The sequence below is a fragment of the Paenibacillus nitricinens genome (assembly GCF_052056485.1).
Lineage (GTDB): Bacteria > Bacillota > Bacilli > Paenibacillales > Paenibacillaceae > Paenibacillus_AQ > Paenibacillus_AQ nitricinens.
Genome location: NZ_CP183948.1, coordinates 5017426 through 5075096 on the forward strand (window position 1 = coordinate 5017426; position 57671 = coordinate 5075096).

Annotated in this window: 63 protein-coding genes and 2 tRNA genes (2 of these 65 only partly in view); 17 read left to right on the forward strand and 48 right to left on the reverse strand. The window is 44.3% G+C overall.

From position 1 onward, the window contains the following. Positions 1–650 carry the 3' portion of a Gfo/Idh/MocA family protein gene (locus ACN6KS_RS22275; protein ID WP_341135458.1) on the forward strand. Its footprint begins 652 nt before the window's first position, so only the last 650 of its 1302 coding nucleotides appear in the window; its start codon lies off the left edge, out of view; it ends in the stop codon at positions 648–650. 213 nt (positions 651–863) lie between these two features. Here ACN6KS_RS22275 and ACN6KS_RS22280 read toward each other — a convergent pair whose 3' ends face one another. The 15 genes from ACN6KS_RS22280 to ACN6KS_RS22350 form a co-directional block, all read right to left on the reverse strand. Then, the gene (locus tag ACN6KS_RS22280; RefSeq protein WP_256989775.1) at positions 864–1877 is read right to left on the reverse strand and encodes a LacI family DNA-binding transcriptional regulator; all 1014 of its coding nucleotides are present in this window, start codon (positions 1875–1877) and stop codon (positions 864–866) included. Positions 1878–2073: 196 nt separating this feature from the next. After that, entirely contained in the window at positions 2074–3666 is a 1593-nt protein-coding gene (locus ACN6KS_RS22285; protein ID WP_440960501.1) for a sensor domain-containing diguanylate cyclase, read from the reverse strand. A 297-nt stretch (positions 3667–3963) separates the two neighbouring features. Then, positions 3964–4488, reverse strand: coding sequence for a hypothetical protein (locus ACN6KS_RS22290; RefSeq protein WP_440960502.1), 525 nt, complete (start codon positions 4486–4488; stop codon positions 3964–3966). A gap of 131 nt (positions 4489–4619) precedes the next feature. Beyond that, positions 4620–5891 (reverse strand): extracellular solute-binding protein, encoded by a 1272-nt coding sequence (locus tag ACN6KS_RS22295; protein ID WP_094869509.1) that lies wholly within the window; start codon positions 5889–5891, stop codon positions 4620–4622. A 73-nt stretch (positions 5892–5964) separates the two neighbouring features. Further along, on the reverse strand, positions 5965–7566 hold the full coding sequence (locus ACN6KS_RS22300) for a response regulator (protein ID WP_341135462.1): 1602 nt from the start codon (positions 7564–7566) through the stop codon (positions 5965–5967). A 1-nt stretch (position 7567) separates the two neighbouring features. Beyond that, positions 7568–9388, reverse strand: coding sequence for a sensor histidine kinase (locus ACN6KS_RS22305; RefSeq protein WP_440960503.1), 1821 nt, complete (start codon positions 9386–9388; stop codon positions 7568–7570). A gap of 95 nt (positions 9389–9483) precedes the next feature. After that, a complete protein-coding gene (locus ACN6KS_RS22310; RefSeq protein ID WP_440960504.1) occupies positions 9484–10296 on the reverse strand; it encodes a carbohydrate ABC transporter permease in 813 nt (270 codons plus the stop codon). 13 nt (positions 10297–10309) lie between these two features. Beyond that, entirely contained in the window at positions 10310–11233 is a 924-nt protein-coding gene (locus ACN6KS_RS22315; RefSeq protein WP_094869513.1) for a carbohydrate ABC transporter permease, read from the reverse strand. Positions 11234–11324: 91 nt separating this feature from the next. Next, positions 11325–12638 (reverse strand): ABC transporter substrate-binding protein, encoded by a 1314-nt coding sequence (locus ACN6KS_RS22320; protein WP_094869514.1) that lies wholly within the window; start codon positions 12636–12638, stop codon positions 11325–11327. A gap of 264 nt (positions 12639–12902) precedes the next feature. Beyond that, the gene (locus tag ACN6KS_RS22325; RefSeq protein ID WP_440960505.1) at positions 12903–14213 is read right to left on the reverse strand and encodes a family 16 glycoside hydrolase; all 1311 of its coding nucleotides are present in this window, start codon (positions 14211–14213) and stop codon (positions 12903–12905) included. 471 nt (positions 14214–14684) lie between these two features. After that, positions 14685–16454 (reverse strand): glycoside hydrolase family 2 protein, encoded by a 1770-nt coding sequence (locus ACN6KS_RS22330; RefSeq protein ID WP_440960506.1) that lies wholly within the window; start codon positions 16452–16454, stop codon positions 14685–14687. Positions 16455–16631: 177 nt separating this feature from the next. Beyond that, the gene (locus tag ACN6KS_RS22335; protein WP_440960507.1) at positions 16632–17576 is read right to left on the reverse strand and encodes an ArsR/SmtB family transcription factor; all 945 of its coding nucleotides are present in this window, start codon (positions 17574–17576) and stop codon (positions 16632–16634) included. A 747-nt stretch (positions 17577–18323) separates the two neighbouring features. After that, a tRNA-Leu gene (locus tag ACN6KS_RS22340) sits at positions 18324–18409 on the reverse strand. Between the two features lie 159 nt (positions 18410–18568). After that, positions 18569–19039, reverse strand: coding sequence for a hypothetical protein (locus tag ACN6KS_RS22345; RefSeq protein WP_094869517.1), 471 nt, complete (start codon positions 19037–19039; stop codon positions 18569–18571). A gap of 76 nt (positions 19040–19115) precedes the next feature. Continuing rightward, on the reverse strand, positions 19116–19802 hold the full coding sequence (locus ACN6KS_RS22350; protein ID WP_094879035.1) for a M15 family metallopeptidase: 687 nt from the start codon (positions 19800–19802) through the stop codon (positions 19116–19118). A 190-nt stretch (positions 19803–19992) separates the two neighbouring features. Between ACN6KS_RS22350 and ACN6KS_RS22355 the strand changes: the two genes are divergently transcribed. Beyond that, on the forward strand, positions 19993–20157 hold the full coding sequence (locus ACN6KS_RS22355) for a hypothetical protein (RefSeq protein WP_179085776.1): 165 nt from the start codon (positions 19993–19995) through the stop codon (positions 20155–20157). On the opposite strand, the gene ACN6KS_RS22360 is transcribed toward ACN6KS_RS22355, so the two are convergent. Further along, positions 20154–20489, reverse strand: a complete 336-nt coding sequence (locus tag ACN6KS_RS22360; RefSeq protein WP_094869518.1) for a YolD-like family protein — start codon at positions 20487–20489, stop codon at positions 20154–20156. The two genes, ACN6KS_RS22355 and ACN6KS_RS22360, sit on opposite strands and share 4 nt — an antisense overlap. 381 nt (positions 20490–20870) lie before the next feature. Next, positions 20871–21431 (reverse strand): hypothetical protein, encoded by a 561-nt coding sequence (locus tag ACN6KS_RS22365; protein WP_440960508.1) that lies wholly within the window; start codon positions 21429–21431, stop codon positions 20871–20873. A gap of 118 nt (positions 21432–21549) precedes the next feature. Between ACN6KS_RS22365 and ACN6KS_RS22370 the strand changes: the two genes are divergently transcribed. Beyond that, positions 21550–22038, forward strand: a complete 489-nt coding sequence (locus tag ACN6KS_RS22370) for a PH domain-containing protein (protein ID WP_094869520.1) — start codon at positions 21550–21552, stop codon at positions 22036–22038. 82 nt (positions 22039–22120) lie between these two features. Here ACN6KS_RS22370 and ACN6KS_RS22375 read toward each other — a convergent pair whose 3' ends face one another. Next, the gene (locus ACN6KS_RS22375; RefSeq protein ID WP_440960509.1) at positions 22121–23596 is read right to left on the reverse strand and encodes a glycosyl hydrolase; all 1476 of its coding nucleotides are present in this window, start codon (positions 23594–23596) and stop codon (positions 22121–22123) included. Positions 23597–23770: 174 nt separating this feature from the next. After that, positions 23771–24187, reverse strand: a complete 417-nt coding sequence (locus tag ACN6KS_RS22380) for a cytidine deaminase (protein WP_440962432.1) — start codon at positions 24185–24187, stop codon at positions 23771–23773. Positions 24188–24294: 107 nt separating this feature from the next. Between ACN6KS_RS22380 and ACN6KS_RS22385 the strand changes: the two genes are divergently transcribed. Continuing rightward, positions 24295–24726 (forward strand): NucA/NucB deoxyribonuclease domain-containing protein, encoded by a 432-nt coding sequence (locus tag ACN6KS_RS22385; protein WP_042194351.1) that lies wholly within the window; start codon positions 24295–24297, stop codon positions 24724–24726. Positions 24727–24805: 79 nt separating this feature from the next. Here ACN6KS_RS22385 and ACN6KS_RS22390 read toward each other — a convergent pair whose 3' ends face one another. Continuing rightward, entirely contained in the window at positions 24806–24955 is a 150-nt protein-coding gene (locus ACN6KS_RS22390) for a hypothetical protein (RefSeq protein ID WP_179281775.1), read from the reverse strand. 149 nt (positions 24956–25104) lie between these two features. Here ACN6KS_RS22390 and ACN6KS_RS22395 point away from each other — a divergent pair, with 149 nt between their 5' ends. The 6 genes from ACN6KS_RS22395 (at position 25105) to ACN6KS_RS22420 (ending at position 28558) form a co-directional block, all read left to right on the forward strand. After that, positions 25105–25281 (forward strand): YjfB family protein, encoded by a 177-nt coding sequence (locus ACN6KS_RS22395; protein ID WP_094874632.1) that lies wholly within the window; start codon positions 25105–25107, stop codon positions 25279–25281. A 149-nt stretch (positions 25282–25430) separates the two neighbouring features. Further along, entirely contained in the window at positions 25431–25964 is a 534-nt protein-coding gene (locus tag ACN6KS_RS22400; protein ID WP_094874642.1) for an ImmA/IrrE family metallo-endopeptidase, read from the forward strand. A 74-nt stretch (positions 25965–26038) separates the two neighbouring features. Further along, complete coding sequence (locus ACN6KS_RS22405) at positions 26039–26200, forward strand: hypothetical protein (protein WP_170880221.1); 162 nt, start codon at positions 26039–26041, stop codon at positions 26198–26200. Between the two features lie 369 nt (positions 26201–26569). Continuing rightward, positions 26570–26902 carry a DUF3139 domain-containing protein gene (locus ACN6KS_RS22410; protein ID WP_440960510.1) on the forward strand — a complete coding sequence of 111 codons (333 nt, stop codon included), beginning with the start codon at positions 26570–26572 and terminating at the stop codon, positions 26900–26902. Between the two features lie 175 nt (positions 26903–27077). Further along, a complete protein-coding gene (locus ACN6KS_RS22415) occupies positions 27078–27572 on the forward strand; it encodes an RNA polymerase sigma factor (RefSeq protein ID WP_341135467.1) in 495 nt (164 codons plus the stop codon). Further along, on the forward strand, positions 27569–28558 hold the full coding sequence (locus ACN6KS_RS22420; protein WP_094878799.1) for a hypothetical protein: 990 nt from the start codon (positions 27569–27571) through the stop codon (positions 28556–28558). Before ACN6KS_RS22415 ends, ACN6KS_RS22420 begins: the two co-directional genes overlap by 4 nt. Positions 28559–28774: 216 nt before the next feature. Here ACN6KS_RS22420 and ACN6KS_RS22425 read toward each other — a convergent pair whose 3' ends face one another. The 9 genes from ACN6KS_RS22425 to ACN6KS_RS22465 all read right to left on the reverse strand — a co-directional run bounded on the left by ACN6KS_RS22425 (position 28775) and on the right by ACN6KS_RS22465 (position 34227). Beyond that, on the reverse strand, positions 28775–28891 hold the full coding sequence (locus ACN6KS_RS22425; protein ID WP_341135469.1) for a YjcZ family sporulation protein: 117 nt from the start codon (positions 28889–28891) through the stop codon (positions 28775–28777). 30 nt (positions 28892–28921) lie between these two features. Beyond that, positions 28922–29065 carry a YjcZ family sporulation protein gene (locus ACN6KS_RS22430; protein WP_440960511.1) on the reverse strand — a complete coding sequence of 48 codons (144 nt, stop codon included), beginning with the start codon at positions 29063–29065 and terminating at the stop codon, positions 28922–28924. Positions 29066–29411: 346 nt separating this feature from the next. Beyond that, positions 29412–29657 carry a hypothetical protein gene (locus tag ACN6KS_RS22435; protein ID WP_440960512.1) on the reverse strand — a complete coding sequence of 82 codons (246 nt, stop codon included), beginning with the start codon at positions 29655–29657 and terminating at the stop codon, positions 29412–29414. A 32-nt stretch (positions 29658–29689) separates the two neighbouring features. Further along, positions 29690–29836, reverse strand: coding sequence for a hypothetical protein (locus ACN6KS_RS22440; protein ID WP_440960513.1), 147 nt, complete (start codon positions 29834–29836; stop codon positions 29690–29692). 28 nt (positions 29837–29864) lie between these two features. After that, complete coding sequence (locus tag ACN6KS_RS22445) at positions 29865–30482, reverse strand: restriction endonuclease (RefSeq protein ID WP_440962433.1); 618 nt, start codon at positions 30480–30482, stop codon at positions 29865–29867. Between the two features lie 237 nt (positions 30483–30719). Beyond that, complete coding sequence (locus ACN6KS_RS22450; protein ID WP_440960514.1) at positions 30720–32051, reverse strand: serine hydrolase domain-containing protein; 1332 nt, start codon at positions 32049–32051, stop codon at positions 30720–30722. A 310-nt stretch (positions 32052–32361) separates the two neighbouring features. Continuing rightward, entirely contained in the window at positions 32362–32496 is a 135-nt protein-coding gene (locus ACN6KS_RS22455; RefSeq protein ID WP_440960515.1) for a hypothetical protein, read from the reverse strand. Between the two features lie 28 nt (positions 32497–32524). Next, a complete protein-coding gene (locus ACN6KS_RS22460) occupies positions 32525–33151 on the reverse strand; it encodes a type 1 glutamine amidotransferase family protein (RefSeq protein WP_440960516.1) in 627 nt (208 codons plus the stop codon). 113 nt (positions 33152–33264) lie between these two features. Further along, positions 33265–34227: a helix-turn-helix transcriptional regulator gene (locus ACN6KS_RS22465; protein ID WP_440960517.1), complete on the reverse strand. Its 963-nt coding sequence runs from the start codon at positions 34225–34227 to the stop codon at positions 33265–33267. 645 nt (positions 34228–34872) lie between these two features. Between ACN6KS_RS22465 and ACN6KS_RS22470 the strand changes: the two genes are divergently transcribed. After that, the gene (locus ACN6KS_RS22470) at positions 34873–35259 is read left to right on the forward strand and encodes a hypothetical protein (protein ID WP_440960518.1); all 387 of its coding nucleotides are present in this window, start codon (positions 34873–34875) and stop codon (positions 35257–35259) included. A 557-nt stretch (positions 35260–35816) separates the two neighbouring features. Here the strand turns inward: ACN6KS_RS22470 and ACN6KS_RS22475 are convergent. Then, positions 35817–35893, reverse strand: a tRNA-Ile gene (locus ACN6KS_RS22475). Positions 35894–36164: 271 nt separating this feature from the next. Between ACN6KS_RS22475 and ACN6KS_RS22480 the strand changes: the two genes are divergently transcribed. Both ACN6KS_RS22480 and ACN6KS_RS22485 read left to right on the forward strand, forming a co-directional pair. Beyond that, positions 36165–37217, forward strand: coding sequence for an MBL fold metallo-hydrolase (locus ACN6KS_RS22480; protein WP_440960519.1), 1053 nt, complete (start codon positions 36165–36167; stop codon positions 37215–37217). After that, positions 37218–37433 (forward strand): DUF3006 domain-containing protein, encoded by a 216-nt coding sequence (locus ACN6KS_RS22485; protein ID WP_440960520.1) that lies wholly within the window; start codon positions 37218–37220, stop codon positions 37431–37433. It abuts the gene before it with no gap. 36 nt (positions 37434–37469) lie between these two features. Here the strand turns inward: ACN6KS_RS22485 and ACN6KS_RS22490 are convergent, their stop codons facing one another. Next, positions 37470–37688 carry a YolD-like family protein gene (locus ACN6KS_RS22490; protein WP_440960521.1) on the reverse strand — a complete coding sequence of 73 codons (219 nt, stop codon included), beginning with the start codon at positions 37686–37688 and terminating at the stop codon, positions 37470–37472. A 1027-nt stretch (positions 37689–38715) separates the two neighbouring features. On the opposite strand from ACN6KS_RS22490, the gene ACN6KS_RS22495 reads away from it, so the two are divergent. From ACN6KS_RS22495 to ACN6KS_RS22505, 3 genes are read left to right on the forward strand one after another with little or no spacing between them, the layout of a single operon-like run. Then, a complete protein-coding gene (locus ACN6KS_RS22495) occupies positions 38716–39486 on the forward strand; it encodes a S8 family peptidase (protein WP_440960522.1) in 771 nt (256 codons plus the stop codon). A 21-nt stretch (positions 39487–39507) separates the two neighbouring features. After that, entirely contained in the window at positions 39508–40368 is an 861-nt protein-coding gene (locus ACN6KS_RS22500; RefSeq protein ID WP_440960523.1) for an SAR2788 family putative toxin, read from the forward strand. Positions 40369–40377: 9 nt separating this feature from the next. Continuing rightward, positions 40378–40902, forward strand: a complete 525-nt coding sequence (locus tag ACN6KS_RS22505; RefSeq protein WP_440960524.1) for a hypothetical protein — start codon at positions 40378–40380, stop codon at positions 40900–40902. Positions 40903–40999: 97 nt separating this feature from the next. Here the strand turns inward: ACN6KS_RS22505 and ACN6KS_RS22510 are convergent, their stop codons facing one another. The 4 genes from ACN6KS_RS22510 to ACN6KS_RS22525 form a co-directional block, all read right to left on the reverse strand. Further along, positions 41000–41215 (reverse strand): hypothetical protein, encoded by a 216-nt coding sequence (locus tag ACN6KS_RS22510; RefSeq protein WP_440960525.1) that lies wholly within the window; start codon positions 41213–41215, stop codon positions 41000–41002. Positions 41216–41478: 263 nt separating this feature from the next. After that, positions 41479–42300: a hypothetical protein gene (locus ACN6KS_RS22515; protein ID WP_440960526.1), complete on the reverse strand. Its 822-nt coding sequence runs from the start codon at positions 42298–42300 to the stop codon at positions 41479–41481. Positions 42301–42438: 138 nt separating this feature from the next. Beyond that, positions 42439–43320 (reverse strand): hypothetical protein, encoded by an 882-nt coding sequence (locus ACN6KS_RS22520; RefSeq protein ID WP_440960527.1) that lies wholly within the window; start codon positions 43318–43320, stop codon positions 42439–42441. Positions 43321–43411: 91 nt separating this feature from the next. Then, positions 43412–43627, reverse strand: a complete 216-nt coding sequence (locus tag ACN6KS_RS22525) for a hypothetical protein (RefSeq protein WP_440960528.1) — start codon at positions 43625–43627, stop codon at positions 43412–43414. Between the two features lie 335 nt (positions 43628–43962). On the opposite strand from ACN6KS_RS22525, the gene ACN6KS_RS22530 reads away from it, so the two are divergent. Beyond that, entirely contained in the window at positions 43963–44178 is a 216-nt protein-coding gene (locus ACN6KS_RS22530; protein ID WP_440960529.1) for a hypothetical protein, read from the forward strand. A 60-nt stretch (positions 44179–44238) separates the two neighbouring features. Here the strand turns inward: ACN6KS_RS22530 and ACN6KS_RS22535 are convergent, their stop codons facing one another. From ACN6KS_RS22535 to ACN6KS_RS22595, 13 genes are all read right to left on the reverse strand, one after another. After that, entirely contained in the window at positions 44239–44937 is a 699-nt protein-coding gene (locus ACN6KS_RS22535) for a M15 family metallopeptidase (RefSeq protein ID WP_440960530.1), read from the reverse strand. Further along, the gene (locus ACN6KS_RS22540; RefSeq protein WP_440960531.1) at positions 44937–45203 is read right to left on the reverse strand and encodes a phage holin family protein; all 267 of its coding nucleotides are present in this window, start codon (positions 45201–45203) and stop codon (positions 44937–44939) included. Before ACN6KS_RS22540 ends, ACN6KS_RS22535 begins: the two co-directional genes overlap by 1 nt. Beyond that, positions 45203–45499: a hypothetical protein gene (locus ACN6KS_RS22545; protein WP_440960532.1), complete on the reverse strand. Its 297-nt coding sequence runs from the start codon at positions 45497–45499 to the stop codon at positions 45203–45205. The genes ACN6KS_RS22540 and ACN6KS_RS22545 overlap by 1 nt, the downstream gene beginning before the upstream one ends. A gap of 133 nt (positions 45500–45632) precedes the next feature. Next, the gene (locus ACN6KS_RS22550; protein WP_440960533.1) at positions 45633–46532 is read right to left on the reverse strand and encodes a hypothetical protein; all 900 of its coding nucleotides are present in this window, start codon (positions 46530–46532) and stop codon (positions 45633–45635) included. A 6-nt stretch (positions 46533–46538) separates the two neighbouring features. Next, positions 46539–49733: a pyocin knob domain-containing protein gene (locus tag ACN6KS_RS22555; protein ID WP_440960534.1), complete on the reverse strand. Its 3195-nt coding sequence runs from the start codon at positions 49731–49733 to the stop codon at positions 46539–46541. Beyond that, the gene (locus ACN6KS_RS22560) at positions 49723–50046 is read right to left on the reverse strand and encodes a hypothetical protein (protein ID WP_440960535.1); all 324 of its coding nucleotides are present in this window, start codon (positions 50044–50046) and stop codon (positions 49723–49725) included. The genes ACN6KS_RS22555 and ACN6KS_RS22560 overlap by 11 nt, the downstream gene beginning before the upstream one ends. Beyond that, a complete protein-coding gene (locus ACN6KS_RS22565; protein ID WP_440960536.1) occupies positions 50046–50591 on the reverse strand; it encodes a hypothetical protein in 546 nt (181 codons plus the stop codon). Before ACN6KS_RS22565 ends, ACN6KS_RS22560 begins: the two co-directional genes overlap by 1 nt. Next, the gene (locus ACN6KS_RS22570) at positions 50588–51418 is read right to left on the reverse strand and encodes a baseplate J/gp47 family protein (RefSeq protein ID WP_440960537.1); all 831 of its coding nucleotides are present in this window, start codon (positions 51416–51418) and stop codon (positions 50588–50590) included. Before ACN6KS_RS22570 ends, ACN6KS_RS22565 begins: the two co-directional genes overlap by 4 nt. After that, positions 51415–51852: a DUF2634 domain-containing protein gene (locus tag ACN6KS_RS22575; protein ID WP_440960538.1), complete on the reverse strand. Its 438-nt coding sequence runs from the start codon at positions 51850–51852 to the stop codon at positions 51415–51417. Before ACN6KS_RS22575 ends, ACN6KS_RS22570 begins: the two co-directional genes overlap by 4 nt. Further along, positions 51842–52183 carry a hypothetical protein gene (locus ACN6KS_RS22580; RefSeq protein ID WP_440960539.1) on the reverse strand — a complete coding sequence of 114 codons (342 nt, stop codon included), beginning with the start codon at positions 52181–52183 and terminating at the stop codon, positions 51842–51844. Before ACN6KS_RS22580 ends, ACN6KS_RS22575 begins: the two co-directional genes overlap by 11 nt. A 2-nt stretch (positions 52184–52185) precedes the next feature. Continuing rightward, positions 52186–53166, reverse strand: coding sequence for an XkdQ/YqbQ family protein (locus ACN6KS_RS22585; RefSeq protein ID WP_440960540.1), 981 nt, complete (start codon positions 53164–53166; stop codon positions 52186–52188). Positions 53167–53180: 14 nt separating this feature from the next. Then, positions 53181–53810 carry a hypothetical protein gene (locus ACN6KS_RS22590; RefSeq protein WP_440960541.1) on the reverse strand — a complete coding sequence of 210 codons (630 nt, stop codon included), beginning with the start codon at positions 53808–53810 and terminating at the stop codon, positions 53181–53183. Positions 53811–53813: 3 nt separating this feature from the next. Continuing rightward, positions 53814–57671 carry the 3' portion of a hypothetical protein gene (locus ACN6KS_RS22595; RefSeq protein ID WP_440960542.1) on the reverse strand. It continues 264 nt past the right edge of the window, so the window shows 3858 of its 4122 coding nt (coding positions 265–4122); the start codon falls outside the window, past its right edge; the stop codon is at positions 53814–53816.

Here is a 57671-nt window from a genome sequence, read left to right on the forward strand (position 1 = left end):
AAAATGCACCTGCTGGATCAACCAACCGATGTACGGATGGGTGCGAGGTGGAATCCACTTGTCCTTATTCAGCATTACGCTTTTATATGAAAGACCCTACATTAAATCACTTTGCAGCACTCATAACAGATCCGCCTACCGAAACGAATAGAATGAACGCGATATTGAATGGTCCCTATGGAAAATGTGTCTATCGGACGGATAATAATGTAGTGGATCATCAAACGGTAAATATGGAATTCGAGAATGGAGTTACCGTGATTTTCAGCATGTGCGGGTTTACGCGCGATATAAATCGCACCATTCAAATCATGGGGACCAAAGGGGAAATTCGCGGTGATTTACTAAGCGGCTGTATCGATCTATTCGAATTTTCATCAGGGACACAGTCTATCATTCATACCCCAACCAGTGACGGTGGTCATCAAGGAGGCGACGATGGGATCATGCAACAATTCCTTTCCGACCTCCGAAATGAAAGATATATGAATACCTTGACTTCTGCGGAAGCCTCTCTGGAAAGTCATCTCATGGCCTTCGCCGCTGAGGAATCGAGACGAAGGGAGGGCGCCGTTATAGACATGAAGCTCTTCCGCCAATCTCTTACAACAACCTCCCCAAACGGCACACAACATGTTCAAACATCCTAGTAAGTAATATTATGAAGACCGGCTCGCAGAACTGCAGGCCGGTCTTCTTTCACGTCGCCAACTTTGTTCCCCTCCGTTCGGATAAAAATTTAAGGCAATTTTTCGCGCAACAACTTCGCAACTTTCGTGTGCTCTAGACACGCCAAATAGCCGTCCTCAAATTGTAGTCATTTAAAGAACGGCTAGTTCAGATCGAGCGTAGAGTGCCTGCCTCTACCCCCTATTTGCCACTTTTGCGCATGATTCCCGCTCAATTAGTTCTGTCTTCAGGCTGATTTGGACTTCCGCTATATTCTTGTTCATAATCAGCTCGGTCAGCACTTTTACAATGATAGAGCTAATATCGTATCTAAACCGTCGGACAGTAGTTAATGGCGGAACCATAAACTCCGATAGCTTTAAATCATCAAAACCAACTAACGAGACATCCTTTGGAATACGGATGTTCATCTCAGCCAATCCTTTCATCGCACCAAAAGCAATGATGTCGTTAAACGTAAATATTGCGGTTATGGACGGATCCTCACTCATCAATTGCTTCACCGCCTCATATCCATGTGCAGGATCAAATGCACCCATTAGGACATTAGTGTCGGACCATGGCATTTTAAAATCGCGAAATGCATCTTTGCATCCGTCCAGCCGGTTTAAATTCACCAGATGTTGCTTAGGCCCGGCAATGATTCCAATTTTCTGATGCCCCAATTCATGCAGATATCGAATCACATTATAAGCGCCTTTACGGTTATCATAGTCAATATAGTTATGACCGATCTTATAGGTTCTTCCATTCGTAAGCAAATACGGAATGCCGAGTTTCTCAAACTCTTCAAACACCTTGTCATTAACAAATGGATCAAAAATGATGGCTGCATCCACTTTTTCCTCACTTAACAGCTTATACGCTGGCGAGGACTGCAAGTCCGTATTATGCTTCACAATATGAATCTGATGACCATAATCCTCAAATTCTTCCTTTAAATGATTTAAGTCGGCAGAGGTAGACGGATCATTGTCGAAGAAGTCATTATTCCCTGGAACGATGACGACTATATTATAAGATATGTTTGCCAGTTTGGAGGGAGCGACACCTGGTTTTAGGTGTTCATTAACAATTTCCAGTACTTTCCTGCGTGTCTCTTCGCTGAAATTCCCCTGATTGTTCATGATCCTGGACACCGTGCTAATTGACACGTTTGCCTTTTTCGCAATTTCTTTTAGTTTAATTTGCTCTCCCTCCTATCTTCAGGAAATTTTTTGCGCATTAAAGAAATTATAGCTTTTATTATTGTATCTCGTCAATTTCTCCTCAATCTATACTTGAGAGTAATATTTTTTTACAGGATTTCAACTTCTACATGCTCCATATAAAACAAAAAAACTTGATTTCTCAAGGTTTTCACTGTGCTGCCAAGCAATTATTTCAAACATCAGCGACCATCGTCTGGTTTCTTCCCCTGCTCTTTGCCAGGTATAACGCCTGATCGGCCTTCTCCAGCAGCCCCTCCCGCTCCAATGCATGAAAAGGATAATGGGCGATTCCCTGGGAGATCGTAACCTGTGTCGGGATTGGACCCCCGCTTTGTTCCAGTGCCCGCCGGACTCTTTCAGCTACGTTGAAAGCTTCCTCAGGTCTAGTGTGGGCCAGTAGGATGACGAACTCTTCGCCGCCGTAGCGGTAGCAAACATCGTCTGGGCGAAACGAGGCAACGATAACTTTGGCTACATGTTTCAGCACTTCGTCGCCAATGAGATGGCCGTAGGTATCGTTCACCAGTTTAAATTTGTCTACATCCAGCACAATGAGCGAAAACGGTTGACCTGCGGCAATCCACTGGTTCATCGTATACTCTAACGATCTACGGTTCAATAAACCGGTCAGAGCATCGGTCACTGCTTCTTGGGTCAGTTGATCCGTCTGCTTCTGAATATCCGTCACGGCAAGCAACACAGCCTTGGTCAGCAGATCTGCCTCTCGGCTCCATTGCGGCTTTGCTTCTGGTAATACAATTTTTTCCTTGCCCATCCTGCTAACCAGGTTTGCCAGGTAGACAAAAGGCCGGGCCAACTTGCGCGCTACGAGAATGACGCCCATCAGGAGTATAATGAAGGGAAATAACGAATACCCGAGAATTGTCCGAAGGTGGCCCATCAGTTGATGATGGATGACACTAATCGGCGAAACGACTACAATCCCCCATCCGTTGGCCGGAACGCTGGAGTACCCGGCAAGCATTTCAATGCTGCGGGTGTTGCGCGCTTGCTGTTCTCCGCTTTCCCCTTTCATAAGTTTCTGCACAACGTTATTACTGCTGACATCCTTCCCAATAAGCTGTTTATCCGGGTGGTACAACAGATGCCCGCTTGCATCCACAATATAATAATAAGAACCAGAATCGTCCACGTTGTTGTCGCCAAAAATCATAGACAAAATATTGTTCTCCTGCAAATAAAATGTGCCGCTCAAAATACCGCGATATGTACCCTTGTTGCTGAAAATCGGCTGACTCATAAAAACGATTAGTCTCTTGGTGGTTTGGGTCATATAGGGGGAGGATATGTAAGGTTTTTTGAACGCCAGAGCTTCCAAACCGACTTTAGAAGTAATATGGTCGCCTGTTGTCCCCAAACTAGTCGGTACTACGTTGCGGACCAGCCCGTCGGCATCGACCACGGCGATAGAATTGAAGTAATTGCTACTATTGCGCATCAGTTCCAAATTATCATCTACTTGCTTCGGCGTTGAGCCACCGTCTTCGGAAAGTGTGGCAGCGCTGTATTCCAAACTGCTGCGCATGGACTGAAATAAGGAATCCATTGTCTTGGTCATTCGGTCAGCATTGTAGTAATTCAAATGGAGCGTAGTCTCCATCAATGATTGTTTCTTGGACTCGTAAGAACCGATCAGAAGAATGCTTGAGGTTAGTAGAACCACCAGCGTAACCAAGCCCGTAAGCAGCGATGTGAGACTGAGCTTTTTACTTTGACGCGGCTCGGCTCTTCTCAGTGTAAGCAAACTATAACCCTCCTTGAATCTTGAAAACTAGCTTAATCAATAATACAACAAATTAAGATGTTATTCGACAGTGATCTCCAATCTCTCACACCACTGTACGTCCCATTCGATATACGATGATTCATGAAATATTACATATTAAAAAAACTCTTCTCCAGAACTTGAGAATTGACAAGCACTGAAAAAGAGTATTTTCATACGTGATTATTGAAGATCTTAAAAAGTTTGGCTCAATATAAATATGAGTAAATTCACTTCGAGAAATAGTTTTTTCCATATTGGAATCCTTCATTTCGCTTAATGTAAAAGAGACTTTAAGTTGTGCAATAATTCATCAGGTAGTGGCTCTTTCATTAGTTTGTTAAGTATTTCATTCCTCGCTCCGTTGTTTTTCAAAAATGAGAATAGCAGGTTTGCCTTATCCGTACGATTCATTAGAGCATAGGCAACAAACCATACTTCAGGAGCAGACACTTGAACACTATTCCAACTCAAAGTCGGAACTGTTGGCATTTTACAAAGCCCTTTAGTAGAATGAATCGAGAAGTTTCCTAATATTTCAACCGGAGGGTTTCTTTTGTGAATTAATAGTTTATACTCACTTCCGAAAGGATAATCCCCACTCTTTAGTTCATCAACTTTGAAGTTTCGTAGAGCATCTATGACAGTTTCTTTAGGTGCGTCAGTCATAATATCCCAGTCATGAACGGAATTGATTAGACCCAAACTTAGTAATAAACCACTCCCACCCAAGGAATAGTTAATGCCGAATTGCTCTAATTTTTCTGTTACGATAACCAAATTGTTAATATCTGAATTCATTATTCGAGAACCTTCCTTTAGTTATTTTTTCATTTAATTCAATATACCATATACTGAAAAAACAAATAAAAGAATGGAAACCTAAAGATACTGAATCGAGACTAAGAAGGCACGGAGCCATTCACCAACTATTAATTCGCCAAAATTAGATTCAGACTCTTCTCCAGCACTTTCAGTCCTGCTTCCGGCTCGATCCGGTTCCGGACAATATTCTGAAGCTCCTCAGACATTGCCGTGAACAGCGTCGCGTATTTATCGGTTTTGGGGGCAAACTTCACCTGATCCCTAGATTGAATAAACCGATCCCGATAAGGCAGCTCCCGGTAAGCCCGGCTCTCTGCGATATCAAGATTCGCCGGAACATGACCTGCTTCCCCCCAGATTTTACCGCCAACCTCCGAGAAGTACTTCACGAAGTCCATGGCGCCTTCCTGCTCTTCTTCGCTGACGTAAGCCGGAATAACCAGTGTATGTGAGCTTCCCCAGTGGGCTGAGCTGCCGAAGATCGGCGGGATAGGTATAATTCCTATGTCAAGCGCATTATTGCTCAGATGATGCCCGGCTTCCCATACCCCGCCAAACCACAAACCAGCCTGGCCGTTATAAAAGGAATCCCATGGCGTATTGTCATTCAGATCGCTTAATCCCTCTTCGAACAGCTGTTGGTAGAAGGTCAGGACTCGCACCGACTTCTCATTATAAATCACCGCTTGTTTCATGTCGGGACTGAACAGCTCCCCGCCTGACTCATAATACAGATCCAGGAAAGATTCCTGAAAATAAGGGGTATTGACCGCCATAGGCTGTACTCCCGGAACCCGCGCAGCAATCTGCCGCAGCAAGCGAATGAACTCTTCGGGGGTGTTCATTTCGAGCTTCGGCGTTCCTTCGGGAGTTAGCAATCCGGCCTTGGCCAGTATATCCTTGTTGTAATAGAGCATATGAAAATGGGTATCCAGCGGTACCGCATAATATTGTCCGCCGTAACTGACGCTCTGAAGGTTCTGTTCACCGATTTTATTGAATTGGAACCTGCCCTGTTCCGCCAGAGCATTCAGTGGTACGATTTGCTTGGCTTTAATAAACGGCGACAACCGGTCCGCATGGACTACGGCTACATCCGGCCCTTTGCCGAAGGACAGAGCAGTACTGAGCCTGGCATAATATTCGTTAGATTCCAGTCTAAGCTGCTTCACAAATACTTCTTCCTGGGAAGAATTATAATCCTTGATGATTTTCTCTACGAATTCACCTTCTCCGCCTCCAAAAGGATTCCAGAAGGACACTTCAACAGGTACCGGACTTTCCCGCAGGCTTTGATTCCCGGGAGAGAGATCCGCACAGCCCGGCAGCAGGATCAGACACAGTAGCAGAACCGGTACCATCCGACCCATATTTTTCATCCCACTTCACCCCCTTTAGTTCAAATCCAGTTCGGCTAATATACGTAAGCGTTTACAGAAGCTTCCACGAAGTTCATTTGCTGATCTTCCGAACCAGCCCACGATATTCCGACGGGGACACGCCAGTGATTTTTTTGAACACTTTGGAGAAATATTTTGGGTCCTGAATCCCGACTAAGGTTCCAACATCCCCTGCCTTCAGTTCTCCAGTAAGCAAGTTCTTGGCTTTCTCAATCCGAATCCGGGTCAGGTACTCCAGAAAGCTCTCCCCTACCTCCTTCCTGAACAGATTGGCGAAATAGTTCTTGCTCAGATGTACAAGCCGGCTGATCGACTGCAGCGTGATTTCCTGATAGTAATACTGCTGGATATACTGGGTTGCCTTAATAATGCTGTTCCGGTCGCTATGATACATATCTTTCATATGCTGTACCAGCGCTTCGAACGCCTGCATGAACCATAACCGGCTCTGTTCAAGCGTTTCCAGCATCGCCAGCTCGTCAAAATACTGCTTCTTGAGCTCCAGAACCTGCTCAGCATCCCTGGATACATCGGGCCATAGGGTCGTTAATATCATCAGCAACTCAAGTGAAATAATCTGCACAAGATCTGCATCCCTGCGCACGGCAAGCTGTCCGAACAGCTGCTCCAGATATTCCGTCAGCTCTCTGGACTGGAAAGCGTACACCATGGATTGAATCTGGTGGCTGCTGATCTGGAGCGCATGAGGCGGCGCCACCTGCGCCAGCAGCTCATCGCTCCCGTGAATCAGGACACGCCCGTTTCCCATAAACAGCTTTTGCTTGGCTGCATCCACGGCCTGAGCATAGGCATTCTTCACCTCTGTCCACTGCCTGGTTACACCACTAATGCCTATAGTCGCCGTCCAGCCGCATCGTCTGGATAAGCATTGAATAAGCTCTTCACTGCGGCTGCGCAAGAGGTCTATCCGATCAGCAACTGCAGGCTTTGCCGTGAGGTCTGTGGTAACTATAATATTGAGTTCACCCTGCCTGTCAGGGAAAATTTCGTAGCCGAGGGTATTTTCATTCCAAATCTGCTCCAGCATACTGCGGATCACGGTCTGTCCTTGCCCATACCTTGGCTCAACGCCGCTGCTCAGGCTGATATGTAGCAAATACAGCGGCCGTGAATCAGTGAGTCCCGCCTGCGTGAGTTTATGTCTGTCTATCTGACCCTGAACCGGCCCCCGATCAATCAGATCCATCAGGAAACTTTCCTTATGTACCGGCTCCGGGTGAACACCCTGAGAATGGACTGCCGTGTTCTTCTGCACTGCCTCCAGACTTTCCTTCAGCTTAAGCAATACTAACTCAAAGTCACGGGGCATCATATCCGATTTGATCATATATTCGGATACACTGTGTTTAATTGCTTCCTTCGCATACTGGAAATCTTCGAGGTTGCTGAGGATGATGATCTTAATATCCGCTGAGAGCCTCCGCACCTCGGCTATCAGCTCAATGCCGTCCATCACCGGCATTTTAATATCGGTAATCAGGATATCAGGCAGTCCGGTTGCCATCAACGCCAGCGCTTCCTGGCCATTCGACGCTTCACCGGTGACCTCCATCCCGATGGTCTCCCAATTAATCATCGACCGGATACCATATCTCACGATAAATTCATCTTCTACGATAATGACCCGGTGCATCTCAGCGATTCCCCCTTATGTCATTTGTCATCAAAGGCAGCTTGATCCGTATTGACGTTCCTGTGCCGGGCTCACTTTGGATCTCGATACCGTACATTTTTCCGCAAATGAGCTTAATTCGTTCATCCACATTCGCCAATCCTATGCCTCCCGATTTATCCTCATCCGGCGCTTGCTCGGTCAGCAGACTGCGGGCAAATGCGGGGTCCATCCCCTTACCGTTATCTGCCACCTCGAACCATACAAGGTTTCCCGGCGCTTTGCGGCAGGATATGCGGATGCTGCCGCCGGACCCCATATCCCCAAAAGCATGGATAATCGCGTTCTCGACAATCGGCTGCAAGATCAGCTTGGGCGTCCGCAGGTGGCGGACTTCATCGTCCATTTCAACGAATGTCTCAATATTGAAATTGAAGCGGAATCTCTGAATGCCCAGATAACACTGCACATGCTCAATTTCCTCTTCCAGCGTAACGGTTTCTTCACCCTTGCCCAGACTGATCCGCAGCAGCCGTGACAATAAGCTGACCATCTCTGCCGCGTTGTTGGCTTTCTGAATCAGGGCCGTCCATTTAATAATATCCAGCGTGTTGTAGAGAAAATGCGGGTTAATCTGCGCCTGCAGTGCCTTGAGCTCGGCCATCCGTTTCTGGTCCTGCTCTAGATATACCGCTTTCAATAGTTCATCTATCCGCGCAACCATATAGTTGAAATTATCACCAAGGATATCGAATTCGTCATGCCGGCTTTTGGCTTTGTAGCGGACGCTGAGTTCGCCGGACATCACCTGCCGCATCAAACGGATCATCTTCAGAATCGGATTGGTGATGGAATTCGCCAGCACAAGCGCGGCAATAACCGAGAAGAATATACAAAGCAGCCCGACGAAGATAAAGATCTGCAGCAGACGGTTCGAATCCTGGTACAGCGCAGCCTTAGAAATGACATTCACAACTACCCAATCATTGGTGTGAAGCTTCTTGGCATTCACGATCAGGCTGTCGCCGTTGTAAGTGAGCGGGAATCTCGTTTCCTCCGGTCCAGAATGAATGAGCCTCTCGTAACCCGCCTGACCCAGCACCTCAGTCACACTTTTGCCGATCAGCCGGCTGTCCGGATACGAGACCAGCATACCGCGCCCGTCCATTACAAAGCTTTGCAGATCCCGGTTGTTGCTCACCGCCTTCGAGATCAGCTCCTTTATGACATCTTCACGAATATCCAGGACAGCAACAATTCCCAGTGGGCTGTCATCGGATATTTTATACAATTGCTTGGCTACCGAGAAGACGTGTGTACTCTGGGAATTCAAACTGTCCACATAGGTCCCGTAACGGGTCGGATACCAGCGGAAATTACTGCCGCCCTCAAGGGTCTGCAGGAACGGCTCCACCTCGGCAGGGATTCGCTTGTTCCAGCGGTAGATTCCCTTGATATAATGTTTCCCGGATACAAAAGAAATGGACTGCACATCCTGATTAATCGCTACAATCGTGGACAGCTTTGTCGTCAGCGACAGACTATCCACATCATAGCTGGCCGCGTCTGTCCGATCAAGAGTCCGCAGCATACCCACAATCTCGTTGTTGTTCAGCACCTGCATCATCATGTCCTTGTAGACACCCAGCCGCGTATCCAGATTGTCGGCGGTTTGATACAGCAGATGCTCGGAATACTCCGTTACTTTGTGATTAATCGTTGATTTGGAGATCGAAAATGAAATAATCCCCATGACCACCAGCGGTGTCAAGGAGAAGAGAACGAGAAGCAGCATCCACTTATAGCGCATGCTGCTCTTCATTATTTTGATCCAGGATATCAAGCGGAAGCGCAAGGGCCTGGCAGTACTCTCTGGAGATTTAAGCATGCCCTATATCCTTTCTCGTTGTAGAGTCTTGAGACTGGAAATCTTAAAGATTAACCCTTGACGCCGGACATCGCCACGCCCTGGACAATATGCCGCTGCAGCAGAATAAAGACAATGATTGTCGGAACCGCCGCGATTGTACTTGCCGTCATAATCAGATTGAGCGACATGTTATTATTCGACAAAAAGGTGGGCAGCCCTGCCGAAAGAATCATATTTTCCTCAGAAGTAATGGCCAGATAAGGCCACAGGAAATTATTCCAGGAGAGGATAAAGAAGAAGATTCCCACAGAAACCATGGCTGAGCGTGTAAGCGGCAGACAGATGCTCCACCATAACCGGAAGCTGCGGCTACCGTCGATTTGCGCGGCTTCAATGTAATCCTTGGGTACCCCGTCCATGAATTGCTTCAGCAGCAGAATGCCGATAGGGTTGGTCAGTCCAGGCAGGACAATCGCCCAGATGTTATCAATCAGCTGCAGATGCAGCGCAGTTTCATAAAGCGGAATGAGTATTGCTTCCGTCGGAATCAGCAGACCTGAAACGATCAGCACATAGAATATTCCCCGTGTCCGGAATGGCAGCTTGGAGAACGAGAATGCAGCCAGCGAGCTAAGCAGAAGGGAGATTACGGTCGTGAGGACACCAATGACCAGACTGTTCCATGTCCAGTGCAGAATTTGCGAGTCCCGGATGACTTTGACATAGTTATCGGTATTCAGATCTGACCATTTCACCCAATCAGCCAGCGTATATACGTTCACACCATCAGGCTTCAGGGAGGTGAGGAACATCCAGATTAGCGGGAAAATAAACAGCAGCGCAAGTAGAACAGCAGCGATATTTAAAGCGAGCATTTTCATGAATGTCTCCCTCCTATCCGTCTTTCCGGTCTGTGATTTTAAATTGAACCACGGCGATCAACAGCATGATGAAGCAGAAGATCATCGACTGCGCTGCGGCCAGGCCGAACATGTCTTTCTTGAACCCTGTAACGTAAATATACCGGATCATGGTATTGGTGGAATCTCCCGGCCCGCCGCCGGTCATAATTTGCACCTGTCCGAACAGCTTAAGGCAGTTGATAATCTGATAAAAGATCTGGATCTTCATTACGCTCGACAGCCCCGGCAGTGTAATGCTCCAGAATCGCTGCCAGGCATTGGCGCCGTCAATCTTCGCCGCTTCGTAATGATCGGTGGGGATTTCCTGCAGTCCGGCAAGGAACAGCACCATCACAAATCCCACGCTCCACCAGTCTGTCGCAATCGTAATCGCCCACCACACAAATCTGTGATCGGTGAGCCAGTTGATATCTGCATGGATGCCCAGTACATCCAGAGCTGCGTTCACTGGACCGTTCTTCGCGTCGAACAGTTTCAGCCAGATGAAGCTGACCACGGAGACCGACAGGACATACGGCAGGAAGAACACGGAGCGTATCAGGGTCCGCAGCCAAATTCTCTGATTGATAATCAGTGCCAGTATGAGTCCCAGTACGAGTACGGTAGGTGCGCATAGCAATACAAAGTAGAAAGAGTTCCACAAATACGAATAGAAATCCGAATTCCCCAGAATTTTCTTATAGTTAGCCAAACCGGCGTACTTCTGCATCCCTTGAATGCCCCAAACATGCAGGCTCATCCAGGCTCCGCGGATTACCGGCCACAGATAGAACACCGCAAATGGTACCAGGAACGGAATCAGGTACAAAATGGCTTTCAGTTCCTTCAGTAGGTGTATAGGCTCTGCCCTGCGAAGAGGCGCAGCAGCCTTATTCTCTCTTAAAGTCCGCTCCATCGGTCATACTCTCCTTCAATCAAAATGGCGCTTATGCCTGGAGGCAGCCCCCGCCTTACGGGCAGGGACCTCCCCTTTCCGGCAGAATGAGTTAGTTCTCCAGCACTTCGTTAATCTGTTTCTCCAGTTTTGCCAACCCGTCTTCGGGAGTCTCGCTGCCGAAAATAATGTTCTGCAGTTCTTCGGAAATAGTAGTAATGATTGTTGTGTATTTATCTGTCGGCGGAGCAAATTTCACGGTCTTCTGCGCTTCGATGAATTCACTGCGGTAAGGCAGGCTCTTATAAGCATCGCCGGTGGTTACTTTACTATTCGCAGGCACATGTCCTGCCTGTCCCCAGATCTCTCCACCAACTTCAGAGAAATACTTCATGAACTTGGCTGCGGCCTCCTGCTTCTCAGCAGTTACATAAGACGGGATTACAAGCGTATGGGAGCTGGCCCAATGCGTCTGGCTGCCGAAGATCGGAGGAAGCGGCATAGCGCCGATATGCAGTGACTCATCTCCTAGTAACAGTCCCGCTTCCCATACCCCTCCGAACCAGAAGGCAGCTTTGCCGTTATGGAAGGTATCCCAAGGCGTTTTATCATTAAGATCGGAGTATTTGTTGTTATAGATGTCCAGGTAGAATTTGAGGACATCCAGTGCCTGCGGATTGTTGATGCTTGCTTTGGTCATATCCGAATTTAGGATATCCCCGCCGGCTTCATAGTACATATTCAGGAACGGCTCTTGAAAATAAGGAGTGTTAATCGCCATCGCCTGAACATCCGGCACTTTGGCCTGAATATCCGCCAGCGTCTGCTCGAAGCCCGCCGGTGTCATTTCGCCCAGCTTAGGGGTGCCGTCTTCGTTCAGCAGATCCGCCTTCTGCAGAATATCCTTGTTGTAGTAGAACATATGGAAGTGAGTATCCAGCGGGACAGCGTAAGGTTTACCATCGTAGGTCACACTCTTAATATTGGATTCAGAGATCTCCTTCAGGTCAAAGCCGACCTTGGAAGCCAGCTCATCTACAGACACAATCTGCTGTGCCTTCACGAACGGGGAGATCCGATCCACGTGGGCAATGGCAACATCAGGGCCTTTGGAGGAAGACAGCGCCGTACTTAGCTTCGCATAATACTCGTTGGATTCCAGACGGAGCTGCTTGACCGTTACTTCCTGCTGGGAGTCATTGAAGCCCTTGATGATCTGGTCTACGAAATCCCCTTCCCCGCCCCCGAACATGTTCCAGAAAGATATCTCTACCGGACTGCCGCCTGCATTCTCTGTTTTTGCCGGTTCATTTACCGCCTTGGCCTGCTCACCGTTCTCTTTGTTACCGGATGAGCATCCCGGCAGGATCAGGGCCAGCGTCAGCCCGGCCGACAGCAAACTTGTGAACTTCTTATTCATCCTCATTTGAACAACCCTCTCGTCAAAAAAGTTTGTATGCGAGAGCCCCTCTGCGTTTATGTAAGGGCTTTCTTGACTCTTACTCTACAGGGAATACCGCATGTGTTGAACCGACAAACCGCCGCTCATTGGTGAACAAACGAAAGATATTAATAACGAGGGGAACCCCAGAAGGTAGACGATCGTATGGCAGGTGGAGAATCGTACGGTGCAGAGATAGACTTGCGTTATCAAAAAAAAGAAGCCCTTAAGGGCTCCAAAATTTTCAGATTAGTTCACTGTAATATTGTCGAAGCTGACGCTGTTGTTGAAGCCGCCCCGCACCCCGATGGTACCAGAGGTATATACTGCATCGTTCATGTTGATCTTAGGCGTGGTCATATCTCCGACGTATAACTTAATGTTCCCGCTGTTCACAACCACCTTCATATGATACCAGGTGTTTACTGCAATAGGTGTTGCTACCGTCTGCAGCGGTGTCCAGCCGTTGTTGAAGCGTCCCAGCCAGACCTGGCCTGCGGAATCAATACCTGCGGCGTAGCCTTTCTGCAAATCGGCTCCAGTGCCCGGATTGGTCAGATTGAAGATCAGACTGCCCTGGCCCGCATTATTCAGCCTGATGTCGCCCTCCAACGTGTAGTTCATTTTGGAAGGGTATGGGGTAAGGACCGATTTATCCGCATTGACCGAGCTCAGGTTGTAGGTTCCGCCGCTCACAGCCCACGTTCCCCCATAACGAACCCATCCGCTGTCATTCGCAGAAAAATCATTGCTGTACGCACCGCTGAGTGTACCGAAACGGACCTGGACATTATGCCCGCCGACACTCCGCTCCACAGAATCAACCATCGCAATTTCATTTGCACCCGTCTGGTACATTGCAGTCCACCACGAATTCCCGAATGCCGGTACATCGTTATCCACCCATGTATTGCCGTAATCGTTGCTTAAAGACAGCACATTGGAGTTGGAGCTGAGCAGCAGACGGCCATCAGTTAAGGAGAGGAGATAAGGCCCGCCCTGCTGATTGGTCGATACCTGGGTGCCGATGCCGCTGGACCAGGTCTTGCCGTCCGTACTTTTCTTAGTGAAAATTTTGCAGTTCTGCGTTCCGCAGACTTCAAAAGCGACAATATACTGTCCGTTTGTCATCTTGCTCCAAACCGGCATACCTGGACGCGCTCCGGCGTTAGATGGGTCCCAGGCTACATAAATCTCATTCCCCCAGCTGGCTCCGCCATTGGTGGAAATTTTCTCGGAGAGGATCTGGCTGTAGGAAGGATTCTCAGTTACATGCTTCTCACTCGCATACATGACAGCTACCGAGCCGTCATTTAGTAGCTGCATATGCGGCTCATATACACCCTTATCCGGGTTTCCAAGAGAACCTGCGGTGCCGTTATTCTCGTCGATTGTACTCAAGAAGCTCCAATTCGCGCCTCCATTCACACTCTTATACACTCTGAGCTTATACGATTCCTGCCAGCGGACAGAACGCATCGCCAGCAGAAGGTCGCCATTTGCCAACTGTACAAACTGCCCGTTGTCCAGGTCACGCCCGTCCTCCCATAGAGTGGACATCAGCGACCAGGTGCGGCAGTTGTCTGTACTACGGAAGACCTGTAGCCGGGTGCCGCCCCAGGAGACTTTGGTGTAGCCGTTGTTGTCGTAAATGGCGGCCACCGCCAGCCAATCCCCGTTCGCCAGCTTGATCATCCGAGCATATTCAGCCCCAAAGGTTCCGGGTCTGAGCCCGCGGGCATCGGTGCCCGCATCCGTGAAGGTGTTAATATCGGTAATCGTGGATGATGTGCCCCACACTACCGGGCCATTCGCTGCAAAAGCCGGGATGGCTGTAAGGACCAGAAGCAGACACAGGGAAGCAGACAGCGAGGTGAATAATTTTTTCAACAAATAAGCCCCTCCTCTTGATCTTCAATTATGAAACCTGTTGAACGCACTCACATGTAAGTGCTTTCAAACAAGATTCTAATCTGCTTCACCTTGTCATTGAACCGATAATTGACCGTTTTTTAGGCAACAAAGTTATGATTATTCTGCTGCTGACAAATTGATCTTCCGGATCACTTCCAGAGGAATTTTCGGCGTCCGGTCCGCTGTTAGCAGTCCGTTCACTTCCTGCTGTACATCCGTAATCTGCGTGTAGCAGTATCCGCAAATATAAGGCGTGTCCTTGATTGCCTGCGTAATCTTGCTGAACCGCCCGATGAACGCCTCCTCATTACTTACCTGCTCTCCGTAGCCCCAGCCTTCGTCGGAATTAAAAGCAATGCCCCCGAATTCACTGACCATCACCGGCTGGCTGCGGTATTCATAGCCTTTTGCCATCACATATTTCCAGTTGTTGAAAGATAATCCTCCGCCTAGTACGCTGCCGGAGTCAGCATAACGCTCTAGCAAGGCATCTCCGCTCTGCTCATAATCATGCAGGGTGATGATGTCACTGATTGTATGCTCCCAGCCGTCATTCACAATGACCGGACGATTAGGATCAATAGCTTTGGTCAGATGATAAATGGCTTCCGTAAATTTCTGCTGCTGCTTATTCGTGTAGACTTGCGGAATACCCCAGGATTCGTTAAAAGGCACCCAGGTGATAATTGAAGGATGGTTATACTGCTGGCGCACAATCTCTGTCCATTCATTCGTAAAGCTCTCCACTGCCTCATCATTGAACTCGAAAGTCGCCGCCATCTCCGACCAAACCAACAGGCCTTTCACATCACACCAGTAGAGGAACCGGGCATCCTCGATCTTCATATGCTTACGCACGCCGTTATAACCCATAGCCAGAATTGCGTCGATATCGGCAATCAGCGCCTCTTCTGACGGCGGGGTCAAGTGGCTTTCCGGCCAATAGCCCTGATCCAGAATCAGCCGCTGATACATAGGCGTATTGTTAAGCAGCACCTTGCCTTGTTCGATGGAAATTTTGCGGAGGCCGAAGTAGGAATATACCCGGTCAATGACCAGATCATCTTTATATAAAACAAACTCTACTTCGTACAGCGCCGGTGCCGCAGGTGACCATGACTGCAGCTTCCACGGGCCATTCGCTTCATGGGTCAGCTCCACATCCAGCTGCAGCCAGGCCCGGTCTACATGCAGCGAGACCTGCTTAAATGTCTTCTGCTGCGTGCTGATCCGGGTCTCCAGGCGGAGATTATCCTCCGCTGCCTGTGTCTGATATTCAAAACGTACCGAGCGGTTATCAAGATCCGGCGTGATTTTGACAGCCTTGAGATAGGAGGGCGATACATACTCTACCCACGCACTTTGCCAGATTCCCGTTGTCTGCACATAGAAGCACTCGAAGTTCTCATCCACCCAGCGCTGCTTGCCCCGCGGCTGTGTACAGCTCTGGCTGTCTTCCGCTTTGACTATCAGCCGGTTGTACACTCCTGCACCAGTGTTCACATAATCGGTAATATCCAGCGAAAAGGCCGCATAACCGCCTTGATGCCCACCGGCGAAGCAGCCATTAACCCATACCTTAGCGGTATAATCGACTGCCTGGAAATTGAGTATCACTCGCTTACCGTTCAAATCAGCAGGAAGCTTCAGTTCCCGCTCATACCATACATAAGGATGGAAGGCGGTCTCGCCGATTCCGCTGGCCTGCGTCTCATAAGTGAAAGGAACCTGTATCTTCAAATCCCCGTGCAGATGCGCATTCCATTTGTCCCGCTCGCCAATGTTGTCATCATCAAACCGGAAATCCCATTCCCCGTTAAGGCTCTGCCAGTCGTTACGGACGAACTGCGGCCGCGGATAATCCTTGATATAGTGCTGGGTTGCCATTAAACTGCACACGCTCCTTATGAACAATATTTTTGTTTTATTACAATAATTATGTATTAATTATTACAGAATCTTCTGAAATGTCAATCGTAGAATGCATAGAAAAAAGAACCTTTGCCTATGGCATCAGGTTCTTCGCATGTTCATCACTTTGCTGTCAGAATCAATTACTCCTGATTACTGTACGGTATAAAAAATCTTCATCACCAGATCCTGTTCATAATCGCCGAACTTTTTGCCGAACAGATTCATTCCGCCCTTGAATACCGCATTCTCCTTCACACCCACCCGCAGATCCACATGGTTCTGCTTAGTAAGCCTCAGTTGGCTTAGATTGACGGTTGATATCTCTTGGTGGTCAATGGTGCTGCGGGTGTTGTCTACACTCCAGGTCTTGAGCGAGCCGAATTGCGTTCCCGTATCGAGCCACCAGGAAGGATTCAGCTTCCCGCGTCTGCCGCCGAAATCACCGGGCGACGTCCAGGTACCAACCTCCACATTATTGATCCACAGCGTAATATCCGAAGGCCAGTCATTCTCATAATTCGGCGCCTCGGAACAGATTTCCATCGAGAACTGAATCAGGCGGATGGCAGCCCCTTGCGGAATTTCCAGCGGATAGCGGTACTCGAGATAGCCCTTGCGCAGCCAGAGTAGCTGGGCATGAACCTTGTCAGGATGGAAAAAGCCCGCCGGCGAGTCCTCCACAATAATCGGCCCTGTCTCACTAACCATGCCGCAGGTTGGCGCTGCTTCACAAGCTGTGAAGTTACCGATCGGCATCTCAATTTCATAGCAATAATCGCCTTGATCCGCCTGCGCACGACGTTCCGGTACATTTATGACGATCTTGATATCATCATAGATGCGGCTACAGACCTTCATGGCTCCGCGCGAAGCAGGCAGCAGCTCGGTCTCAATCAGCTTGGCTTGTTCCAGCACCTTCACATTCGAAGCGGCGGTGGATACCGGTATCTCCAGCGCTTCAGCCAGCTCCACTACATTCATTCTTCGGATGTTCAACAACTCCAGCATTCTCAATCTAAGCTCCGTAGACAGCGCATGTGTCACTTTCACCAGCTCATCAAGATGTTCCATGGATAATTCCAGAATATCGATCACTCCGCTTTGCTATCTATTTGAACTATAACATTGAACTTTTGAACTCTTATTTCCCCTTTTTGGCAATGATGTAACTGCGATGGAACGGGAAGAAAGCAAATTCACTATTTCGATTTAAATTCCTGCACAAAATACAACATTCCCCTCATTAAATCGGCTTTAATCAGAAAATATCTGGTTTGAGCAGTGTAATCATAACACAGCGGTCACAATAACTGTCACCTGCAGCAGCGTACCGCCTAATAATAAACGCCGGCCGAGCCATTGCTTTTCCCTTACCGATTCGACAAACACTGGCGTATTTCCTTTCGCTGCAGGGCAGGTTCGTAACTTGACGATTGTTATAGGTACATGGCTTAATGCCTTCTTGTCCAAGATATTCAAACAGATTGTTTTTTAGATGTTCTACAGTCTCGAATGAGTTGCTGTACCTCTTGAAGAAAATCCGCACATGTTATTCATAATCCTTGTTTGTTCGCTGGCTTCCTGTTCTTTCTTCCAGAACAAAAATTGCGACAACACTTCTGTCTATACCACTGCTTTGTTGTTCTTAATTTGTTTAATACTAACCATAATAAAAACCCCCTTCTAGAACTTGTTATTATACAAGCACTGAAAAGGAGTATTATGACCTTGAGTCCTGTATACTCGAATGTTATTTCCAGACACACAGAACCCTAGCTTATTATAGAAGCTTTCCTTTAAGAAAAACAAAAAAACCTTGATTTCTCAAGGTTTTCACTGTGATGCCGAGGACGGGGGTCGAACCCGTACGGTACTCACGTACCGCAGGATTTTAAGTCCTGTGCGTCTGCCTGTTCCGCCACCCCGGCATATTATGTGTTGTTGCTCCATACGTTGTTTATGTATTAAGCGACAAGAAATATAATATCACGAATTTCGATAACGTGCAATACTTTTTCGAAAAAATATTTATGCCATAAAAATAACCCGTTCCAGCATATGCCGACACGGGTTATTAAGCATGTCGTTTATCTGCGTTCGTCACTTCTGCTTCTCATTCCGACAAGACCCAAGAGTCCAAACAATCCGAGCCAGCCCCAGTTAGATCCTCTGCTGGTAGTTCCAGTATTCGTAGTTGTGCTGGTTGCCCGATATTTACCGTCTGTTGTAGTGTTGGATAGTGGAGTTACCGTATTTCTGTTGTAGTTATCCCGGGTGTAGTTGTCATTGTAGTTAGTGGTGTTTGGTCTATAATTTTCCCCTGTGCGAATCTTATCTCTCATAATGCTCTCATGCTGATTCATCGTTCCCGTAGTACCGTTCATTAGATTGCCTTCCGTATTCATCATCCGAGTGTTATTCATGGTACCATCCATGCCCGTATTCGCGTTCGGGATACCGCCTAATGCGGCTGACCCGATTGGATTAGCGTAACTAGCTCCCATTATACTCAATGACAGTACAGTGCAGCATGCAAGGCTTGTTATTAGCTTATTCACAACGTTATGCCTCCCTTTATGGTTAGTTATCATTGATAACTTCCCCTTGGGTGGCACTGTCTATACATGATTAGCTTTACTCTTTTACTACGTTCACTGTCTTACTCGCTGCGTCATACGTAACCTTTGCTCCAAGCGCCTCAGCTAGAGCACGTACGGGTACATAGGTTATGCCGGTATCAAGAACACCATCCGTAAGTTTAGCACCGTTTAAGGTTATTGTTACTTTAACGTCTTTGTTCACCTGCTCATCCTCCCCAGTAATCCTTTTTAAAGCTTCATTGACCTGATCCGTCGTAGGACGTTTACCTGCCCGAAGTTGAGTCGTGGTTAAGCCGAAGGCCATTTGCAGATGTGAATAATCTTTAAAAGACGTCCAGTCTCCTCCCCACTCAAGCCCTAGCTGTTTTCCCACCTGTACAACCTCTTGCCAGTCCGCAATTTTATCTTTATCACCATCACGATTCATATCCCAGGAAAGACTTTTTCCATCCGGCAGCAAAAGCGCAAAGTCAAACGCAAGGCCATAATTATGATAGCTGGTTCCACCCTTGGCGTTGGTAACTATAGGTCCAGGCTTACTTCTCCCCTGCGCATACAAGGCATTTTGTTCAGCAATCGACCGTAACCCCTGAGTAATAACGATGGGCACTCCTCTGGCATAGCTTTGCTGAATCAAAGCCTTCGCCCCTGCTGCCAAAACAGGATGAAGCCCAACAAGCCTCGCCGCCGATTTGTCCCTCACTTGATCTAAAGTCAGCATAGAATCACCCCTTGGTATAATCAATGATCCCGCTCCCCCATTCGCTTGTACTAATACCCCTGCTTGCATCAGCAAAAAAAAGACCCCGGTATCCCCGAGATCTCCCCTGAAAAGCACCTATTCATAGCTTCTCCACCTTGGATCAATTCCACAAAAAAGGGCAAAATATTAGCGAAAGGTGGGAACACATATGGACATTCATAGCGATAGCTATAAAGTTGCTGCCCTGAGCGAGCAGGAAGAAGCGCTCGAAATTATTCGAAATGCCGAAGCTTCCATTGCACATCTGACCGGCAACCCAACGGTGACCCTAATTGCTTATGAAAAAAGTGAAGTCAGCGGTTCTCAGCATTAGACGATGTAAACCTCCACGAGGTCATCTACATTGATCCACTTCCATTCCTCCGCCCACTGCAGCTTAAACTCACGCGAGTGGGTGTGAATGGAAGTCACAAAACCACTTATTGTCTTATTCTCAAAAGGATCAAACAGCACAGCAGTGACGCGCACATGACTCCGTAACGATAAGGCCAGTGTACATTCGATCTCCTCCAGCTTCTGCTCATCAAGAATAGGCTTGATGCGGCGCAGCGTCTCCCGTTCATCCCTAATAATTCTTACCTTGTGCTCCGGCAGCATCATGCGACTGCTTTCCCAAAGTCCGTTTTTCTCCAGCTTTTTGCCCATGGTATCCCCTCCCTAATTTCTATACTTATTCCGCTATGCACGAACGTATGTTTGTATTATATCCACACCTTCGCTGAATAATCAATAATCAGGAAAAAGATACCTTTTATAAATCCTCCTCTTCATTTAAAAGTTGTATAATAATGTATATCTAATTGAGAGGAGCTTTCCACTTGAAAAAAAACAATGCCCTGCTCATCCTAATCCCTGTATTATTCCTGTGTCTATACCCCCTCGTATATCGAAGCAGTACCCTCTCAGACCTCACAAAAGGAATCGTAGCTGGTTTATTTATAGGATTATCAGTGTTACCTCTACTCAAGCTCAACATCGCATCAAAAAGACGCTGACAGTTGAACTGTTCAGCGTCTAACTTCCGATCTATTCTTGAACTTTCTCTGATTCAGCGGTGGATTGACCATCAGCATCGATGAGTCCTGTTGCTTCTCTTGCTTCATTAAGCTTGGAAATGCCGTATAGCATCGCGACGTCAGCGTTCTGATTCAATTCCTCGAACTTCTCAGCAGTGACCTCTGCGGAATCAGCACCTTGAGAGGCCTGTTCTTTTAGAGAATAAGCACTTTGAAAAGCAATCTTAGACTCATCAAGCAGCTTACGAATGTCTTCGGGCAAGCTAGAGGAAATTTTCACTTTTTCAGCCTGATTGGATAGGTCTGTTGCGGTCTTCTGGAATTCGTTAATCTTCTTCTCCAGCTGCCTGTCCGAAAGGTCTCCTGCTGAATAAGCAGCAATAGCTTCGTTGAACTCCGCTAAAGATAATTTTCCTAATTCATCAAGTTTAGACATATCATTGTAGAAGTTTTGCACGGTTTCCTGCACTTCTTCTTCCGAGGCAGGTGCCGATGAAGTTGAATTATTATTGCTGCAGGCGCTAAGGATGACAGTCAGCATTAGCGTTCCTATTAGTAACACTTTTTTCATTATTTATCCCTCCACTTAACAGAATAATGTCGGTTTGTGTAAAGCGCAAATGAAATTTATGTAAAACGACTATTATGTTATAATTATTTTAATTGTAATCAGGGAAGGAGAGGTATTTATGCCTTATTGCACAACCTGCGGATCAGAATATAAGCAGGGCGCTAAATTTTGTGGAGAATGCGGAACTAGCATGGACGGCACCGCTCCAGTGACCGCCCGCCGTCCATCAGCAAATCCAAATGCTACTCAAGAAGTCGTTCTCTGGAAAGGCAAACCAGCCAGTATCTCTGATCGCCTCAAAGGAATCGTACGCCTAAACACTACTACGTACACCATTACAAGCCAGCGCATTATGGTAAAGACCGGACTTATCGGTAAAAATGTCGAAGAGATCGAATTACTGCGTGTACGCGATTTATCCGTAGCACAATCTATCATGGACCGGATGCTCGGCATCGGTACATTAACTGTATTTTCAGATGATGCCTCAGCACCTCAGCTTCTTTTCCGAAAAATTCATGATGCTCAAACCGTCAAAGATGTTCTGCGCAAAGCTGTTCGTGACGAGAAGATCGCCAACAACATTAGCTACCGTGAACAAATCTGAGATTTTTTCACATTAAAAAAAGCCCCGGAATCCGGGGCTTTTTTGCTAATATTCGGATGCTCGAATCCGTTCGGATATCGCCTTAAGGAAGATAAAATGCTCCAGCTGGAATAACCCCTTTGGGTTGGCTAGGACTTTCCCACTGCAATACAATCCGCGCGTCTCCCACATTCTCATAGTACTCCACTTTTATTTCATGCAGCTTGCCTGCAATCAGATTCACACTGCCTTTTCGCTCTTGCCCACTCTGATTCACCCAACTGTCAATGATCAGCCCACCATCAATCCACACCCGCACCCCGTCATCAGAGGAGGTGTAAAGGGTATAGGTTTCACTATAGGCTGCAGTAAGCTTACCACTCCACCGTATTGAAAAAGCGTCGATGCGAATGGCTGGATCAGGCGAACCCTGTTTCCACGAAAATTGGATGTTAGCATCCGTTCGCGTCAGCGCAGGAGCGCCGCTAAGGGTCATATTATTGTAATATTGTCCCCATAGTCCACTCTGCAGCACACTATCTCCCATAGCTTCCACAATTGCCGCCTCAGCAGCATACTCTTCCCGTGTGAATACAAAGCTGTCGTTCATAAAGGCTCTAATTACCGCATCGGTATTCTTCTCATAAAGAAGCTTGCCCCAGGTCATCTGATAAGACCATTTGGGCTGTGATTTAGATAGTAGTGCAGGGGACGGTAGCTCTCCATTTTCTCCAATCGCGATCACTTTTCCACGACCCAGATCCCATAGACTATCATAGTGACTTCCCTTAAAATCCCCATCATAGATATCTAGTGCCAGCACATCTACTTTATCACCGCTTGGGTAGTATTCGGCAGGGTCATCACTCCACTGATTTTTGGCGTTTGGGCTCCAGACCCACAATAAATTATGCAGCTTATGATAGCTGGTGAAACGGTCAAACATAAGGTTCCACAATCCCACGTAGTTGCTCTTCTTCCCCCACCAGAACCATCCGCCATTCATTTCATGATACGGCCGCCAGAGCACAGGAACACCTGCATCATTTAGTTTTTTTAAAGAAAGAGCTATCTTATCCAGATCAGCGATCAGTGCATTATACTGAGTGGTACCCGGGGTTATATATTTGTCAAAATCAGCGTTGCTTATGCTCGTAGAAACATTAGTCCAAGCAGGAGCTGTCCCTGGCAACTGAGCGTGATAGCTTATCGTTACGATTCCACCGGAATTATACCAGCGAATAGCACTGCTAACGACCCAATCCCGCTGATTGTCTATTAGTGCTGCCGTCTGATTATTGATTGCGCCCAGCTCATAGCCGTGAAGGGCCGCATATTGCCCGCTAGTATTTTTCAGCTCCCCATTGAACTCATCCGCGCTTTCCAAATAATCATGTTGTCCACTAATCCATCCTTTTCCTTGCAGAAAATAAAGGGTATTCAACAATTTCTGAGCAGAAGGCACCGTTTCCGAATCCGCCGGAGCCATTTGCAAATTACGATACGCCATTTGCCACTGAACATCGCTCACAAACCTCGATGCCGAATCAACCATATTTCGAAGATTGCGCTGTTCCATCCACTCTCACATCCTTTTAACTTTTTTAAGTTATAGTATGGGGATACTAGTGACATGAACTCAGCGAATGGACATGAAGTTGTAAATTAATTTAGGACAGTGTAAGGAACTGCAGAATAAATTCACGGCTCCATAAAAAAAGGAGCCTAGTGGCTCCCGAGCAAACTCTCCAATTTACCTCGTATATCTCAGCGGTAGTAATTCAGAAATATCATATTTAGCTAACCGGCCGTCCTCGGATACAATAACTTTGCAGTCCTTCCCGTAATCAGCAATTAACTCACGGCACATCCCGCAGGGAGAAACTACTTTAATTTCTCTTTCCGCGCTGTCCGGATCAGAATGCCTTACCGCAACAATCGCATCAAATTCCTTGTAGCCTTCGGATATCGCTTTTCCAATCACCATCGCTTCTGCACAGACTGTAATTCGTCCCATGCTAGCTTCTACATGTACCGCTGTAAAGATTTCCCCCGCCTTAGTACGGAGCGCCGCCCCTACATGGTGCCTTTCCCATTCATAGCGTCTAGTTATAATATCTTCAGCAGAGGCTATAAGCGTCTGATCTTCAATCGTAATCAAATACTCCATATCCAATACCGTCCTCCTCTTATTTTTCCTAAGTATATTAAATCGCACTGCATTATGATATAAGATATACTATTTTAAGTTCCAAAAAAGGAGGAGCAGATTTGAAAATACAGAAACTACTCACCAGTCTCATCATTGTTGTGTTACTTGCTTTGGGCGGTTATTGGTATGAACAGAACGGAGATCCGGCAGCCCCCTCGTCCACATCCGATTCAGAAGTTGTTCAGCTGATCTTCCCATCAGATCGTTATCCTGAAACCGCTAAGCACATTCAGGACGCGATTGCCAAAGGGGAGTCCGCGACGTGCACGATTAACCGTGAGCAGGCTGAAGACAACCGCAAAGAATCCTTAAAAGGGATCCCCACCAAAAAAGGCTACGACCGCGATGAATGGCCCATGGCCATGTGTAATGAAGGCGGAAAAGGGGCCGATATTGAATACATAACCCCAAAAGATAACCGCGGCGCAGGTAGCTGGGTTGGCAATCAGTTAGAAGATTATGCGGATGGAACCCGCGTAGAATTTATGTTTAAATAATGAGCTAACGAGAACAGCGCTTCAAAAAAAGTAGCCCCATCCGGTATACCGGATGGGGCTACAATGTGCATCAGCTAGCTTAGAATAAGCAAGCTTTAGTGATGATAACCAGCAAGATGAAGAGTACCAGAATAGCTCCTGTTGAAGTCCAAGGGCTACACACCGGACCTACTGCTGCTGGGCTTACTACCGGACCTACGTTACATCCACAACCATGTTCAAATCCCATTTTCAATTCCTCCTAATGATTAATGACTACAGCACAAGATATGTAAAAAGGAGATAAGCCGTTTGGGCGAATTGGCAAACAAATGCTATTCACCTAATGAATTAGGTAGGTGCAGTCGATAAACAGGATATACACAAAGGAGGTGCAATATGGATATAGCCGCGTTATCAGTAGCAATGAGCCAGGCATCCTTAGCTCAAAATGTAGGAATACAAGTCATGAATATTGCCAAAAATCAGGCTGAAACCCAGAGTCAGACGATGGTGGAAATGCTGGGCAAAAGCGTTGCTCCGAATTTAGGAAAAACACTTGATATTAGTGTTTAATTGCATTATGCTAAGGACACACAAGAACACTCGTTCTTATGTGTCCTTATATTTTTACCCTACATAGCCCCTTGGGCTTTTCTTTTGTCTTATTATACGAACATACGATCCTATAATCGATTCTGAATGAGGTGAATGATGTGAATAACATGAAATCCTATTATCAAATGACTGCGCTGGAGAAGTGGACGGAAGATTTATACAAGCGTCTGAACCTTACTCAGCCTTCGCAAATTTCGATTGCTTATATTGCAGAACGGCTTAATATTTGGGTTCATTATTTGGATGTAAGAAGCAAGAGCATCGAAGCATCAGCGGGGATGTACACCATGTTTATTGACAACCGGCTTCCAGCCAGTCTGCAGCGGCTAGAGTTTCTCCATGAGCTCTGTCACCTGCTCCGCCATGGTACGGATCAAATATTGATGCCAGAACATTTCACGCGGGCACAGGAGGATGAATCTGAGCGATTTATTCTTTATGCAGCTATGCCCTACTCCATGATCTCCCGCATGACGTTGCCTGAGCAACGGGAAGATGCAATCAGCTATCTTGCAGCAGAATTTCAAGTACCAAACGAGCTGGCTTTACAGCGGATTGATCAAATTCAAAGACGTGTTTTTCAGGGGCAATTATTGGCCGTGATGGGAAGAAACGAAGAACGATTAACACATATTCAATAATGACTGCGGAGATAATAAGGGAGTCGCAATGAAGGACCATTATTATGGTGGAATTTCTCGCAAGGGGGATCGATATGGAAGCCATTAAAGTAATTGAATTATTGATGACTCATCCAGATTATAACGTAGATGCAGTGCACCCCGAAATTCCGGATTTTGTTGGGATCGAGTCGATTGAAGTGGATCATGAAACGGGAACCTTCTCCATTTTATTGCAAGAACCCAAAGACGACTGAAGCTGATTTGTGTAAGTTCATAATAAAAAGGCAGCAAGTATAGTATACCCAGGCAATTCTTTACCTACGCGGGTTTAACTATCGGCGGGAAATTTGCTGCCTTATTTGTAATAAAACTCTGTTAGGCGGATACAAACTGAATCACACCAATAAGAGTTAGAATGAGGAACATACCCACAACTCCCCAAATAATAAACCATAAAATTCGGAGACCTGGTAGCTTGGGACTAGCATGATTCTCTTTTCTTCTTGTTGCATCATTTTCTTCCCCCCTTCTAATGTGTAAATTACAAGATACAATAGATATGACATACCAGTCACAATATATTATCTTATAATATATACATTTTAGCTAAATGGAGGGAATTAATGAAGAAAAGAACAACAATAATTCTTATTACCTTCGTTATTGTAAATGGAGTCGCTTCTTTAGCGCTTCAGGCCTTCCGAAATCATATGGACAATGAAGTGATTCATTATTTGGTAGCCACGAGAGATTATAAGAATGAAGATCTTTATAAAGTACACACCCAGATTAGTAAGGCTCCCGTCGTAAGTACAACGGTGATTTTTGCAGATGAACCTAACGCAAGATACTTTTATCGAAAAGAGAAGGATCGGATTTATCAATATAGCATGGCTCTTGTAAAAGGGTTTGATCTAAAATATACATATAAACATAGTGAGGAGACCCTCCCGTAAAGGGGAACTTCTATTATAAAGGTGCGATAGCCCCAGCAGTCATGATATGGCTGCTGGGCTATCGCGCCTTTTTTTGATTCTAACCCTTGATCTAGACGCTAACAAATTTTCTCAGGAACATAATGTGACCAAATGCCGTCCTAAATGGTGTTAAAGGTAAAGGGGGCATAGAATCATGCAACGATCCATGACCCGGCCGGGAAATCATGTGATAAAGAGTTACGAAATCTACGCAGATATGCTGTTCCGGATTGCTTTGGTCCATTTAGGCAGCCGCCAAGATGCCGAAGAAGCCACTCAGGATACCTTCATCAAACTGATAGAAAAAGCACCAAAGTTCAAAGACGCTGAACATCAGAAAGCATGGCTGATCCGGGTAATCACCAATCATTGTAAAACATTACTAGGCAGAGGCTGGCGCAAGCGCGAGGTCAAACTGGAAAATGCTGAGCCGATTTCATTAGACACCCCCGAGGATTTGTCTCTGCTGCAGTTAGTTATGGGGATGCCTATGAAGTATAAAACCGTAATCCATCTTTATTATTACGAGGACTATCCCATCCAGGAAATCAGCAAAATTCTGCAGATTAGTCAGTCTGCCGTAAAGATGAGACTTCAGCGGGGACGGCAACTGTTAAAACTGGAGCTGGAAGGAGTGGAATCACAATGAAAGAAGATCAGTTTCGAACATTATACAAGAAAGCGGTGGATTCTATGAAACCAAGTGAAGAGATGAAAAAAGAATTGATCGACAAACTGGAGCAACAGCAGGAGCGGAAGCGTCCGCGCAAGACGGTTTATATCGCGGCAAGTATCATCCTCGCCGCCGGGATCGGCTTAGCTGCACCTAATATATGGCAGCAGTTAAATAACCAGAGTACTCAGGGGCAAATCGCTCAGGTAACTCCAGGTCCAAAGCAACCAGACAATTCTGGCACAAATGCGTCCGGAGGCATTGTCATTCCCAAGCTGGAACTTCCGGATACCAAATCTGGCGTTATGGCAGATATGATCGCTCTAGTCGTATATAAAGATAACATTTATACACAGTCTGCGACTCGAATCAACGCAGCTGATGCTGCCGCTCTGCGCGGTGACAAGCTTGGTCGTACTACAGGTGGCATCGATGAATGGAGCGGTAAAGACAAATATATTGAGTTAGCTTCTAACATCGGAGAAACGGATATCTATTCCGTAAAGGGCTATGATTCCGATTTCTTGATTATGTCCTATTCGGAAATCAACGGCGAGGTATTCGCCGAACTGTATGAGCATACAAACGGGATCACTGTAAACAGCGGCGCTGATCTATTTGGCAAGCTAAATATTGAAGGCCGAATTACTTCCGTACAATGGGAAAGCTTCGACAGTTGGAACAACGGACAGCAGCAGTACACACCGCTCGCTGACGACGAGGCGCTTAATGGCTTCTTGAAGGCACTCCAAGCAGCCAAACCGCTGGCAGCAGAGCCTCTTATCGCGCAAGGCATCTACGACAGCGAAGACCGCAAGGTTCTCTATCTCCAGCTGGAAGACAACGCCCGGGTAGAGCTGACGCTGTTTGGTCAAGGGCTAGTACATTACGGCCAGGCACCTGTATTCTTCGAAGTTGAGTCCGGGGCATTCCAGCAGCTATGGGATAGTATGAAACCATAAGGATGATGGTCGAAAACCGAGAGTACAGCGATTGAGACAACGATTTGTGACAACTTTTCGGACGCTATACCCATTAGAGAAGTCTAGCTGGATACAAAAAAAGAGACGCTGTTGCAAAACCATTTCATGGCTTTGCAGCAGCGCCTTTTTGTGTTAGCTGTATGGTTTGCATTGGTAGGATGATTTTGTCGATTAATATATAGTTAGACTAACATTTTATAAACAGATAGTCTTAGAAATAATTACAAGGAGGATAAACAGTACCAAGATTGCACCGGTAGATGTAAAGGCTCCTCCGATACCACCGCCATATCCTCCAACAAATTCACCCATCATAATTCCTCCTTTGTAAATGAATGCTACTTAAAATATACAGGCCTTAGTAATGATAACCAGCAGGATAAAGAGCACCAAGATTGCACCTGTGGATGTAAAGGCTCCACCAACAAAACGTTCAGGTTCACGTTCACGTTCTCCAATACCGCATCCACCAACAAATTCGCCCATTCGTGAATTCCTCCTTTGTAATTGAATACAAATGTAGGATATGCCAGTTTTCTGATCGTGCTTGGGTATTGAGAGATGAAATTAACCCCGCTAACCAATTAAGGTAGATGGGGTATTTAATGTACACATTTATGCTAAAACCATCCTAAATTGAAATTCATTTCTCATGTAATAAACATCAGCAACCTTAACGCTCCAATTTCTGTACTGGACCCTCACAATTAATTACGCAGTCGGCCAGTTCGCCACGCCGTTCAAGCATATCCACGTGAGATTGCTTTAAGGCAGCAGATAGAATTCAAAGTCAGTTTTTAGGACTTGTAAATATTGCTCAATTTGATCACTCCTAAAAAGATAAGGTACAAAGCGCTAATCCTAATACAATAACTCCTACAATCATCACAACAACACCTTTTCTGTTTACCAAATAGTTATATCCACCAATAGATATGAGGGCTCCACACATCATTACAACCATCAAAGATTGTTGTTTCTCATTCGCAACATCATAATTATTGAACAATAATGAAATACCGAGAAGAATAGTTGCCGCACAAAAATGGACACCAAATTCTTTGAAGATTTTCTTCATTACAGTACTCCTATGTATTAAAATACCTGATCTCATTTTCTCCGCTTCATGTATTTCTTAATCAAATAAAACAAAACTAATCCTAACAATACCAAGCCAAGTATGGTGATCCATAGAATCATTGGATTCCCTACGAAAAAATATGTATTTCTGTATTGAAAATCTTCATTGTTCATCATTATAAAAACTCCTTGTACTCAGAACTATCTATTTCTTCGCAACCCATCGTTTTTCAACTTTGAAGTCCTTCTTAATTACTTTATTGCTATTCATGTAATTATCCCATGACTCCAGTATAATCCTGGGCTCTGACTCAAGGATATCCTTCGCTTTATCAATCTGCCCTGACTTGAAAAAGTTTATAATTTCTATAAGGTCACTTCTACTATGTAATCTTACGGCGTTATAACTAGCAAGCTCTTCACACGCAGAGGTATATTGATTTGAGGATATTACCATGGACTTCTTTGCCTTGTAATATCTCATGGAACTATAGACCTCTTGAACAGCTCCTAACCCTACTGGATAGGAATAACGCTTTGCCTGAACGACATTTCGAACCCCCTCCCCGTCTGTAAACACTAAGTCAGATCCAAAATCTCTGCCTCTTCTCGTTTTATATGTATCACTATAACCCATGGCCAAAAATAAACGATACAGATATTCTATAAAGCCAGTTCCGTCTTCCATTTGGTCTATGTCCTGGATCGTAATCTTAAGTGGATCAATTACTATACTTTGGGAAGGACAGCTCTTCTTCCTTGATAAAACTTTGAATACAAAAACAGCAGTAATGATAGCAAGAATAACCAACAAAATTATCATTTTTGTCAACCAGCAACCCCCATTAATATAAGAACCTCGCCAATGCCGGCGAGGTTCTTCCAAATTGCAATGCCATTACTTCCAAACCCTATAACCTTAATATAAATTATTTGGAACATTATGTATATATTACCGGTAAGAAAAAGTCCTAGACTACTGTTGGTTTATTGAACTAACATTTCCCGTTAGTTGAACGATCCGAACACCAAATGAATTTGAGCTTTTGTTGTTAACCAACTACAACATTGCCTGAAATTCCTGTAACCTACTAGAAATTGAGATACTATCAGGAAATATTGCAGAGGCACAATTCAGAATTCGGAAGGCGTCTTCCTTATGGCCACTCCACGTTAATGCTTCAGTGATTCGTATAAATTCAAATTCCATTAAATAGTGTTTATCTTGTTCCATCCTCATGATGCGGTGATATTCTTCCATCGCATTGTCTACTCCATTAGATACAGCTAAAGCTGCAACTTTTTGAGCAATAGATCGCTTGATGTGGGTAATGTTCGAACCAAGCAATAGATCAAGAATTGGATAGAGAGCGCTCCCCAGCCAAACATAGTCGCAATTGGTCATAATAGAAACCGCAATATTTTCATCGGGAAGAAGGAACAGATTGCTCAAAAAACCGGTATCCCATCCTGAATGCGAGATGATACGCAAACCCTTATATTCTCCCAGAAACCAGCCTAATCCAATCTGTGCATTTTCTTGACCGTAACTAGTTGTTGTATGTGGCTTCCACATTTCATCATAGCTGCCGGATTGTAATAATTGATAGCCATTTCCTGCAGTTCCGCGGTTTTGATGCATTAGCAGATATCGGCACATATCTCCAGCATTAGTATATAAGGTTGAACTGGGGCCATGTGCCCTGTTGTACGGAAACACATCACTAACATAGCCACCATAACCATTGGAAGTACCCAAAATATGAGGTGCAGCTAGATGAGTTTCAATTTCCAGTTTCAGAAATGAACTGGACCGCATTCCAATTGGTGTAAGAATGTTGTTTTTCATATATTCCTCAAAGCTCATTCCGCTAACTTTTGCGATCATGTCTCCCAAAATTTCATATCCGATATTACTATAGGCAAAGTTATCGCCAGGCTCGCTCAGTAACTTGTGACGATAAACACCTTTTACATATCTTTCAAGACTTTGCTCATCATATTCAGGACGGTCCCATCCGTAATCTTCTTCATCCGGCATCCCCGAGGTATGGCTCATAAGCTGCCTTATTGAAAGATTGCGAAATCGCTCGTCCTCCATCTTAAAATACGGTAGATAATGGGTGATCGGTGAATCTAGATCTACTTTGCCACGCTCAACTAATTGCATGATGGCTGTAGCAACGAAGGTTTTAGAAACTGAGGCTTGGTGAAATAAGGTACTCCTGATAAGGGGATCACCTGTCGATACATTTGCTGTTCCATATTCACCAGTAAATAAAATCTGGTTGTCCCTCACTATTCCGACTGCTAAACCTGGAAACTGTTCATTTTCTACGAAATCTGCTAGCATTTCATGTAACAAACTCCCTATATTCAGATTATTAATCAATTTAACCCCCCAAAAATATTCGGCATCAAACTGTTAAATTCCCTTTAGTAATAGGTTTATTTTACCATAATGCCAATGCTTTTTTTGGTAGAGAATGATTATACTTATTTATGTATCCTGCCCCTTAGCTTAGTGCCCTCGACAGTCTAGTATCTTTTTCCCGTGTTTATCAAGACCTAGATTTTAGGAAAGTCAGATATAATAAAGGGTTCCACATATTATACATGACTAATATGTGGAACCCTTTATGCTTAATTATTATACTCCGTTAGAATTCCTGTGGAACGAATATTTTAAGTCACATTGTTACTCATGTGGCATCTTGTCCATATCCATATCCATATACAACACACTGTTCTAAATGGTGTAATAGATGTAAAGTCTTTGGGTGTTCCATTCTAGTATATTTACCTGACACTCCCATATCTTTTATGTTTTCAGTCATTTTTACTCCTCCTTAAATGCTGATACCTTCATTCTGTTGAATTCATCAACTCATAGTAATATTTAGAATCATTAGTCTTATTAAGGCTATACCAGGCGTCTAATGTTTTTGGAGAAAACACATCCAAAGCTTTCAAGATGTGTGCAGAAAATTCCAACGGAGCTATTCCAGATGCTGTGATCAGTTTTCCATCAGTTACAGCAGACTCCATTTTGTAATACTTTTCTCCTGTATAAGTGGGACAGATCATTTTAAGGTATTCCAGATCATTGCTTGTATGCCCACGTGAATTCAGCAATCCTGTCTGGGCAAGTCCCATTGTAGCACCACAAATCGCTGCAACCCATATACCTTCCCTTAAACACCTCTCAGCAATTTTTAAGAGGGGGTGGTGAATGGTTTCTGTCCATGTATCTCCACCGGGTAAAATCAATAGATCTGATCTTTCAATGCTGCACTCATCCAATTTGATGTCAGGCAGTATTGTAAGTCCGCCCATTGTAGTTACTGGAGTCTTATCAATTCCCACGGTAACTATTTTTGATGGGGCCAGCCCCTTTTTATAATATCTTCCCGAGTTCAGTTCGGCAGTTAAGTAGCCTATTTCCCAGTCTGCCATTGTGTCAAACACATAAAGATATACCGTATTATTCATTTGCAAGTTCTCCTTATTTTACAATTCATCAAGTGATACCAACCATCCATCGGTAATCAATGATTATCATCATTATAAAATAGCTTCACTGACATCCCCTGTCAGTGAAGCTATTAAAGTTGATAATATTCCATTAACTCCGACACAAGAACAACAAGTTTTTCCTTCAAACTCTGTGGTTCGATTACTTGAATGGATTTCCCGTAGGATAAGAGAAATGAAGGAACATAGGTATGAATTGATGTTTCCTCAAGTAAAAAGATTGCTTGATTTGATGTACGCTCTTTCAGATGATGCCCCAAAAACCAATGCAGGCATAAGTCATCCAACGCCTCTGACCTACCTTCGATAATTAAAGCAATTAACCCGTCCTTGCCGACTAAATCAGGTAATAGATTTTGCAAAAAAAATTCCCGAGCCAAAAAAGCTTCGGAACGCTTAAATATGTTTTGAGTACGCTTGATTTGTAAAATCCGTTCTACCCGAAAGCAGCGGATCTCATTTCTCAGGTGGCAGAATGCAACAATATACCATTTATTGTTCCAGTAAACCATTCCATAGGGATCTATCACCCTAGTCTTGGGTTGATCATCACGGCGTGTGCGATAATCAATTTCTACAGAGAATTCGTTTGCTACAGCTTGCTCCAATTCCACCAATACTGGCTGAATAGAAGGGTCTCCCATACGGTTTATAACTTCAAATCCGGCTAAATGACGGCTGAGAACACTTTCCTGTTCCTGATTCGAATACATTTTCAATTTGGATGTCGCATTACCTAATGCCTCACTCAAAGGGTATCCGGCTTCTTTTGCAAAAACAGCAGCATGAAGAAGTGCTTTTTTTTCTTCAATATCAAATAGCAGAGGTGCTCTGATAAAATTATTCAGCAAGCTATACCCGCCATTATGACCAGTGTCGGATATTATAGGCACTCCACTGGCACCTAGCGCATCAATATACCGATAGACTGTCCTTATATTTATTTCTAGCTTTTCGGATATTTGTTTTGCGGTCATTTTAACGCCCGAATTCAGCATCCATAGGATTGCCAGCATATTATCGTTTTTTGGCATCACATATACCTCATCTTTTATTAGGATCTCTCTAAATTATTAGCTTTGCGAATCGCTTGCATCCCTTTATTCATCAATCTTTCAGTCTTTCAATCCTCACGTAGCATTTAATGTGTGTCGACTCCCGTAACTTAAACAACAATCTGCAATTTTTAACATTGCTGCTTTTACTCTCAACTCAACTTTCTGCTTACCACAACTTGTGATACAGTTCACCGAGTATGATCTTAAACTATGCTGCCCGTTAGCCAAAAAGTGAGACTGCTTGCTTGTTCGGCTAGATGTTTCCGGTTCATTACGACCACATAGATGATTTGCTTCACCGCATCCTTCCCTTTCAACTCCTTGCCTCGCAGCTGCAGCAGTCCACCTATCGAACACTCACGGTTGCAGTAACCATTATCCTAGAAAATATACTGCCAAACTCTCTCATGAGTTCCACGCGATTTCGAAAACTACCACGCCCGATCCATATCCTCTCACCCCTTAATAGATTGGTATTGTGGTGTTTCTTCGTACTGTGCAACAATCACTATGGCTCTCCATGAAAAGCTCCACCAAGCGAACGGACAGATTAGCGCAACTTCTCTAAAATCCTTTCGTCTTATAGTAAAGGGAATTATTGATAAAATTGGAGGTGGTACATTGCTAAATAGAATTATTTTACTCATCCTCTCGTCTATTTCATTATTCTTAACTGTCTCTTGTAGTCAGGAAGCAAGCATAGACATAGGTGATGCAGTCGATAAATCCGAGAAGTATTTTAGGCAACTTGATGAGATAGGTACTACAGCATCTTCATACGATGGTAAAAAAGATCTTAAATTCAGGTTGATGGTTGAAGGGAATCCTACTGAGACTGAAGCAACTAATTTTTTCAATCGCATATTGGACGTTATTGCTAAGTATTCGAATCATTCAGATGTTTGGGATTTTTACAATGGATATTTTGATATCACGAATTATGACCAGGGAGTTATTTATGAAGGTACGAAGCTAATTGGTGAAGAATTAAAAGTCCAGACCAAGTGAAGTTTTCATCCCACTAAGGGAGAACGTCAGTTCAAAAACACAGCGGCAGTCTTTTCTTTATTTTCTCGTTCAGACTGCCGCAAAAGGCTGGGTTTTCTCACTGTGCTATCCCTCCCTTACTGCGCCGTTTGCGTCGACGGCGTAGCAACTCAGTTTTAACCTCCTGCTAGTGAACCGACTGTACTTGTGCGAAAAGCAAGAGTCAAAAAAATTAGATTCCACCATCAGCGACAGCGACATACACATCCATCATTCTAGTTGGCGATCGGAATAAATCCAAAAGTAGCTGCGGAACGACTGGCGACTGGGTATGACTCCAGCGATGTTCAACGAACGATATTCACACCCACTCCCGATCATGCAAGAAGAAGCCGCTGACAAATAGAAGCGGAACTGCAAAAATACGCTGAAAAACAACTCGAACCTGTGGATAAATCATTCCCGTTAGCAAATCCGTTAGCAAACTTAAAATCCCGGCCTTTCCCCATCCTATTTTCTTTATATCACTAATCCTACAGACAGCAAAAAACCCTTACAAAGTAAGGGTTTTTGATAAGTGGGCCCTGAGGGACTCGAACCCCCGACCAATCGGTTATGAGCCGACCGCTCTAACCAACTGATATAGAGGAAAGGCATAAATGCCTTAAACTCTATTCAAAAACTCTTGTTTTTATTGGGATTAGCTAATATCGATTAAACTTAATTAAAATGAGTTTGTGACCAAATTTGTGACCAATGTGCCCTTCTATATCCTCATTTTTTCAGACTATATAATAGAAGAACAAATTAATTTTTCGTACGAACACAACCAAGATAAATTAAATAGTTACGAAATCAAGTAGAAAATATTACCTTATTCTGATAGACTACTCCCAGAATCATACATTGGGGGTATTTATTTTTTTATGAAAAGAATTATTGTACCAATCTTCATGTCACTTGTTTTATTGTTGATGCCTGTACTTGCTGAGGCACATCCAGGACGCACAGATGCAAATGGCGGTCATTATTGTCGCACAAATTGCGCAAAGTGGGGACTGAAAGATGGAGAATACCATTACCACAATGGTGGAAGTTCAGATTCAAAACCAGCTGCCACTGCTAAACCAGCTGTTAAACCTACTCCGAAACCAACAGTAAAGCCTACTGCTACGCCAGCTCCAACTTTGCTTTTACCAAAGAAACAGAACATTGGTACTCTTCAGGTCTACTTTTTCGATGTCGGACAAGGTGACTCTACTCTAATTCGGACTCCGAATAATCAATATGTCCTCATTGACGGAGGTAATAACGATCAGGGTAAGAATGTAGTAAAGTACCTAGATGCTCTTGGTGTAAAGACACTTGATGCCCTGGTTGCGACACATCCTGACGCAGATCATATTGGTGGGTTAGATGATGTTCTCAAAGCGCTGGATGTTAAATCGGTCTACGCACCAAAGGTATCACATACCACTGAAACATACAAAGATTTTTTAACCGCTGTGAAGAATGAAGGACGTACCATCAAAGCAGTGACTAAAGGTGTTACTATTCCTTTAACTGGTGTTGAGGCAAAGTTTCTGGCTCCTATTAGATCGTATGGGGATAATCTTAACGACTGGAGTGCTGTCTTAAAGGTCACCTATAAGAACAAGTCCTTCCTCTTTACTGGTGATGCTGAAAAGGCTTCTGAGAACGATATGTTAGCCGATGGCATGAATTTAAAAGCTGATGTATTAAAAGTCGGCCATCACGGTTCCAATAGTTCAACTAGCAAAGCATTCATCGACGCCGTTAAACCACAGTATGCGGTAATAAGTGTCGGTAAAAACAACTACGGGCATCCAGATTCCGGGATTCTTACAAGGTTAAAAAATGCGAATACTTCAGTGTTACGAACTGATCAAAAAGGTACAATTACTGCAATAAGTGATGGAAATAAAATCACCTTTACATCGACTAAGGGGGGCAAGTAAATGCAGAAAGGAATCATTGATCGTTTCGAGGGTGAGTATGCCGTCATTGAATTTGATGGTAGAACCGAAGATGTCCTTAGATCAGAACTACCTGCGGAGGTTAAGCCTGGAGACACGCTTATTTTCGAAGAAGGCAAGGTCATAGTTGATACTGAGGCTACAGCCTCGCGGAAAGAAGAAATCGATAGTTTAATGGATGAGTTATTTGAGGAATAATAGTTATGCCCCGGTGAAAGCATCCGGGGCATTTTTTTATGTTGTCACCTGAATCACATCGTCAATATTAATCAAGTCATAATCATTTTCCATTTGCAGCTTACTCCGTCGTAGCTGCCTGTCTATGGCCATCCCAACTCCCCGGATCTTAATATCTTGAACGGGTTCAAACTGAGTGATTGTTATCTGCTTCCGATGCCGTTTCGAGTAAGCAAGCGCTCGATCAATCAATTCCCACTCCTGTGCGTCAAGCACCGGCTTTTTACAGTCCCTCCACTGCTACCCCCGCTCATCACTGATAATTCGAAGCTTATGCTCCGGTAGCATTATTCTGCTGCAATCCCAAATATTCTCCAGTTTCTTAACCATGATGTCTGCACTCCTAGTAATTTGTCCAGTAATCTATATGACCACCGTCCAAGCCCCATGAAACTGATGTTGATCGATCCTCTGTTCGCTCCCATCCCTCAACGAAAACTGCACTCTCTGATGGTTTCTTAATCTCCCACAGAATGTAGTTATTTTCTGTAAATTCCTGCAGCCCAGATCGGATCTTCTATGGTGTCCGCCCACTCTTTGTCTCCAGTACCTCTAGCGTAGGCATGTACCCATGATGCAACGAGCAATGCCGCATAATCATCAGCAACTTTCGGCCCGTATCACTAAGCATAGCGCTTCTCTTACATTGGCTAAGCAAGGATATTTGCTACCAAGAATACGCGCTGTGCTCCAGTGGATAAGCATGTTGCTCGGATACGATCTCCTAGAATCCCCATTACTTCAATTTTACGTTGAGATATCTTCCCTGATTTATCTTGATACACTATTTCATTCAACGATCCGCTCTATACATCTTTTTTGATCCTTAACTAATGTAATAAAATCACTTTCAATCAGATTGCTAGAAAGCAATTTTAGTAATGGATATGAAATATAAAAATATCAAATATGTATATATTATGATATTTTTATATTATTTTTTATTTATTTTCCAAATTTGTATTTACTAAAACATTTTTGCATAATACAATAAATTGGAAATCCGAAGAAATTTACCTAAATTTAAGAGGAGAGGATTATATTAGAAAATAAACATAAAATTTCAATTGCGGTATTGATAATCTTTACAGTTTGGCTCTGTTTAGCATTTTCATCTTTCAAACATTCTAGTGATATCCATTATCAAATAGTTAGCCCTAAAGAAGCCAGTGTCATCAATTTTGATAAGAAACAGCAAGTACCTTGGGGAGTTCTCTATCAAAATCAAAAGATCTCGTACACCTTGACTAACAAAATCTCTAAAGTGATTAAAGTAGCTATTATGGATAGTGGGATTGATGAGCAACATGAAGATTTAAAGAACACATCCATAATTCAATACAATGCTGTTGATTTGGAAGAGCCAGTTTTTGATAAATTAGGTCATGGAACTGCAATAGCAGGTATCATTGCTGCAAATGACAATGAATTCGGATTAGTAGGGGTTTCCCCTCATGTTAAGATTTTATCTATTAAAGTATTAAATGATGAAGGTAAAGGTGAAATTGAGAGTTTTGTGAGAGGTATTGAATGGGCTATCGATCACGATGCGGATATTATTAATATGAGTTTTGGAATCATGAGAGATGATCCACAATTAAAGACAGCCGTTGAGAAAGCACTCAAACATGGAGTTATTGTTGTTGCTGCGGTGGGTAATAAGATGGGTTCAGAGGTTGAGTTTCCAGCAGCATATAAGGAGGTTGTTTCCGTTACAGGGATAGACAGCACAGAAAATATTTTTAGCCTAGCGTCTAGAGGAAAAGTTGACTTTAGTGCACCTGGCAAAGATATTCTTAGCTTGGCTCCAAATGACCAATATGCTGTTTATAACGGGACTTCTTTTGCTACTGCTCATATCACTGGAACTATTGCAAATCTACTCCTGATTAACGACTATTCTAAGAACGAAAATATTAATACTTTTATTAAAAATGATTTAACGAGCCTTTCAAAAGATCTGGGCAACAAAGGATACGACAATGTTTATGGAAACGGTTCCTTATCAAACTAACTTAATGAAAGAGGGATAAAATTGAACAAAAAAAGATCTATTATTAAGCCTATTATTTCAACACTACTCTCCTTTGCTATTATGTTTTGTTTCGTAATCCAACCACAAGCATATGCTAAGAGTGAGCGGTCAGACGAAATATCTCCTAATTTTCATGTTATAACTAAAGATGAGAATAAAGTGGAAGTTGAAGCAAGATATTCTACTGGCAATTCCGATATGTTCCGCAGTTTTGGAAAAACTGAACAAAATGACTCAGATATAGTCGGTGTTATGACTGTAGATAAAAAAGAAGCAGAGATGACACTAGTAACAAACGAAAAATCAGAAGATGGATCCTCAAACGAAACAGTCTATGAAGTATTGATACATAGTATTAATGACGATGGAGAAATGAATGCTACATTCACAAATTTAGAAACTAATGAGAGTTTTTTGGTTGAACAGGATAAATTACAAGCTTCCTTTGTAATACCAATCGGTGTTATTATTGGAGAAGCCTTGCTTGGGTATTTGCTTAGTATAGGAGCAGCCTTAGTTGTAGCGTACGAAACTATTAGTGTGATTACCGAAGTAAGAGATATCTTAAAGAAAGATCAAAGATACCATCACTATACCGCTCGAATTTTAGGTGGAAATCTTTATGTGGGCAATGCAATAGACTTGTCAGAAGCAGCTGCAAGGATAGTGAATCCTATATTTACTGTAAATACCAAAAATGTCTGGTCTACAAGCGCACCATTAGCAGATGCGGTTGCGAGATTGGCGGGTGGTGGGAATACACCTAAAGGTCCAGAGGTAACTTGCGATCAGCTTCCAGGTAATTTTTACTACGCCCATTATCATACGTATAATAGAGATGGAGGACATTCTTTCTTTTAAGGAGATATAATGCTAAAACAATTAGATGAAAATTTCAAAGCATCTGGTCTACCATCAAATTACACCTTAGACCAAGCAGAACAGTTACTTCAAAAAAATTACAATGCTATTGAACTAAGTAAAGAAGATTTTAAAAGTCTACAAAAAGATCCAGATGCTAAGTACGATCACATTGCAAAGTGCTATAAAATAGTGGACACAAAGTTACTTTATTCAATTTATACTCAGGATGAGAAACAGGATTTATCTGAAATGATCTTATATCTTAATAGTTTGGTTAACGATAATAGAGGATCGTCAGAAAATTCTGAAAGTGAACTTATGTGGAAAGATATACAAGAAGGAAGACGAATCAATATTGTACTAGAAAGTGTAGATAACAACTCTATATCTTCATTTACTATGCAAGGTTTGTCTCAAAAAATTCTGAATGATCTAATTATATTGAAGGGTATTCCAAATGAATATTGTGTACTAGGCAATCCTCATTATGAATATTACCTGAATGTACTGCATAATGCAGGAAAAATATAATGAACATTTCACTGAACTTAATTTCATTACTAAATTAATTAAATAAAAAAATCCCCCGTCGACCACTTAAGGTTGACGGGGTGTTTGTTATACATACTTATGCCAAAACCATCCTAAACTCAAATTCACTTCTCATGTAATAAGCATCATTAACCTTAACGCTAACGGGGCTCCATTTCTGGACTGGACCCTCACAATCAATTATGCAGCCAGCCAGATCACCACGCCGTTCAAGTATATCCACTTGAGACTGTGACAAAGCAGCCGTTAGAAATTCAGAGTCTGTCTTTAGGACTTTGTATATATTGCTCAATACGGTCACTCCTATGTATTAAATTGAAGTGTTACTTTATGTACGCTCTAAATTCAAATCGTTCCCGTTCGAACTGTCTCCAGTAATTTTGATGAACTCTAGAGTACCCTTCTACTTCTGCCGTAGTCCATGAGGTGACAAATCGAATCCGGATGTTTCCTCCTGACATCATACTGACACTACGCATTGCGAGATAAATGCCGTAAGAAAGTCAGCCTCTCTCTCCAAATCTTTTTATGTAGTTCTCATGTATCACCATCAAACTATATGTTAAATTCTATTGTACTTTCGGGAATTTTAGGTACTTTTAACAAATAGATTTTCTCTTCTAAGACTTTTTTGCGCTCCAATGTTCTATATATTGTTGCATTATCAGTTACTTCTTTATTTCCTAAGAGAATATAATCATTATCTATCGGGTAATATATGAACCATTTTATAGAAGTTTCTTTTTCTGTAATATAAAAATATTCATCCAAAAAACGATTGAATTTATCAAATAATAGTTTTGCAGTGTGTCGAGTGAATGTTACCAGAACACCACTAATAAACATTAAAAAAAGTATTAACCCAAGAATAAGCAACCATAAGTCTCCTGTTAGATTTATATTGGTTGCGTCTGATTCGTTCAACAAAACAACTGCCAAATATCCTGGTATTATCATAAATAAACACAATATATGTACGAACAGAATACTAACGGAAATCAAAGCTGTAGTTCCTCTTTTCAACTTCCTGTCCAAAAAATTTTCATTAGTTAAAGATATGTACATCAACACAATATAACTTACAACAGCAACAGATATGAACACCAATACAGCTGAATGAGTAATACCATATTCATAGAAAAAAGGTGTTAAAAAACAAAATGCCAATACTGCGAATAGGGTTTGCATTAAATATTGTATTAAGTTAACAAATAGTCTCTTTTCCTTTGTAAAGAGTAATCTCTCAACCTTTGTGGATGTTAATGAAGTTACAACCTGTATTTTTCTAAGATATGTAACTATTGAACCAATAATTAATACAAAACTTCCCCATCCTAGTGCCTTTATCAAAGGAATTTCAGCTAACTGACTCCACAACTACAATCCACCCCATTTATAAACTTTTGAGTTATTATATTTCATTTGGAATATTATGTATATGTACTCTATATCATCAAAAACAAAATTTTTCCAGAAACAAAAACCCCCCACCTAATACAAGGTAGGGAGACTATTTTATTCTAATGGCCGGAAAGCAATGAATCTTCTCATTTCACCTCTTCTATTTCTTAAATCAATAAGAAGATGATCAATGGCAGTAATAGGTTGTGTATGGCGATCTATCCCTTGAACTCTTAATTTTCTTAAATCGGTACGGGACATGCTTCCAGCTCCATCTTCATCACTCCAGTAATTAAGTTCCAAAATTTCTTTTACCGGTAGATTGATTAGGCTATTGGCTATAGGAGATCTTCTAAGATCTCCAGCTCCTCCCCTACCCGGTGCTTTCAGAACCATTTCATGAGTTTCGCTTTCATCAGCGTTCCAACCATCAATCCAGATTCTATTGATTTCTTCGTCTTCAAAAATTTCAGCGGTATCACGAAGAAGTCTTCCTTGTGGATATAGTTTCACTCGCATAAGGGTGATTCTGTTTTGTTCAAACACTTCAAGAAATTCATCATCAGTTACCTCGCGATTTGTATTGACATAATCGAATTCAACTCCATATGCCAATTCAAATCCGCCTTTAATGATTGTCGCTAAGCGAACAAGCGCCTGCTGCCTACTTAAGTTATTCGCAGGGTATTCGCGATGCTGAATCAAAAGACGTTGCTCTTGTAAATCAATCGCGAAGTACGTGTTAAGATATGGAGCGACATCTGGAACATAAACATTTCTATCGTCGTCCACGGAATTAATATTAGGTGGATATTCCTCACTAAGACAACCGCAAATAAGGTCATTCTCATAATCGATCTCACTCGTAACACAATACTCAAAGCCGTGTTCTCCTGGAATCTTCGCTAGCCCTCGAAGGTATTCAAATAAAACTTGACCGTTGAGCGTTAAATCCCCTGCATAAATCACTTGATACAATCTAAAATCCATATGCATAAATGGACCTATCCTCCTTTTTTGGTAGATAGGTCCATTTTACTGTTAATCTATTACTTTAGCTAGAACTATTTGTCACATTTTATCTTTTTTAGTAGATCACTGCATCTTCTGCATCAATCCATATATCCAAACCATTCTCCGCTTTTATTCTCAACTCTGTCCCTATATCATCATTTTTGATATCAATTACAGTAGCCACCATTCCATAAATCTCAGGGTTACTTGAGGATATTATCTCTACTTTATCATTAACTGCCACTTTAACTCCTCCTTTGTAGTTATACTCCTTTGCTCTATTCTCCATATATTTACCCATCTCCTTCTTGATACATTCCTTTTCTTCAAATATTTTCTAATATCGTATCCATATAATTACCAACATATCCTTAAACAAGGATATTTCTGCAAAAGTCCACCAGTCAAAGCTCGTAGGACAAAAAAGTGACCCCACCAACATTCGGCAGCGTCTAAGTCTATATTATAAGGGGGTTATGTGATTACTATAATCCACTTAGCTTAAATAAGTATGAAGCCAGTCTAAAGATTTGCTGAATTTTATTATTGAAACCACTCAATCAAAATAACGTATAAACTTTAATTTCCAAATTACTACATATACAAAATGGAGGTGGTATAAAGATGAAATTTTTCAGTCTATTACTTGTAGCATTGTCTGCGATTGGAGTAGTTGCCACATTCGGATTCTCAACATTCAGCATAATCATAGGAATTATAGGAGGGATTATTGCAGCATTTGCAATTTCAGGCTACTTGCAGTCTGTCAAACGTGATTACCCTAATGAGAGCTATGAGAACAAACAAGTTAAGTATCAATCGAACTATAATACGTGGTAAGCAAAAGCCCCATCGTAAACTGGTGGGGCTTTTCATATCCACCAAACGCTTTGTAATTTACTACTTAGTAATGATTGTAGCTGTTTTAGTTTCGTTATCAAAAGACACTATGGCACCCAACGCTTTACCGATTGCCGCTAGTGGTACGTAGGTTCTACCCTCAATCAGCACACTATCTTCTTTCAGTTTTTCTCCATTTACTATTGTGTTCGCTTTATCTACCTTCACGTCTTCACACTCCTTCATGTACCTTTCGATTTTTGCCTTTACAATAGCCATAGGCGTTTCAGCAGGCTTCTGACCTGCCCGTAACTGCGAGATTGTGAGCCCAAACGTCATTTGGAAGTGTGGTGCGTCCTTAATAGAGACAAAATCACCACCCCACTTGAAGCCAAGAGCTTTAGCCTCCTGAACTACCTCTGTCCAATCAGCTACCTTGTCACCATCACCATCACGATTAAAATCCCAAGACACCTGTTTCCCGTCCGGTAGTAACAGCGCAAAATCTATAGCTAGTCCATAGTTATGGTAACTGGTGCCTCCCTTGGCATTAGTTACGATTTTGCCTGGCTTTGTCCGCCCCTGCGCATATAGCGCATTTTGTTCAGCTATGGTCCGTAGCCCCTGAGTAATGACTATATTTACTCCTCGGACGTAACAGCGCTCAATCAGGGCTATGGTAGCAGCTTTAACGACTGGCTGCAGCTCGGAGATCCGCGCAGCGGACTTGGCCTTTACTTGGTCTAATGTCAGAGACATTACTTATCACCACTTTTCTTTGCTTGCTTGACCAGTTGATTACCATACACAGCAACTGCACTACATAAAATCGCCTGTAGAACACTGTCTACGTTTAATCCAGTAGTCAGTACAACTAGGATGATTGCGGCTAAAGTAACTGCGTAAATGATTGTCCAATCAGGTACCTTTGGCGTTTGTTTAAGGATATACCCAATCACCCAGCACACGGCGACAACCATCAGCAATTCCGGCTTAATAAAATTTGCAACTGCATTCCATTCCATTACAAATCACCTCTTCTATTTTCTTCGAATCGATCAAGCCGCTTATGGTATTGCTTGGCTGATTCTTCAATACGCGTCACACGCTCTGAAAGTAAATCAAATCTCTGACCTTGTGCTCGCTGCTCTAACCGCATATCATCCACACCTCGCTTGATGTACTCAACGTCAGTACGTAGTGACGCGCCATTACCAGCCTCTTGTGCAACATCCTTTTTAAATGCAGATGTTCTGGTTACCCACCCTAATACAACACCGCTTACTGCTGCTACTAATGCTGTGATCGTTGTAATCTCCACTACCTTCCCCCCTTGTATAAATAGCCCCCGTAACTGCTACGAGGGCAAAATAAAAACGCCTACTATGGGCGTAATAGATTGGAATATTTTTTTGTCGTTGCCTACCCGTATATTTTTTAAAGTTCACTCTTCCTTATACCCTCGATAGTGTGAAGTAGAAGGTTTGAGCGTTAGCTGTGAACTTCATATTCACCAAGTCCACATTACCTAGAAATCCAGTTGTCGGACTCATTAACAATTTAGAATCTGTGAACGCTCCTGCAATACCACTGTTGCGACCATAGAAACCCATATATACGTTCGTGTAATCCTGTCCTGTCTGTGGCGAGATTGTCAGGACGTAAGCTACCTTTTTAGAAGTGATCGGGTCTAGGTTATTTAGTTTTGCTTTTATCGCCGCTGGGAAGTCTACAGCAGTGTCTTTAACACCTGATGCAGAAGCCGATACTGTATCGGAAATTTGAGCGGTACCCGTTTTACCGAAAATGCTAACTCCTGACTTGATATTCTCAGGCACGAAATCAGGGTCACTTACTGTAAAATCTGTTAACTCATTGTATACGCCAAGACTGCTTGGTTGTGCCAACAAAATACTTGTACCTGAATAATTGTACCCATTGAAGTTTACGGACTTACCGCGCACATCTGGAATCGTACCAACCAGTTTTTGACCTTTGCTGTATGCTATTTTACTGGACACGATATCTGCCGCTGTTGCATTCGCGTCTGAGGTAGCGGTACCGTCTAGCCCCAACATTTCAATGCCCATCATGATGTTCCTAGCAGAAACATGTAACGCATCACGATATACAAATTCTGTCCCGCTATCAATGGCGTTCCATGTTCCGGCTGGAATATCACTTGGGCTTATTGATAGATAACCCTCTTGCATGTATACGCTAGGTACTGATACTTCCTGACCGCCCCTGTCTTTCATAGTTCCTACGCCGTTATAAATCGCTCCCGCGCTGAATCTCGCACCTTCAAGCACGTGCGGTGTTAAAGCGTTCCCCGGCAAACATAACTGTGTCATTTCCCCTTACTCCTTTCCGATAGATGCTGTTATATAGGCTGGATAGGCATCATCACTATGAACCACCATGAGCCTAACTTCACTGCCCGCCTTTGCTCTTATAAAAGCTGGAATGAATACGTAAGCTTCACTCTCTAACCGTTTTAGTGGACAAATCTCGTAGTTTTTTAAACCTAGTCGTGGGTCGGTGTATGAAATGTACATTGAAAAGTTTGAGGCACTCATCAAGGACAAGTAAGCCGACACCGCGAGTGTCTGATCCGTTCCGGTGACATTATAATTAAGCGCCATAATTCCGGAAGAGGAATTAGTTATCGGTGTATCGTCCACTTTTACTAATGTGCTAGATACTCCTTCCAGCTCACCTTTAGCATTCCGAAGGGCTATAGTATTAGGTGCCGCCGCCACAGAAGGAGCATAACCGTTTAGCGTGTTTGCATTACCATAGGACATTGGGACACTTACGATATTGGTAATCCCGGTCTCCACAGCAATCGGGGCTACTGACCATACACCGCCTAGTCCTGAAGCTCCTGTGTGCCCCGCTAGTACTTCCGATACCTCTATCTGAGGAAAGTTCCAAGCAGTGCCAACTCCTCCTAGGAGGATACAGCATTTTGAACCATCATATGCGAATCGCACTGAATTAAATGGCGGGTTTCCTATGATATTCGCTGTAGTTTGCGCCCATCCCGTGGTGAAGTTATACCCCCCAAGAAGTAGCTCCCAAGCGCCCTTGCCTGTAACGTACTCGTATCCGCTAATCTTGATTCGCATCATTGCTTGTGTCCAACCCACAGGGAGGGTGATCTTCATCGTACCTGTTGTAGCACCACCAAGACCATAGGATGCTAAGTTCGAGTACCTATAAGATGTTCCTGTATACATCCTAGTAGACAAGGTTTCTGTGTTAACTATGTCTTTAAACGTTGTAGGCTTTACAAAAGTTCTAACTGGAAGTGCTGGTGCCGACGAGTCTGATGTGATAACTGTCCCTAATGATGCTTTATCAAAGTTGTCCGCATATGATGCGTTAGAAGCTAGACCCTCAATATACACTTGAATAGTATTTCCACTAATCACTAGTAGCTTGGATATACGCATACGATAGGTTTTGGAAGCCGCATCATAAAACAAGTCAGAGATTGCGTGGGATATACTTACAGGTCCTATCGTCTCTTCGTATCTTGTTTCTTGATTGTAGATGGTACCTATGGATTCACCAGTATCAGGTGAAGCAGTGTAGACACTTAGCCGTTTACGTAGCTCTCCGAATGACTGTTGATATCCATAGGCACCCGTTATAACCACGTCCATGTAACCAGATAGTGTGACAGGAAAGATAATATCTATCTTCTCGTTAGCAACATTTTGTGTAGTCGTAAACGATCCTAGATGCTTTCTAAAGAAGCTCCCCGTTCTAACTTTAGGGGCTATGACTTTGTCTACGTTAATTGCTCCTGCTGAGTCTAATCCTGCATACCCGTTAGATACGTTCTTTCTGTTTGAATTCTCGTCCTCTACCCACGCGTTCCAAGTACCTGCATTAAGCCGCCGCTTCCACGAACGCATAGACGGTGTTTCTGTGAAGCGTTGCATATATCCTACTACCTCTAACATTCCGGTAGTGCCCGTTAAAGGAAGACCATTCACGGATGTACTCTGTACTGTGTACCATCCTGATGTTACTAGAGTGTCTACACTACCAGTTATTACAGTAGTTGCAGAACCGTCGTTTTCCGTGAGTTTGTGCTTCTGAATTAAATAACCGGATTGAGTTATTGTGTCGTCTGGTATAGCCTGAACCGCTACAGGAAGAGTGGTTTCAGCCGTACCTGTGTAAACAGCACTTAACGTTGGGGCAGTGGCTGCTCCTCCCCCACTCAAAACCCTTACGATTACAGTAAATGGATTTGGTGCGGTTGTCCGCGATTCTAAAGGAACTCGCCATTTCAAGTCTGAGTCAAAAAAAGGTTCGCCAATAGATATATGGCTTTTCACTACTCCAGTCACTTCTGTGTACTGCGATCCTGTTGGGTACGATGCGGGGTTAGAATAAGTACCATTAAACCTTTTAACTAATTTACCAGCTGTGTTTATGGTGTTGAATGACCCTATAACCTCAATCTCATAAACGCCCCCGTTAACTGGAAGAATAACATCAATCTTTTGATTGGCGACTCCGTTGGCAAACGAGAAGTTAAATACCCTTTCAACAACCCTACTAGCTAATATAATACCGTCAGATAGTATGAGCTTCGTGGCGTCTAAAGCAGCCACGCCACCGGCTACGCCCTTCTCTGTCTTGGGAATGAAAGCATTCTTAGCGTTAGTCTCAGCAGCATTCCAAGCAGTACGCTCTGCAGCTGTGATGTGGACTGTAGTGTTGTCTACATGCGTCTTAGTTGCAGCTAGTGTAATGTCTGGTGTATCAAATGGGTTCGCCTTACCTGTAATGGCTTTAAGATATTTAGTAAGCCAAGAGAACCACTGCGTGATAGTACCCGTTAAGCTATAGGGAGTAGCAATCGAAGGATCCGCAGTACGATTACCTATCGTAGCATCTGTAGCCGATCCTGCCCCCCCAGCCCCAGGAGTAAGCCCCGCCAACTTCGCCTTCTCAGAAGATGAATAATCCTCTGTTGAAAGTTGTTTTCCTGCGACCTTATCCACTTTGCCTGAGAGTTGATTGGTAACTGTGGCCGCAAAGTTAGGATCATTATTCAGTGCGTCCCCAATTTCTTTAAGTGTATCGAGAGCGTCCGGTGCAGCACCGACTACAGCTTGAATACGCTGGTCAGTCTCCGTTTTGCTGTAAGTAGATGACTTATCTGCCTTTGCGAGCAGCGCGGTATCTGCATAAGTTTTGGCAGCTGATAGAGCAGCATCTGCTTTAGTCTGAGCACCTGCAGGTGTCTCCTTGGCTTTCCATTCCGCTCTTTCAGCAGCCGTTATGTGCTTAACTATATCTTTTTTATGTGTATCAATATCCGTAGCGTTTTGATCTGCCAGTTCATTGACGTTCTCAATACCATCTTCTATGTGATTCAAACGCTGAGATGTAAGACGTGTACCTTCTTGGACCAGTTCGTACAAAGGCCGTCCGGTTTGTGGGTCAGTCTTTTGCTTTCCCGAGGAATCCCTTATCGGCTTGGTCAAGTCGGGAATCTCGTCCTTCCACTGCTGCTTGTTATACGCCACCAGCATTCGCCTCCAATCTCAAAACAAATTCAAAGGCAATCAAAAACCCCTTATCGTTTTTAGTTACGAGAAGAGGTTGATCAGCCAGTATGTTGCCTTCAGCATCCAGCAAGGAAGCGCCTAAAAGTTGTTTGCCGACGGCTTGCGTCTCCGTTATATAAATGTACTTTCGAACAGACATGCCAGACACAATTGTGTTGTAAATAGGATACGTCGTCTGAACGCCTCCTATATTCACCCGCGCGCTGACGATGTGACCATTCAAATTCGAAATCAACTTCTCCAGAAACAACTGCTTAATAACGTCTGCCATTACTCCCCTCCCCCAAACGGCACTTCAAACCCACAAATCGGGAAGTCTACTCCATGCGAGTACCCAGTACCTTTTATATTAATGATTTGAGTCGGAACTGCTGAACTAAATACTGCTCGACGAATATGAACCGGACGCACGTACTCAAAATCAGCCTGCAGACCTGCCATGTTAAACGGTTGAACTAAGGAATATTCAAAATGGATCTCTTTTGCTAAAAAATCCTCTGAAACACTTATCAACTTGCCATGCTGATTCCCCAGTTCCCGCAGCAGAGGAAGCTTAAAAGGACGATCGCCCCAGCGCTTCCGGCGTATCGCCTCTCTACGTTCATCGTCACTTCCCTCTTGAGTCTTCCGGAAGTACATCCACTCCCAAATCCACAATGACCAGGTAGATCTCCTAAGGATAAACTGATTGCTCAGATCATCTATCGTCTGCAGGCGTTCATCCATTTCTTTCTCAAAAACCGAAAAATGCCGGTCTGCCATATCAATCTCGTACCAATAAGGTGGCAGCATTTCTCGATATCTCATCGGGATCATAACAAGATCACTTCCACTCTTAAAACAGACGACAAGGGGAGATCTATATCCTCTACATCCCCATTGAGGGTTAAACTCTCATAATCATCCACGCCAGGCAGCAGTAGCAGGGCAGCCACATAATTGTATATTAGTTTGGACCGTCCGCTTGCATAATCCAATACACGTTGCTGAATGGTTGCTGCCAGTACAGTCAGATCTGTACCGCTAGACGTTAGCAATCGTGTCTCTAAACGCACATTAAAGACCGGAGCCGGATGTACCAATAAATCATGCCCAGCGATTCGCCGCTCCTCCCACATCCATGCTTTGACCGTCTCAGCGAACTCCTCTGTAATTGGCTGTCCATCCAGGTTGGTCAAGTAAAGATCAATGGAATTGTCATGCCGTTCTTTTTCACGGGCAATAGCTCCACCCACACCTGCCATCTCCGTGGCCCAGGTTTCATAGTCTTTGCGACGTCCGCTCCCGATTTCGGTAGCAGCACGTTCAAGCATACGCAAGCGAAATGTATCGTCACTTTCTCCTTCCTTGCGAGTAAGGCCGGCAGCCCATCCGTGACCATCAAGATACTCAGAATCTGCCCAGATGGGAAAGCCCTGAAGGAATCCATACGTCCATAGCATTTGCTGTTCGGCAAGCTCCAACGCAAGAGGGTACCACAAATCATAAAAGTACTCCCCTTCTCCAGTTGGCGGCGGTGGTAACCCTCGTTCAAGCGCCAGGGCTATGGCACGGTTCACCCAACGTTGATAGATTTCCTCTGGCTCTTCTTCTAGGATAGGCATGTAGGGGAGTGACGGTAAATCACTCAGTTTAATGGTCATACACTAATCGCCTCCTCCAGTTCCACTTGACCCGCTAAGCCAGTTATCAATATTCTAAGATGCATCTCTTGTCCTTCTCGCATCATCGATCGCACCTCAGCACGCACAATCTCGGTATGAGCAGTCAGAGCTTCCTCCATATCTCGTTTGATCTCTATATCTTCCCAAGTAGACCACTCCGATCTCTCCACGCCGACTTCTTCCCCATACAAGACATAACGAAAGCGTTCTGTATTAAGGATTTTGAGCGCTGTCTGAACCAAGTACTCAGCATAAGAACCTGTCTTCTTCGGGTGGCCATCTTCAGTAAGAACGGCACACCGGTTACGATAATCGATAACATATGTCCATTTGTTGGCCGATACAACCGATTCTGTAAGCTCGACTTCTCCGATGTCTGATATGTCCAATTCAGGAAACAAGCTATCCGCCACTACTGCCCACATCCTTTCCGAGCACATAATACCGCTGGCCAGTCATGCGAGAAACAATAAGCTGATCTCCAACCTTCAGGGGGCTGGGAATCGTTAGGACACCGGTTAACTTTGATACCTCAAGTTGCTCAACCTCAAAGACTGCATCGATACGGCGTTCCTGCAGATATTCTGCAAAGATTAGTTTATCTGTAGGATAAGGTTCCGGGTCACCTTCTACCTTAATTTTCGGATTACCTGGCCAACTCAATAATGTCGCTCGTTCGGTATCTCGGGCGTCAATATGACCTTTCGTCTTTTCCTTCAACAAATTTAATGCGTCATTTAGCAACGTTATTCCCTCCTCTCCAGTTCAAGCTTCACAGTGTACAACCCATTCTTAAAACTACTCTCAGCAGACTCTACAATCCACTTGGAGGTATGGTCCGTTTTAATCAACACCATCCATCCAGCCCGAAGCCCTGTCAGTGTATGGTCCTCATGCTTTACAGTAATTTTTTTAATCTGCTTCGCCTGCGACAATGCCTTCAGGCGTTGCGTAGCGATCGTGGCCGGGTCCTCATCTTCCTCCACTTCGATGATTTCTTCCATTCGACCCATGGCTTGAACTGCACCAGCTGCCGTCTTAGTTACTGATGAAGCAAGCTTATCGTCCTTATACTTCTGTGCGGTGACGACTGTATAAGTCTCCTCAATGCTATAGCCGGCGGCACTGGCTTCCATCTGTTCTGGAATGAAGACCGGAACAAGTGTGTTCGTCCCTTCCCGAACCACCTGTAGGTAGAAACTCGAATCCGACCGGACTACATCTACATGATAACGGTAGCCGCTACGCTCATATGCCTTTTGCAGCACATCCAAGATGACTTCTGAATGGAACATCGTGCCATAGCGTTCATCTAGGTTAAACCCTAACGAAGGACATCGAAAATCGATTCCGGTAGTCTTGATATAACGCTGAAGCTCTGCACCGGCCTCGCCCTTCAGGTATGGTCGTGTGCCTTTGTTCTTCGCTAAATACCAGCTCATCTCCCGAGCTTCAACCTCCCATTCGTCTGTGAACTCATTTTGTTCATACTTGATGATGGGTCCATGGAAGAACTGATTCTTGTGATGAAGCACTCCCATGCCTTTCAACCGTGATGAAAAGCACATCAGCATGCCGGCTACCTTCAGATCAGCAGCGTTTCGAAGTCGAACAGTTGCGCTACGTGCGATTTCATCTCGTGCTGAAGACCAGGATAATTCAACTGCCGCATCCGTCAACAGCTGCCGATTACTCTCCTTTCCGTAAAGGATCGCAAAGTTGTCCATTTTAATCCCACCCTTTATTTAACACTAGAGTTCTTGTCCAGAATTCGTTCCTTTTGAGCCAAATAATCAAAGTTTCCCTTTTTATTGTCGGCAGCTGTTTTTGCTTCGGCTTTCTTCTGCTTATCACTCTTCTTAGTTTTATTTTTACTATCCGTTTTCCCTGTTGTATTAGGTCGGCTTTTGGATGATTTGGTTATGATTACACCAGGCTTTAAGAGTTGCTTGGTGTTGGAGTACGACACGATTTTAACTGGGTTAAACTCTACAAAATTAAAACTGACATGCAGATTCGCTTGGCCATCTTTGTACGTAGCCTCAAAACTCTCAAACCACATAGTCTGGGAGAACAGCGATTCGAAGTTAATTACAACTGGCTTAAGCTTCCATTCCTCCATCAACTTCCAAGCCTGTTCTGGAGACTGGTAAGCCACCGTCTCTTTGCCGGTTTCCCAAAGTTCCTCCCAGGCTCGTGGGAAGATCACAGAAAAAGAGACCCGCTTCAGCTTTGAAGTGAGTCTCTTACTTGTCTTCTCTTCACCTGTGATTACTACAAAGGAATCTATCTCATTGCTGCTAGTGATTTGGATCTCTGCTGGTGTAATTGGAAAGGTGAAGCGATTCTTATCGCGTATCATGGTCAGCATGATTTATCCCCCACTCTCCAGAGCATTGTACAACTCTTCGCCGAAAACCTTACGGAACAACCCTCTACCCTGAGGACTGGTCAGCATCTTCGCAAATTCTGCAAAGTTGGTAATTCCCTTGGCCAGTTCGCCAAAGTCTATATTGATGTTCTCAATTACGATATCGCGGATCACTGCAGGTGCCTGCGCCAATGTCTTCGCTACCGGGATACTGGACAATGATCTCATTCCCACCGCTCCACCATCTGCGTAGGGACGAACACCAAGCAGGTTACCCGCCTGTTCCCACAATGCTCTTCCTCGTTTACTCCGCTGCCTAGAAAGTGGGATGATCATCTCCGGACCGGCTTCACCGACCAGTCCCATATGTGGAGCACTGATCAAGCCACCATCGGCATACTTCTTCTTGCGCTTTTTTCGACGGCCAAAGAATCCAGAAATACCATCATACATTTTTGTGGCCAGTTTCTCACCGCCAATAGTCCCCAGCAAACCACCAATAGCTCCACCAACAGCAGTACCGACACCAGGCATGAGGAAGGTTCCAAGCATTGCACCTGTTGCCGCGCCACCTAAGATCCCGCCTCCAATTCCACCAGCTACTTTAGCAGTTTGTCGCCCGCGGTTTCCTTTGCCAGCAAAGAGAATATCCCAAGCGTCCATGGCGTAGCCAACAGGTCGAACCACTTTGCCAAGCAGTTTCGTACTTCTGGCAAAGGTCTTCATCTTGGCAGCCTGCCTACGCAATTGATGACCCGTTGAGCGTATCTTATAAGCATCAGTGAGGCTGCTCGCTTTACTCATCGCCTTGCTGTAACGCTTCAGACCTTGCCTTTTCACCATTTCAAGTGAGCCATGGATGCCTTCAGCATAGCCGGCTCCATAACCTATTCTGTCGTTATTATCATCGATGTAGGCTTTAGCCTTATAAGCTTGAGTTCGCAAAGGTTGTGCACCAACAATGCCTCCATTTGCATAAGCCCGTACACCCAACATTGCTCCCGCGCGTTCCCACAGTTCCACCCCGCGTTGCCGGCGCCCTGCAGAGAGAGGAATAATGGCCTCCGGCCCCGCCTCACCGACCAACCCGATATGAGGTCGAGTAATAATATCGCCGTTTGCATAAGCGGCACCACCACTGGAATTGGGAAGACTCGAGGTAACAAAAGATTTCGCCGCACCTGCTCCAGTCAGGGTGTTCAGAATACCCATAGCACCGATTGCTGTCGACTTAAGTTCAGGGAATTTACTCTGCATCCCCTTGGAAATCCTCGTAATAATGGTACTGCCCCAGCTTTCACTCTGACTCGTAACTGTTTGTATCGATAGCAGCTGCTGCTTCGTTTCATCTGTGGCCGTCTTTACAGCAGTCCCTATTCCGAGCATACTCGCTCCCGCTGCACCAGCCCCCTGAACAATTCCAGCTGTGCTGGTCTTCGTTGTTACACCCAACCGCTGAGTCTGTCCAGCTGTTTTCTGTGCAGCTGCTCCAACAGCCTGCACATTATGCTGAGCCTTGCCCGATTCTGTGCTTTTCCACGCGCCAACAAATGTATTCTTAATCTTGTCGACCGTTTCTTTTACACCGCTCTCGTTAACAGCACTGGTCAACGCGGTCTTTAATCCATCCTTGGCGACATTGGCCCGGAAAGCGTTGAAGGTCTCCTGTAATTGTTTTTCTCGTTCCGGTGTCAGGTTACCAAAGGTGACCTTAGCTTCAGGCACTACTTTAGCGGTGACTGCAGGCTCTTCCTTCTTCTTTCCTTTACCTGTAATCCAATCTCCGATCGAATAGATGCCATCTACAGCCTTTTTCGTCCATCCAGCATTATCAGCCATTGATCCGAGCTTTTCACCAATCAATCCGCCTGCTGCTGCTCCTACTGCAGTGCCTATTGGTCCAGCTAACGAACCAACAACACCGCCTAGGATTCCCCCTGCTGTACCGCCAACCAATGATCCACCTGTAGACGATACTCCGGCTTTAAGCCCATCATCTTTTGATGCTTGATACAGGTCATAGCCAGTCATGCCGATACCCGCTACAGTACCTGCAATTCCTAATGCTTTTACAGCCTTGGTCCCACCTTTAGTGAGTCCCTTTAACAGCCCTCTTCTCGCAGGTATATCCGAGACATCCGAGATGATTTCCGGAACAGCAGATGTCCCCCGAAGCCGAGCGGTATTACGATAGGTAACTCGTCCTCTTCTTGCAGCAACGTCTGGAATTGAATCGATATCAGGAATATTAGTAGTTCGAGTACCCCGACGCGCTCTGATCGAGCCACCTGTACCATTGCCTCCTGTCGTTGTTCGGGTGCTAGAACCAGCAGCACCGGTGCGCCCGCGCCGGGATAACCTACCTCCCGAGCGACTACCTTGCCCACCAAGAGAGCCACCCAAACCACCAGCTTCATTAAGGTAGACCACACTGGCATTTACAGTCATAGAGGAAATCGATTTTAGACCACCGCCAAGGCCACCATTTGATCCAGCAGTGGTGCCACGTCGGAGAGTAAATCTACGACGGGTAGGAGTGCCTAATTCTTCTATAGGTGACTGATTACCACTAGATGACCTTCTTCTGAAAAGTCCACCTAAGTCAGAAGCTACATTTTTACTCTTTTGATAACCCTTATAAACTTTACTCGCAGCAAAGCCTCCAACCAACAGTCCAGCTCCGACGTTAATTTCGTCAAAAAACTTCCCATACAATTCGGTTGCGGTTGTTACCACTTTTACAATTCCTGAACCAAAGGCCTGAATTTTTTCCTTGTTTTCCGTGATCAGAGTATTGAACTCTTTAAGCGCTGGAAGAACTGCTGTTGATAAATTTGCTCCCAACTCCTGCATTTGCTGATCGATCTGCGCACGAGTCTGAATAATATCCTGCATCGGATTCGCGGCCTGTTGAGTTTGGACCATTCTTTCCGTCGTCCCTGCAATACCAGAAGGTGCAGGTTGAAAAGGTACTTGAAAGGTCTTAAGTACAGCATTTCCGTTATCTTCAGCTGTTGCCGACCCAAGAGATACTAGAGAAGCCTTCAACTCACTCTGTGACTGACTGGCTAAATCAGCAACTAGGGCCATTAGCGCTCCCTTTGCACGTTGCTCCTCACCGGAGTTAATGTCACCAGTAAATGAGGCAGCTTGCTTTGCTGCGTCGTTCTTACCAGCTCCGCGCAGAGTGAAATACTTCTCCATGTCCCCCGCATCGAGAGCCTTCACGCCGAATGTCTCTTTGATAAAATCGGCAGGCTTATCGAAATTGAAGGCTCCCCCCTTCACGCTCTGTGTCAAGAAGTTGGCCATTTGACCAGAGTTTGCACCGGTGTTTTTGAAATAACCGCTGTATTCCCAAAATGTGTCGAACAGATCTTTCTGTCGATCTCCGACTTTTTCATAGGCATATATCATGCTGTCAGTTACAGAAGCATAAGTTTCACCGAACGTGTCAGCTGACTGTGCCAGTGCGCGATTGATCTCTTCGAACCCTGCATCTGGCAGGAGATATTTCATCATTGCAGATGCTCTCAGAAACTCGCTAGTTTGTGATTTATCCCGAACCAGCGGAGCTAGATCTGCTAATTGTCTTGCCCCTTCCGTCTGTGAAGGAATAATGCCCTGAGCATTTAGATCTTTCACAGTCTGAAGACCTTGATCACGTGCAGCTGTAGGCAATAAGGCCGCGCTTCGGGAAGCTTCAGAATAGTAATCCATGACATTCCCGAATAATGCGTCCTTGATTCCGCCACCTAGCACTAGAGCACCTGCAGTTGCCGCAATCGTTGTAATCTTGGAAGATATACCATCAAGAACTGGACTAACCTCATCTTGTGCTCTTAAGTGCACCCGGGAATC

Bases quoted from the DNA above. Each gene is read 5' to 3' on its own strand.
- ACN6KS_RS22530 (WP_440960529.1), top strand. From the start codon at position 43,963: ATGAAATTTTTCAGTCTATTACTTGTAGCATTGTCTGCGATTGGAGTA.
- ACN6KS_RS22430 (WP_440960511.1), bottom strand. From the start codon at position 29,065: ATGGGCGAATTTGTTGGTGGATGCGGTATTGGAGAACGTGAACGTGAA.
- ACN6KS_RS22390 (WP_179281775.1), bottom strand. From the start codon at position 24,955: ATGGGATTTGAACATGGTTGTGGATGTAACGTAGGTCCGGTAGTAAGC.
- ACN6KS_RS22400 (WP_094874642.1), top strand. From the start codon at position 25,431: ATGAAATCCTATTATCAAATGACTGCGCTGGAGAAGTGGACGGAAGAT.
- ACN6KS_RS22425 (WP_341135469.1), bottom strand. From the start codon at position 28,891: ATGGGTGAATTTGTTGGAGGATATGGCGGTGGTATCGGAGGAGCCTTT.
- ACN6KS_RS22590 (WP_440960541.1), bottom strand. From the start codon at position 53,810: ATGCTGACCATGATACGCGATAAGAATCGCTTCACCTTTCCAATTACA.
- ACN6KS_RS22415 (WP_341135467.1), top strand. From the start codon at position 27,078: ATGCAACGATCCATGACCCGGCCGGGAAATCATGTGATAAAGAGTTAC.
- ACN6KS_RS22295 (WP_094869509.1), bottom strand. From the start codon at position 5,891: ATGAAAAATATGGGTCGGATGGTACCGGTTCTGCTACTGTGTCTGATC.
- ACN6KS_RS22405 (WP_170880221.1), top strand. From the start codon at position 26,039: ATGGAAGCCATTAAAGTAATTGAATTATTGATGACTCATCCAGATTAT.
- ACN6KS_RS22380 (WP_440962432.1), bottom strand. From the start codon at position 24,187: ATGGAGTATTTGATTACGATTGAAGATCAGACGCTTATAGCCTCTGCT.
- ACN6KS_RS22375 (WP_440960509.1), bottom strand. From the start codon at position 23,596: ATGGAACAGCGCAATCTTCGAAATATGGTTGATTCGGCATCGAGGTTT.
- ACN6KS_RS22370 (WP_094869520.1), top strand. From the start codon at position 21,550: ATGCCTTATTGCACAACCTGCGGATCAGAATATAAGCAGGGCGCTAAA.
- ACN6KS_RS22535 (WP_440960530.1), bottom strand. From the start codon at position 44,937: ATGTCTCTGACATTAGACCAAGTAAAGGCCAAGTCCGCTGCGCGGATC.
- ACN6KS_RS22455 (WP_440960515.1), bottom strand. From the start codon at position 32,496: ATGACTGAAAACATAAAAGATATGGGAGTGTCAGGTAAATATACTAGA.
- ACN6KS_RS22520 (WP_440960527.1), bottom strand. From the start codon at position 43,320: ATGCATATGGATTTTAGATTGTATCAAGTGATTTATGCAGGGGATTTA.
- ACN6KS_RS22585 (WP_440960540.1), bottom strand. From the start codon at position 53,166: ATGGACAACTTTGCGATCCTTTACGGAAAGGAGAGTAATCGGCAGCTG.
- ACN6KS_RS22550 (WP_440960533.1), bottom strand. From the start codon at position 46,532: ATGACACAGTTATGTTTGCCGGGGAACGCTTTAACACCGCACGTGCTT.
- ACN6KS_RS22525 (WP_440960528.1), bottom strand. From the start codon at position 43,627: ATGGAGAATAGAGCAAAGGAGTATAACTACAAAGGAGGAGTTAAAGTG.
- ACN6KS_RS22465 (WP_440960517.1), bottom strand. From the start codon at position 34,227: ATGCCAAAAAACGATAATATGCTGGCAATCCTATGGATGCTGAATTCG.
- ACN6KS_RS22350 (WP_094879035.1), bottom strand. From the start codon at position 19,802: ATGCTGACTTTAGATCAAGTGAGGGACAAATCGGCGGCGAGGCTTGTT.
- ACN6KS_RS22460 (WP_440960516.1), bottom strand. From the start codon at position 33,151: ATGAATAATACGGTATATCTTTATGTGTTTGACACAATGGCAGACTGG.
- ACN6KS_RS22315 (WP_094869513.1), bottom strand. From the start codon at position 11,233: ATGGAGCGGACTTTAAGAGAGAATAAGGCTGCTGCGCCTCTTCGCAGG.
- ACN6KS_RS22445 (WP_440962433.1), bottom strand. From the start codon at position 30,482: ATGATAATTTTGTTGGTTATTCTTGCTATCATTACTGCTGTTTTTGTA.
- ACN6KS_RS22485 (WP_440960520.1), top strand. From the start codon at position 37,218: ATGCAGAAAGGAATCATTGATCGTTTCGAGGGTGAGTATGCCGTCATT.
- ACN6KS_RS22560 (WP_440960535.1), bottom strand. From the start codon at position 50,046: ATGGCAGACGTTATTAAGCAGTTGTTTCTGGAGAAGTTGATTTCGAAT.
- ACN6KS_RS22440 (WP_440960513.1), bottom strand. From the start codon at position 29,836: ATGATGAACAATGAAGATTTTCAATACAGAAATACATATTTTTTCGTA.
- ACN6KS_RS22300 (WP_341135462.1), bottom strand. From the start codon at position 7,566: ATGCACCGGGTCATTATCGTAGAAGATGAATTTATCGTGAGATATGGT.
- ACN6KS_RS22435 (WP_440960512.1), bottom strand. From the start codon at position 29,657: ATGAAGAAAATCTTCAAAGAATTTGGTGTCCATTTTTGTGCGGCAACT.
- ACN6KS_RS22325 (WP_440960505.1), bottom strand. From the start codon at position 14,213: ATGTCCACTCTATGGGAGGACGGGCGTGACCTGGACAACGGGCAGTTT.
- ACN6KS_RS22290 (WP_440960502.1), bottom strand. From the start codon at position 4,488: ATGAATTCAGATATTAACAATTTGGTTATCGTAACAGAAAAATTAGAG.
- ACN6KS_RS22410 (WP_440960510.1), top strand. From the start codon at position 26,570: ATGAAGAAAAGAACAACAATAATTCTTATTACCTTCGTTATTGTAAAT.
- ACN6KS_RS22540 (WP_440960531.1), bottom strand. From the start codon at position 45,203: ATGGAATGGAATGCAGTTGCAAATTTTATTAAGCCGGAATTGCTGATG.
- ACN6KS_RS22330 (WP_440960506.1), bottom strand. From the start codon at position 16,454: ATGGCAACCCAGCACTATATCAAGGATTATCCGCGGCCGCAGTTCGTC.
- ACN6KS_RS22320 (WP_094869514.1), bottom strand. From the start codon at position 12,638: ATGAGGATGAATAAGAAGTTCACAAGTTTGCTGTCGGCCGGGCTGACG.
- ACN6KS_RS22480 (WP_440960519.1), top strand. From the start codon at position 36,165: ATGAAAAGAATTATTGTACCAATCTTCATGTCACTTGTTTTATTGTTG.
- ACN6KS_RS22420 (WP_094878799.1), top strand. From the start codon at position 27,569: ATGAAAGAAGATCAGTTTCGAACATTATACAAGAAAGCGGTGGATTCT.
- ACN6KS_RS22365 (WP_440960508.1), bottom strand. From the start codon at position 21,431: ATGAAAAAAGTGTTACTAATAGGAACGCTAATGCTGACTGTCATCCTT.
- ACN6KS_RS22355 (WP_179085776.1), top strand. From the start codon at position 19,993: ATGGACATTCATAGCGATAGCTATAAAGTTGCTGCCCTGAGCGAGCAG.
- ACN6KS_RS22565 (WP_440960536.1), bottom strand. From the start codon at position 50,591: ATGATCCCGATGAGATATCGAGAAATGCTGCCACCTTATTGGTACGAG.
- ACN6KS_RS22570 (WP_440960537.1), bottom strand. From the start codon at position 51,418: ATGACCATTAAACTGAGTGATTTACCGTCACTCCCCTACATGCCTATC.
- ACN6KS_RS22505 (WP_440960524.1), top strand. From the start codon at position 40,378: ATGCTAAAACAATTAGATGAAAATTTCAAAGCATCTGGTCTACCATCA.
- ACN6KS_RS22360 (WP_094869518.1), bottom strand. From the start codon at position 20,489: ATGGGCAAAAAGCTGGAGAAAAACGGACTTTGGGAAAGCAGTCGCATG.
- ACN6KS_RS22310 (WP_440960504.1), bottom strand. From the start codon at position 10,296: ATGAAAATGCTCGCTTTAAATATCGCTGCTGTTCTACTTGCGCTGCTG.
- ACN6KS_RS22395 (WP_094874632.1), top strand. From the start codon at position 25,105: ATGGATATAGCCGCGTTATCAGTAGCAATGAGCCAGGCATCCTTAGCT.